At 43.5% G+C, this 57,671-nt stretch carries 51 protein-coding genes and 1 tRNA gene (1 of these 52 running past the window's edge); 24 read left to right on the top strand and 28 right to left on the bottom strand.

The window, feature by feature from the left end; genetic code table 11:
• The 5 genes from CJD36_RS00260 to CJD36_RS00240 all read left to right on the top strand — a co-directional run.
• Nucleotides 1-335, top strand: the 3' portion of a protein-coding gene (locus CJD36_RS00260) for a biotin/lipoyl-containing protein (RefSeq protein ID WP_105037113.1). The gene continues 166 nt to the left of window position 1, outside the view; the window shows 335 of its 501 coding nt (coding positions 167-501); its start codon lies beyond the left edge, outside the window; the stop codon is at nt 333-335.
• Between the two features lie 8 nt (nt 336-343).
• The gene (locus tag CJD36_RS00255) at nt 344-697 is read left to right on the top strand and encodes a hypothetical protein (RefSeq protein WP_105037112.1); all 354 of its coding nucleotides are present in this window, start codon (nt 344-346) and stop codon (nt 695-697) included.
• An 18-nt stretch (nt 698-715) separates the two neighbouring features.
• A complete protein-coding gene (locus CJD36_RS00250) occupies nt 716-1,234 on the top strand; it encodes a hypothetical protein (protein ID WP_133162429.1) in 519 nt (172 codons plus the stop codon).
• 193 nt (nt 1,235-1,427) lie between these two features.
• Nucleotides 1,428-2,411, top strand: a complete 984-nt coding sequence (locus CJD36_RS00245; RefSeq protein ID WP_105037110.1) for a pyruvate dehydrogenase complex E1 component subunit beta — start codon at nt 1,428-1,430, stop codon at nt 2,409-2,411.
• 224 nt (nt 2,412-2,635) lie between these two features.
• Entirely contained in the window at nt 2,636-2,935 is a 300-nt protein-coding gene (locus tag CJD36_RS00240) for an ATP-dependent Clp protease adaptor ClpS (protein ID WP_105037109.1), read from the top strand.
• Nucleotides 2,936-3,190: 255 nt separating this feature from the next.
• Here CJD36_RS00240 and CJD36_RS23105 read toward each other — a convergent pair whose 3' ends face one another.
• Nucleotides 3,191-4,198 carry a hypothetical protein gene (locus CJD36_RS23105; RefSeq protein WP_161499156.1) on the bottom strand — a complete coding sequence of 336 codons (1,008 nt, stop codon included), beginning with the start codon at nt 4,196-4,198 and terminating at the stop codon, nt 3,191-3,193.
• A 93-nt stretch (nt 4,199-4,291) separates the two neighbouring features.
• Here CJD36_RS23105 and proS point away from each other — a divergent pair, with 93 nt between their 5' ends.
• Complete coding sequence (gene proS, locus CJD36_RS00230) at nt 4,292-5,770, top strand: proline--tRNA ligase (protein ID WP_105037108.1); 1,479 nt, start codon at nt 4,292-4,294, stop codon at nt 5,768-5,770.
• Between the two features lie 164 nt (nt 5,771-5,934).
• Here the strand turns inward: proS and CJD36_RS00225 are convergent, their stop codons facing one another.
• Both CJD36_RS00225 and CJD36_RS00220 read right to left on the bottom strand, forming a co-directional pair.
• Nucleotides 5,935-6,498: a hypothetical protein gene (locus CJD36_RS00225; protein WP_105037107.1), complete on the bottom strand. Its 564-nt coding sequence runs from the start codon at nt 6,496-6,498 to the stop codon at nt 5,935-5,937.
• A gap of 69 nt (nt 6,499-6,567) precedes the next feature.
• On the bottom strand, nt 6,568-7,068 hold the full coding sequence (locus CJD36_RS00220; RefSeq protein WP_105037106.1) for a DinB family protein: 501 nt from the start codon (nt 7,066-7,068) through the stop codon (nt 6,568-6,570).
• A gap of 118 nt (nt 7,069-7,186) precedes the next feature.
• Between CJD36_RS00220 and CJD36_RS00215 the strand changes: the two genes are divergently transcribed.
• Together CJD36_RS00215 and CJD36_RS00210 are read left to right on the top strand one after the other, a co-directional pair.
• On the top strand, nt 7,187-8,518 hold the full coding sequence (locus CJD36_RS00215) for an NHL domain-containing protein (protein WP_105037105.1): 1,332 nt from the start codon (nt 7,187-7,189) through the stop codon (nt 8,516-8,518).
• 479 nt (nt 8,519-8,997) lie between these two features.
• Nucleotides 8,998-11,352, top strand: a complete 2,355-nt coding sequence (locus CJD36_RS00210; RefSeq protein ID WP_105037104.1) for a toll/interleukin-1 receptor domain-containing protein — start codon at nt 8,998-9,000, stop codon at nt 11,350-11,352.
• A 121-nt stretch (nt 11,353-11,473) separates the two neighbouring features.
• Here CJD36_RS00210 and CJD36_RS00205 read toward each other — a convergent pair whose 3' ends face one another.
• Both CJD36_RS00205 and CJD36_RS00200 read right to left on the bottom strand, forming a co-directional pair.
• A complete protein-coding gene (locus tag CJD36_RS00205) occupies nt 11,474-11,917 on the bottom strand; it encodes a hypothetical protein (RefSeq protein ID WP_133162428.1) in 444 nt (147 codons plus the stop codon).
• A 1,568-nt stretch (nt 11,918-13,485) separates the two neighbouring features.
• Entirely contained in the window at nt 13,486-14,088 is a 603-nt protein-coding gene (locus CJD36_RS00200; RefSeq protein ID WP_105037102.1) for a hypothetical protein, read from the bottom strand.
• A 159-nt stretch (nt 14,089-14,247) separates the two neighbouring features.
• Here CJD36_RS00200 and CJD36_RS00195 point away from each other — a divergent pair, with 159 nt between their 5' ends.
• The 3 genes from CJD36_RS00195 to CJD36_RS00185 all read left to right on the top strand — a co-directional run bounded on the left by CJD36_RS00195 (nt 14,248) and on the right by CJD36_RS00185 (nt 16,990).
• Nucleotides 14,248-14,682: an FKBP-type peptidyl-prolyl cis-trans isomerase gene (locus CJD36_RS00195; RefSeq protein WP_105037101.1), complete on the top strand. Its 435-nt coding sequence runs from the start codon at nt 14,248-14,250 to the stop codon at nt 14,680-14,682.
• Nucleotides 14,683-14,759: 77 nt separating this feature from the next.
• Nucleotides 14,760-15,521, top strand: coding sequence for a HEAT repeat domain-containing protein (locus CJD36_RS00190; RefSeq protein ID WP_105037100.1), 762 nt, complete (start codon nt 14,760-14,762; stop codon nt 15,519-15,521).
• A gap of 110 nt (nt 15,522-15,631) precedes the next feature.
• Nucleotides 15,632-16,990 (top strand): hypothetical protein, encoded by a 1,359-nt coding sequence (locus CJD36_RS00185; RefSeq protein WP_105037099.1) that lies wholly within the window; start codon nt 15,632-15,634, stop codon nt 16,988-16,990.
• Here the strand turns inward: CJD36_RS00185 and CJD36_RS00180 are convergent, their stop codons facing one another.
• The 10 genes from CJD36_RS00180 to CJD36_RS00135 form a co-directional block, all read right to left on the bottom strand.
• Nucleotides 16,991-18,469, bottom strand: coding sequence for a glycosyltransferase family protein (locus CJD36_RS00180; protein ID WP_105037098.1), 1,479 nt, complete (start codon nt 18,467-18,469; stop codon nt 16,991-16,993).
• A gap of 271 nt (nt 18,470-18,740) precedes the next feature.
• On the bottom strand, nt 18,741-19,826 hold the full coding sequence (locus tag CJD36_RS00175) for a PDZ domain-containing protein (RefSeq protein ID WP_105037097.1): 1,086 nt from the start codon (nt 19,824-19,826) through the stop codon (nt 18,741-18,743).
• 173 nt (nt 19,827-19,999) lie between these two features.
• A complete protein-coding gene (locus CJD36_RS00170) occupies nt 20,000-20,503 on the bottom strand; it encodes a response regulator (protein WP_105037096.1) in 504 nt (167 codons plus the stop codon).
• An 81-nt stretch (nt 20,504-20,584) separates the two neighbouring features.
• Nucleotides 20,585-23,206 carry a tetratricopeptide repeat-containing hybrid sensor histidine kinase/response regulator gene (locus CJD36_RS00165; RefSeq protein WP_105037095.1) on the bottom strand — a complete coding sequence of 874 codons (2,622 nt, stop codon included), beginning with the start codon at nt 23,204-23,206 and terminating at the stop codon, nt 20,585-20,587.
• Between the two features lie 226 nt (nt 23,207-23,432).
• Nucleotides 23,433-24,476 carry a T9SS type A sorting domain-containing protein gene (locus tag CJD36_RS00160; protein WP_105037094.1) on the bottom strand — a complete coding sequence of 348 codons (1,044 nt, stop codon included), beginning with the start codon at nt 24,474-24,476 and terminating at the stop codon, nt 23,433-23,435.
• A gap of 344 nt (nt 24,477-24,820) precedes the next feature.
• Nucleotides 24,821-25,531, bottom strand: coding sequence for a polyprenol monophosphomannose synthase (locus tag CJD36_RS00155; RefSeq protein ID WP_105037093.1), 711 nt, complete (start codon nt 25,529-25,531; stop codon nt 24,821-24,823).
• 99 nt (nt 25,532-25,630) lie between these two features.
• Nucleotides 25,631-26,416 (bottom strand): 3'-5' exonuclease, encoded by a 786-nt coding sequence (locus CJD36_RS00150; RefSeq protein ID WP_105037092.1) that lies wholly within the window; start codon nt 26,414-26,416, stop codon nt 25,631-25,633.
• 15 nt (nt 26,417-26,431) lie between these two features.
• Nucleotides 26,432-27,790, bottom strand: a complete 1,359-nt coding sequence (locus CJD36_RS00145; RefSeq protein ID WP_105037091.1) for a UDP-N-acetylmuramate--L-alanine ligase — start codon at nt 27,788-27,790, stop codon at nt 26,432-26,434.
• Between the two features lie 435 nt (nt 27,791-28,225).
• The gene (locus tag CJD36_RS00140) at nt 28,226-28,834 is read right to left on the bottom strand and encodes a porin family protein (RefSeq protein WP_105037090.1); all 609 of its coding nucleotides are present in this window, start codon (nt 28,832-28,834) and stop codon (nt 28,226-28,228) included.
• A gap of 47 nt (nt 28,835-28,881) precedes the next feature.
• Nucleotides 28,882-29,568 carry a porin family protein gene (locus CJD36_RS00135; RefSeq protein ID WP_161499155.1) on the bottom strand — a complete coding sequence of 229 codons (687 nt, stop codon included), beginning with the start codon at nt 29,566-29,568 and terminating at the stop codon, nt 28,882-28,884.
• Nucleotides 29,569-29,857: 289 nt separating this feature from the next.
• On the opposite strand from CJD36_RS00135, the gene CJD36_RS00130 reads away from it, so the two are divergent.
• Nucleotides 29,858-31,294, top strand: coding sequence for a hypothetical protein (locus CJD36_RS00130; protein ID WP_105037088.1), 1,437 nt, complete (start codon nt 29,858-29,860; stop codon nt 31,292-31,294).
• Nucleotides 31,295-31,430: 136 nt separating this feature from the next.
• On the opposite strand, the gene bshC is transcribed toward CJD36_RS00130, so the two are convergent.
• From bshC to dcd, 4 genes are all read right to left on the bottom strand, one after another.
• Nucleotides 31,431-33,035: a bacillithiol biosynthesis cysteine-adding enzyme BshC gene (gene bshC, locus CJD36_RS00125; protein ID WP_105037087.1), complete on the bottom strand. Its 1,605-nt coding sequence runs from the start codon at nt 33,033-33,035 to the stop codon at nt 31,431-31,433.
• Nucleotides 33,036-33,171: 136 nt separating this feature from the next.
• Entirely contained in the window at nt 33,172-33,969 is a 798-nt protein-coding gene (dapF, locus tag CJD36_RS00120; RefSeq protein WP_105037086.1) for a diaminopimelate epimerase, read from the bottom strand.
• Nucleotides 33,970-34,094: 125 nt separating this feature from the next.
• The gene (rnhA, locus tag CJD36_RS00115; RefSeq protein WP_105037085.1) at nt 34,095-34,556 is read right to left on the bottom strand and encodes a ribonuclease HI; all 462 of its coding nucleotides are present in this window, start codon (nt 34,554-34,556) and stop codon (nt 34,095-34,097) included.
• A 106-nt stretch (nt 34,557-34,662) separates the two neighbouring features.
• Nucleotides 34,663-35,199 carry a dCTP deaminase gene (gene dcd, locus CJD36_RS00110; RefSeq protein ID WP_105037084.1) on the bottom strand — a complete coding sequence of 179 codons (537 nt, stop codon included), beginning with the start codon at nt 35,197-35,199 and terminating at the stop codon, nt 34,663-34,665.
• A gap of 127 nt (nt 35,200-35,326) precedes the next feature.
• Here dcd and CJD36_RS23100 point away from each other — a divergent pair, with 127 nt between their 5' ends.
• Complete coding sequence (locus CJD36_RS23100) at nt 35,327-36,940, top strand: hypothetical protein (protein WP_161499154.1); 1,614 nt, start codon at nt 35,327-35,329, stop codon at nt 36,938-36,940.
• A 75-nt stretch (nt 36,941-37,015) separates the two neighbouring features.
• Here the strand turns inward: CJD36_RS23100 and CJD36_RS00100 are convergent, their stop codons facing one another.
• Both CJD36_RS00100 and CJD36_RS00095 read right to left on the bottom strand, forming a co-directional pair.
• On the bottom strand, nt 37,016-37,915 hold the full coding sequence (locus tag CJD36_RS00100) for an Omp28-related outer membrane protein (protein WP_105037083.1): 900 nt from the start codon (nt 37,913-37,915) through the stop codon (nt 37,016-37,018).
• Nucleotides 37,916-37,995: 80 nt separating this feature from the next.
• Nucleotides 37,996-39,537: a GDSL-type esterase/lipase family protein gene (locus CJD36_RS00095; protein WP_105037082.1), complete on the bottom strand. Its 1,542-nt coding sequence runs from the start codon at nt 39,535-39,537 to the stop codon at nt 37,996-37,998.
• A 23-nt stretch (nt 39,538-39,560) separates the two neighbouring features.
• On the opposite strand from CJD36_RS00095, the gene CJD36_RS00090 reads away from it, so the two are divergent.
• The 6 genes from CJD36_RS00090 to CJD36_RS00065 all read left to right on the top strand — a co-directional run bounded on the left by CJD36_RS00090 (nt 39,561) and on the right by CJD36_RS00065 (nt 45,697).
• Nucleotides 39,561-40,265: an SDR family oxidoreductase gene (locus CJD36_RS00090; RefSeq protein ID WP_105037081.1), complete on the top strand. Its 705-nt coding sequence runs from the start codon at nt 39,561-39,563 to the stop codon at nt 40,263-40,265.
• A gap of 78 nt (nt 40,266-40,343) precedes the next feature.
• On the top strand, nt 40,344-42,398 hold the full coding sequence (locus tag CJD36_RS00085; RefSeq protein ID WP_105037080.1) for a BatD family protein: 2,055 nt from the start codon (nt 40,344-40,346) through the stop codon (nt 42,396-42,398).
• Nucleotides 42,399-42,520: 122 nt separating this feature from the next.
• Entirely contained in the window at nt 42,521-43,297 is a 777-nt protein-coding gene (locus CJD36_RS00080) for a tetratricopeptide repeat protein (RefSeq protein WP_133162427.1), read from the top strand.
• Nucleotides 43,298-43,327: 30 nt separating this feature from the next.
• Complete coding sequence (locus tag CJD36_RS00075; protein ID WP_105037078.1) at nt 43,328-43,963, top strand: polysaccharide deacetylase family protein; 636 nt, start codon at nt 43,328-43,330, stop codon at nt 43,961-43,963.
• 15 nt (nt 43,964-43,978) lie between these two features.
• Nucleotides 43,979-44,899, top strand: a complete 921-nt coding sequence (locus CJD36_RS00070; RefSeq protein ID WP_133162426.1) for a hypothetical protein — start codon at nt 43,979-43,981, stop codon at nt 44,897-44,899.
• Nucleotides 44,900-44,926: 27 nt separating this feature from the next.
• A complete protein-coding gene (locus CJD36_RS00065) occupies nt 44,927-45,697 on the top strand; it encodes a TatD family hydrolase (protein ID WP_105037076.1) in 771 nt (256 codons plus the stop codon).
• Here the strand turns inward: CJD36_RS00065 and xth are convergent.
• Nucleotides 45,694-46,467: an exodeoxyribonuclease III gene (xth, locus tag CJD36_RS00060; RefSeq protein ID WP_105037075.1), complete on the bottom strand. Its 774-nt coding sequence runs from the start codon at nt 46,465-46,467 to the stop codon at nt 45,694-45,696. The genes CJD36_RS00065 and xth overlap by 4 nt on opposite strands.
• 73 nt (nt 46,468-46,540) lie before the next feature.
• Here xth and CJD36_RS00055 point away from each other — a divergent pair, with 73 nt between their 5' ends.
• Complete coding sequence (locus CJD36_RS00055; protein WP_105037074.1) at nt 46,541-47,311, top strand: DUF72 domain-containing protein; 771 nt, start codon at nt 46,541-46,543, stop codon at nt 47,309-47,311.
• On the opposite strand, the gene CJD36_RS00050 is transcribed toward CJD36_RS00055, so the two are convergent.
• Complete coding sequence (locus tag CJD36_RS00050; RefSeq protein WP_105037073.1) at nt 47,308-47,838, bottom strand: dihydrofolate reductase family protein; 531 nt, start codon at nt 47,836-47,838, stop codon at nt 47,308-47,310. The two genes, CJD36_RS00055 and CJD36_RS00050, sit on opposite strands and share 4 nt — an antisense overlap.
• 129 nt (nt 47,839-47,967) lie before the next feature.
• Nucleotides 47,968-49,425 (bottom strand): aminoacyl-histidine dipeptidase, encoded by a 1,458-nt coding sequence (locus tag CJD36_RS00045; protein ID WP_105037072.1) that lies wholly within the window; start codon nt 49,423-49,425, stop codon nt 47,968-47,970.
• A 164-nt stretch (nt 49,426-49,589) separates the two neighbouring features.
• Between CJD36_RS00045 and CJD36_RS00040 the strand changes: the two genes are divergently transcribed.
• Together CJD36_RS00040 and CJD36_RS00035 are read left to right on the top strand one after the other, a co-directional pair.
• Nucleotides 49,590-49,678: transfer RNA gene (locus tag CJD36_RS00040), tRNA-Ser, on the top strand.
• A 179-nt stretch (nt 49,679-49,857) separates the two neighbouring features.
• Nucleotides 49,858-50,604, top strand: a complete 747-nt coding sequence (locus CJD36_RS00035) for a hypothetical protein (RefSeq protein WP_133162425.1) — start codon at nt 49,858-49,860, stop codon at nt 50,602-50,604.
• 294 nt (nt 50,605-50,898) lie between these two features.
• On the opposite strand, the gene CJD36_RS00030 is transcribed toward CJD36_RS00035, so the two are convergent.
• Nucleotides 50,899-51,261 (bottom strand): MerR family transcriptional regulator, encoded by a 363-nt coding sequence (locus CJD36_RS00030; RefSeq protein WP_105037070.1) that lies wholly within the window; start codon nt 51,259-51,261, stop codon nt 50,899-50,901.
• Nucleotides 51,262-51,371: 110 nt separating this feature from the next.
• On the opposite strand from CJD36_RS00030, the gene CJD36_RS00025 reads away from it, so the two are divergent.
• Both CJD36_RS00025 and CJD36_RS00020 read left to right on the top strand, forming a co-directional pair.
• Nucleotides 51,372-52,151: an SDR family NAD(P)-dependent oxidoreductase gene (locus CJD36_RS00025; protein WP_105037069.1), complete on the top strand. Its 780-nt coding sequence runs from the start codon at nt 51,372-51,374 to the stop codon at nt 52,149-52,151.
• A gap of 54 nt (nt 52,152-52,205) precedes the next feature.
• Nucleotides 52,206-53,735 carry a phospholipase D-like domain-containing protein gene (locus CJD36_RS00020; RefSeq protein ID WP_105037068.1) on the top strand — a complete coding sequence of 510 codons (1,530 nt, stop codon included), beginning with the start codon at nt 52,206-52,208 and terminating at the stop codon, nt 53,733-53,735.
• Nucleotides 53,736-53,784: 49 nt separating this feature from the next.
• Here the strand turns inward: CJD36_RS00020 and CJD36_RS00015 are convergent, their stop codons facing one another.
• From CJD36_RS00015 to CJD36_RS23855, 3 genes are all read right to left on the bottom strand, one after another.
• On the bottom strand, nt 53,785-55,530 hold the full coding sequence (locus CJD36_RS00015) for an OmpA family protein (protein ID WP_161499153.1): 1,746 nt from the start codon (nt 55,528-55,530) through the stop codon (nt 53,785-53,787).
• A gap of 18 nt (nt 55,531-55,548) precedes the next feature.
• Complete coding sequence (locus tag CJD36_RS00010) at nt 55,549-56,505, bottom strand: PorP/SprF family type IX secretion system membrane protein (protein ID WP_105037066.1); 957 nt, start codon at nt 56,503-56,505, stop codon at nt 55,549-55,551.
• Between the two features lie 18 nt (nt 56,506-56,523).
• Nucleotides 56,524-57,671: BclA C-terminal domain-containing protein (locus CJD36_RS23855; protein ID WP_133162424.1), on the bottom strand; the 1,148-nt coding region annotated here is incomplete at its 5' end.

The following is a 57,671-nucleotide window of genomic DNA, read 5'->3' as shown; positions in this document are numbered from 1 at the left end:
CTGACAGAAAGAACAAAGAGGTAACAATAAGAGTAAACGGCCAGCAGTATACTACCGCTATAAAGGAACCAATTGACCAGCTGCTCACCAACATGGGTATGGACCTCAAGTCTATGCAAAAAGCAGAACCGGTAAAAGCACCTATGCCGGGTATGATATTGAAAGTACTGGTAGAGCCGGGACAGGTTGTGAGCAAAGGCGATGGACTGATCATACTGGAAGCAATGAAGATGGAGAACATGCTGAAGGCAGCTGCCCCCGGCACTGTTAAGTCTATAAAAGCTGTGGAGCGCACTGCGGTAGAAAAGGGCGCTGTTTTAATAGAAATGGAATAACCCACCCAATGAAGCAGCTCCACAACCTTATTATTACTATCACTTTATTTGTAGCTGCCACAACCCACGCTACTGCTCAGGATGCATATCTATATATACAAGGCGACAAATCAGTACCCTTTTATGTAAAGATCGACAGCGTTATGCAGCCCAGATATGGTAAGAACTACTGCATTGTCCCAAAGGTACATGCAGGTCAGGTGAATGTGCAGATACTTTTTCAGCAGAATGTGTATGCTCCCAAGTTCTTCACGATAGATATGCCAGCAAAAGGCCACAAAGGTTTTTTGCTCACCAAACAGGATGATAACTTTACTTTAAACGACCTCGATACCAAAGCAATCATTAACCCTGAAAAATAACCACTGCAAAACACTTTTATGAGGATCATAGTCACATCAATATTGCTTTTATCGCTCTTTGTAGTGTCTTGTAAGCACGACAAGAAACAAATGATATCGGGCAGATGGTATGGAGCACATATCAAAGAGCTGGACAGTATGTTCAAATCAAGCCAGCACGATATTGATACCCTTGGGGGTAATGGCAATGCGGCTACCAACCTGGAATTATATCAAACCACCAATGTCGACAGCCTTCGACATGGCCTGCAGTTAATGCACGACAGCGCTGAGCAATTACAGGCAATGGCAGTTCACAATACCACTTTCGACTTTTTTACCGACAGTATGGTAGCCATTTCATTTGGCTTTCGCTCCGATACCAGCAAGTGGCACTTCATAAACGACAAGCAGCTGGAAATGACAGAACTGACCGGCGAGGGAAAAGGTAGCAAAATACAAATGGACGTTGTAACATTGACCGACGATGTTTTGACCTTGAAATTTGAGATGGAAGAATCATTTAGTACCGTTACTTTTGGAAGGGATAAAAAATAAGCAGTAAAAATAGTTTGCATAATACCACGCGATAGCGTGGCCATCGGCTCTCCCTCTCCTTTGGAGAGGGCTGGGGTGAGGCCTCAACAACAAGAGTGTGAAAATTTGAAATGCACCCATTACCTTTGCACCCTGTTAGCAGAATAGCAGTACCCGAATTCAGAATTCAGATATTTATAAAAATAGTTAAGCAATGCGTACAATAGCGTTAAGACAAGCATTAAGAGAGGCAATGGAAGAAGAAATGCGCCGCGATCCGAGCGTATTTTTGATGGGTGAAGAAGTAGCACAATACAACGGTGCTTACAAAGTAAGTCAGGGTATGCTCGATGAGTTTGGCCCGAAGAGAGTGATAGATACCCCCATAAGCGAACTGGGCTTTGCAGCTATAGGCGTGGGTGCGGCTATGAACAATACCCGTCCTATTATAGAATTCATGACCTGGAACTTTGCCGAACTGGCTATTGACCAGGTGGTGAACCATGCCGCTAAAATGGTCTCGATGACCGGCGGACAGTTCAGCTCACCTATGGTGTTCCGCGGCCCTAATGGCTCTGCAGGACAGCTGGCGGCGCAGCACTCACAGGCTTTTGAAAACTGGTATGCCAATGTTCCCGGCCTGAAAGTAATTTCTACCTGCGATCCGTATGATGCTAAAGGTTTGCTGAAATCAGCCATCCGCGATAATGATCCTGTTGTTTTCATGGAAAGTGAATCTTTGTATGGAGATTTGGGCGAAGTGCCTGAAGAAGAATACCTGATACCTATAGGCAAGGCCGCTGTAAAACGCGTAGGAACCGATGTTACCATTGTATCTTACAATAAGATGATGAAGGTAGCTATGGGCGTTGCAGACGAACTGGCCAAGGAAAACATAAGCGCTGAAGTTATTGACCTCCGCACTATACGTCCGCTCGACTGGCATACCATAGTGGAGTCTGTAAAAAAGACCAACCGCCTGGTAATAGTAGAAGAGCAGTGGCCATTTGGCAGCGTAGGCTCTGAAATAGCTTACCGCATACAGAAAGAAGCATTTGACTACCTCGATGCACCTGTACGCCGCATTACTACTGCCGATGCCAACATGCACTACGCCCCTAACCTGGTTGCCGCCTACCTGCCCAACGTAGAGCGTACGCTAAAGCTGGTAAAGGAAGTGTTGTACATGAACAAGTAATTTGAAAAATTAAAGGGAAGGGAAGCATGATACAACGGGGCGGCTCTCTTTGAAACGCGCTCACCACACACTCTCCTCCTTTTGAAGGAGGAGTACCCCGATATTCTGCCTTTTCAGCAGAATATCGGGGGGAGGTGGTTACCGTATAAGGCTGGTTTTCCCCGAATAAACCCAACATTTGTTAACGTTCAGATTATTAAAATTTTATTCATTATTTTTGTATTATGAGCAGGCTATTTAATAACGGACTCCCACAGTGGGAACAAAATGAAGATGTAGCGGTAGACGAGGTTGTCGAGCAGCTGCATAACATAATTGTCTGGAACGATGATGTAAACGATTTTGACTGGGTGATAAAATCACTGATCGAGATCTGCGGACACAACGAACACCAGGCTGAACAATGCGCTATGATCATACATAACGCGGGCAAATACTCTGTAAAACGCGGCACCTTCGAAACACTCCGTCCACAGGCCGAAGCCCTGATAGACAGGGGCATACAAGCCACCATCGATTATTGATCAATAACAACCAACCAATATTTCTAAAAGCATGACCCCCAAAAGTGTCATGCTTTTTTAGTTTCAGATCGTTGAGCGTAGAGTGCTTCTACGCTCAACCGGCTCATCGGGACGTATTCGCTTTGAAATTTGTCCCTAGTGCTACGGTAACTCTGATATAGTCTATCGGAGACACTCTGTCTCGCCACTCTAACCAAAAAAGCGTTTTATGCACCGCATAAAACGCCTCTGTATTTCTATCAATATTTGATCTGCTTATCTGCGGCCTCCGCCACCACGACTTCCTCCGCCACCACCGAATGTACGACCGCCGCCGCCACCACCAAATCCACCACGGGAAGGGGTTGACATTGTACGGCCACCGCCATTACCGCCACGGGTAGCACCGCTATTAGAATAGCCACCACCATTACGACCGCCATTGCTATAATTGCCGCCACGGGCCTGGTCATTTCTGCCACCACCGCCAAACAAACGGGAGAACCCGCTACGTTGACGGCCACCTGCAGCCTGGTTATTGCCATTATTGTATTGCTGCCCACGTGGAGCCTGCGTAGCAGTATAGCTATTATTGTTAAAAGCCGATGGCCTTCCGGTGTACCCATTGTTAGCCTGCCTTAAGCCACTGCCCGGGCGCACACTATTACCTCTTGTACCACCTGCACCTGCATAACCCAGCTGACGTGGTGAATTGCGCACACCGCCATTGTTGTAGCGGTTATCGCCGGTATTGTAGTACCTGTTCCAGTAGCCACCGCCACCGTAGTAGCCACCACCCCATCCGCCATAAGCGTAGTAAGGGTAATTCCAGCAGCTACCCCATGCACTATATCCATACCAACTGTTATAACCCCAGCCCGATGACCAGTATGGACCGAAGCCGAAGCTAAGTCCGAAGCTGGAACGCCATGGATTCCATGAATAGTAAGGGTCATACCAGTACCTGTTGTACCAGAACGGGTTATAGAACATGCTGTAATAACCCATGTTGTAAAATCCGTAGTTGAATCGGCTGATGCAAGAACTATAGCTCACATCCTCATCCTCATCAATGTAGTCATCAGGATTATTATAGCTGTTATAAGCATCGCCATTATATCCCTGGTCACTATTGTTATAATTACCCTGCCCACTATTATTTCTGCTGTTATCATATGTACCCTGGCGCTGATCGCTGCCATTGGCATAGATATCATCTACCTGCGCATAAGACAACTGCCCTACACCCAGCAACAGACAACCGACAAAAAGAAACCGTTTCATTGTTTTTAGTTTTAAATAAAAAGCTATACTGAAATTACTACTTTTGCTACACTTTACCAAAATAGAGACCGCCAAGAGCGTGCCAAGTTTATTATGTCAAAAACTTTAACAACCAGACAAGAAGATTACTCCCAGTGGTATAACGATATAGTGCTGAAGGGCGGATTAGCCGATTATTCACCTGTAAAAGGTTGTATGGTCATCAAGCCCCACGGGTATGCTCTTTGGGAGCATATGCGCGATGAGCTCGACAGGCAATTTAAAGCCACAGGTCACCAGAACGCCTACTTCCCGCTATTTATACCCAAGAGCTTTTTAAGTAAGGAAGCCGCTCACGTAGAAGGCTTTGCCAAAGAGTGTGCAGTAGTTACCCATTACAGGTTAAAGAATGACCCCAATGGCGGTGGTGTTATTGTTGACCCCGACGCTAAACTGGAAGAAGAGCTGATCGTTCGTCCAACCTCTGAGACCATTATCTGGAATACCTATAAAGACTGGATACAGTCCTACCGCGACCTGCCTTTGCTCATTAACCAGTGGGCCAATGTAGTGCGCTGGGAGATGCGTACCCGTCTGTTCCTGCGCACTACAGAGTTTCTGTGGCAGGAAGGCCATACCGCGCATGCTACAAAGCAGGAAGCGATAGACGAGACGACCAAAATGTTGGATGTATACGCAGCTTTTGCTGAAGACTACATGGCACTGCCGGTTATTAAAGGTGTAAAGACCGCTAACGAACGATTTGCCGGTGCAGAAGATACCTATTGCATAGAGGCGATGATGCAGGATGGTAAGGCACTACAGGCAGGCACATCGCACTTCCTGGGCCAGAACTTTGCCAAGGCATTCGATGTTCAGTTCCGCGACAAGGAAAACAAGCAGGATTACGTTTGGGCTACCTCATGGGGAGTGTCTACCCGCCTGATTGGCGCATTGGTAATGGCGCATAGCGATGACGAAGGTCTTGTGCTGCCGCCAAAGCTGGCTCCGCTGCAGGTAGTTATTGTACCTATTTACAATAAAGATGCTGCTACAACCGCCAAAATAGATGGTATAGCTGCCGACCTTATGGCTACCCTGCGCAAGCAGAACGTGCGCGTGAAGTACGACAACGACGACAATACCCGTCCGGGATGGAAGTTTGCAGAATACGAACTGAAAGGTGTGCCTGTGCGTATAGTCCTGGGTGCCCGCGATATAGAGAACAACCTGGTAGAAGTGGCGCGCCGCGACACTAAGGAAAAGACATCTATACAGCTCGATACATTGGCCGATCACACCATGCACCTGTTGACAGATATTCAAAGCAACATGTTCAACAAAGCATTGAAATTCCGTGAGGACAATATGCACACGGTTGATACATGGGAGGAATTCATCAAGACCCTCGATGAAAAATCCGGCTTTATATCTGCACACTGGGATGGCACCAGCGAGACCGAAGACAAGATCAAGGAACTCTCTAAAGCCACCATCAGGTGTATCCCGTTGAATAACGCACTGGAAGAAGGGAAATGCATCCTTACCGGCAACCCATCTACACAGAGAGTGATTTTTGCAAGGGCATACTAAGTCAACTGAAAAGTAAAAACTTAAAAGTAAAAACTGGTTTCGTAAAAGCCTGTTCGCAAGAGCAGGCTTTTATGTTAATCGCAGTTAAGCGTAGACTCTGTCTACGTTTGAGCGGTCGCCAGTCTCCGACTGGCACATCGGGGCGTATTCGTTTTCAGACACTCTCACTCACCCTCTTCAAAACTGCTAAATACAAGCATCCCCACCCTCCGCAATTCAAATGCAACAAGTACCAACAACCATATAGATCCGAACAGAAAATTAAGATTAAAGAAGAGTACAACATTCAGGCCTGCCAAAACCACACAAACAACCACCAGCGAGGGTTTATAAGCTTTTATCCGCACAGGCAGATTATGTTTCAGCACAAATTGATCCAGCGACTTTGTAAGGTTATGAACTGCAAACCATACGCCCACTATATTCACAACAGGTACCAGCAACAACAAAACTGCCATCCGGGGATTCAGCATTTTATCCTCATATCTGTTCAACATAGACCAGAGCAAAAAGATGATGCGACACGGAAAAAAAAGCATTGCCACGGCCAGGATCACTATAAAAATTCCTGTCCTATGTTCCAGCAATTCATCACCCGGATTAGTCCCCCAGATATCTATGCTGAATATAACGAACAATACACTGAATGCAGCTGCAAAACCACCCACCAATAAGTAGATACGCCAGTATTTAGTAATATTCTTAAGTGCTTCAAGATCTTGCTCCATACACTGGCCTCACATACGATGAGGCAGATACGAATATAGATCAATACAATAATATTTAAGGTAGGCGAATTAAAAACCCTTCTCATCCGCCGATGGCCCATAAATAGAAGGCACCAATATTTCATTTAGCCGCATATACACAGTTAACTGTCCGCGGTGATGCACCATATGATTGATAGTCGATTCCAGGTGTTCGCGTTTGGTAGCACTCACCATTACCTTTCCATTAGCCTTCAATTCAAATTTAGCATCCAGAGCACCATCTGTCACTCCGGCCAACGCCTCTTTAGCCTTCGCCACATTATCGGTGAAATGCAGCACTATTTCCTCAGTAGTTTTGGGGTGCAGGTGCTCAAAAGTGGCTAGGTCTATCTCGCCATCATTGATGATAGCCACTATCCACAGCGGTATCTCAGCACAAAGCAACGCCAGGTACCCCATTATCATAGACCGTTCATGTGGCTTATAATCAAACAGTTCCATCTTAAAGCGTTCAATACATTTTTTAGTAGAAGCCGTCTCATTATCCATCTCCCTTATAAATCCTTTGGCAAATATTGTATCTGTCATGGCAAAAGTTTATGAAAGGGGCAAAAAAATTATGCCCCGTCTGGAATCTGGTTCTGATAAAAAAAGTAAACTTTTGGTTATTTACATTATTTACTACTTTCATTGAAAATTCATAACTATGAAAAAACTGCTATTTGCATTTTTTATGTGCTCATTAGGCACGGTTTCCGCACAAAACATTCACACTTACGCCGGTACTGGCACAGCAGGATATAGCGGCGACGGAGCTCCCGCAACTGCAGCAAATTTGAACACCCAATATGGTGTGTGGGGAGATACAGCAGGTAATATCTATTTTGCCGACGCACTCAACAACCGTATACGCAAGGTATCTTCTTCAGGTATAGTAACTACCATAGCAGGCACAGGTGTTGCAGGTTTCAGCGGAGATGGTGGATCACCGCTTGCGGCAAAACTAGACATGCCTATTGCTGTCAACCTGGATGCTCAAGGCAATATATATATCGCGGATATGAACAACAATCGCATTCGCAAGATCACCGTCAGCGAAGTAGGTAGTATCATTACTACTATTGCAGGCAACGGAACTGCCGGATACACTGGTGACGGGAACCCTGCAACCAGTGCAACGCTGAACCAACCACAAGGTGTTTTTGTAGATCGTACTGGCAATGTGTTGGTAGCGGATAATTATAACAATGCGATCCGTAAAATTGCACCATCGGGTATTATCAGCACAATAGCTGGTAACGGAAGTGCCGGTTATACCGGTGACGGTGTGGCAGCTACAGCTACAAGCCTGAACCGCGAGGCAGGTGTTTGTACAGATACCGCCGGAAATATTTATATCGCTGATGCCATCAATAACCGCATCCGTATGATTAACACCGCAGGCATCATTACCACCATAGCAGGAACAGGCGTTTTGGGGTATAATGGCGACGGCCTTGCAGCAACAGCTACACAGCTAAGAGCACCAAAGTATATATTTGTTGACAATTCCGGAGATGTCTATTTTTCTGATGCTGATAATTACCGGGTACGTAAGCTAAACAGGAGCACAAATACCATATCAACCATCGCGGGTACAGGAACTGCAGGCAGCACAGGAGACGAAGGTCCCGCTGTTGCTGCAAAGCTTAACTTCCCACAGGGTATTTTCATAGACAAGTATAGCCGCATATTTATAGGAGATGGCGTCAACCATCGTATTCGCGTGATAGGAGAAGATCCAACGCTGGGCATACCAGGCGCTGAACATGCAGGCGCTGACATTAGCATCTACCCTAACCCCACCAGCGATAGATTGGTAATTACCAGTGGCACAGAATTGTTGAAAGAAATAGTAATTACAAACATGCTTGGCGCGGTAGTTTACAAACAACAGCCCAATAGCAAAGAAATCAATATTGATGTTACCGCACTGAACGCAGGTATTTACATTGTAACTATCAATGGATACTCATATAAAATTCTGAAGGAAAAGTAAGGTGGCTTTTTCAGCAACCTCCTTAGATAATACAATAAAAGCCTGCCCCGAAAAGGGCAGGCTTTTACAATAAGATCCAACCTGTCGCGAGAATTGGCGTAGCGCTATCGTGACGAAATAGTTTAACGGGGCTATGACCCGAACATCCCGACGTATTCGTTTTGAGACAATCCAACTCGCTCCCTTATAAACCCTTCGGCAAACATTGTATCTGTCGTGGTAAAAGTTTATGGGAGGGGTAGAAAAATGTGCCTGATGGAAACTGAGAAGAAGTGAAAAGAATGTTATCGAGATAAAAGCACAATTTGACTCGAAGTGGTCTGTAAATAATTTTAATGAACGAACGTTGAAACGATCTTCTTTAGACATAAATATTAGTTCCTAATTGCTCTCAAATGTATTAGGTAGTATTCTAAAAAAATCTTTTCCCCAATTCGAGACAACCCTAATATAATAATATACATTTGATATAAAAAACAATGGCAAAAGCGTTTTTATCACACAGTAGTGCAGACAAAAATCTTGTTGAAATTATAGCTAAACAACTCGGTAGAAATCGATGCCATTATGATTCATTAACGTTTGAAGCTGGAGAAAAATCAATAGATGAAATTTTTACTGGCCTAGAATCAACAGATGTTTTTGTATTGTTCATTTCTGATAACGCATTAAATTCAGAATGGGTAAAAAAGGAAATTTCGCAGGCAAAACATTTAATAGACAGACAAAAGATATCGAGGATTTTCCCATTAATTATCGATAAAACGATAACTTATAATGACGAAAGAATTCCAAATTGGATTAAGAAACCGTACAATATTCAGTATTTCGACAATCAGGTTTTGATTCTAAAAAAAATCACTCAGTTGCTCAGGGAATCCGATTTCCAAAAATACACGCATCTAAAAAATATAAATAATTCATTTGTTGGCAGAAACAATCTATTGGGCAACTTCGAGGAAAAACTATACAATGCAGAAAATGTGATTCCATCCTGCTTGATTTCATATAGCTATTTTGATGGAATTGGTAGACGAACATTTTTGAAAAATGCTATGATGAAGGCAAATATTATTGATAAATGGTACGAGCCTGTATACATTCCAATTAACTCAAAAGAGAGTATTGAAGATTTCATTTACAAATTGAATTTCATAGAAAAAACAAAAGAAATATTCAAGTATGATTTTTCGAAGGAGACTCTCGAAACAAAAATAACTATAGCAAAAGACCTAATTAAAAAGTTTGTAAGTAAAAATGAAATCATTTTTATCGTTGACGACGGAGGCATCATATTGCCTAACACTATTATTGTTCCCTGGTTCTACGATTTATTGAGTCATGAAGATTTTTACAATCAGGTTAATATTTGTTTAATATCGAGATATAGACCAAATTTCAGGCAGACCAATGATAGTGGAAAAATTGCATCTTTTCAAGTTGATGAGTTGTCGCCCAATGACATTCGAACTTTATTCATACAATCATTACACGCTTATGACATTAAGTTAAATACAGATGATATTAAATTTTTCTTAAATCATCTACACGGTATTCCCGGACAAGTTACCTATGCCATAAATTTAATCAAGTCACTATCATTGCATGAAGCCAAAAAGCTTGTCAGTGATATCAAAGAATTGGATGAATATAATGTCTTAGCACTACTGGATTTCTTAAGTGACGATACCCTTTGCATTCAAATATTAATTGCTCTGTCTAAGATAGAAATTATTAGTTATGACATTATCTACGAAATATTTGGAAACAATGAAGAAGTGAGCAGGTCATTACAAAAACTCTTTGATTTGAGCTTATTTTATAATGTCAGTTCTACGCATGAGTATTTAAAATTAAATACATCTGTGTCAGACTATATCAATAGGTCCCAATTAGAACTAGAAAATAAATACAATCTTAATCTAAAAGAGTTTGTTAGTAAATCGCTACAAAAACCTCTGGAACTAAATGAAAATACAGATTATTCTGAATTTTTAATTTCGTTAGAAAGCATGATCAAAGCGAAACAACCCATTCCAAGTAAATACTTCATTCCTTCTTTCTTTCTAAAATCTATTGTTAGGGAATATTATGAGGGCAATTATGACACTGTTATCGACCTATCTAATCAAATACTACAGTTTGGCAATAAGTTTGACAGCCAGATTATTCGAGAAACAAAATATTGGTTGTGTTCTGCCTACTGTAAAGATCACAGAAAGGGTAATAAGGACAAATTCTTTGAAGAAATTCAGTACTTTAAAACTCAAATAAATGAAAATGAATATAACAATCTAAAAGACTATAATTTCTTAATGGGGTTCTATTATAGAAACTCAGATCAAATGGAAAAAGCAGAAGAATATTTCACAAAAGTATTATCAAGCGACCCAAATCACTCAAGAAGCAAACGTGAACTAGTTAGTGTTTATTTGCGACAAGGTTTCTATTCAAAAGCTTTGAATTTAGCTGAAGAAAATTTCAAAAAGTCAAAATCAAACATACATCACATTAATGCATATTTCAAGTGCTTGGTAAGGAAATCTGATTTAAATAGTGATGAAAAACTGACCTTAAAAGAGCTGTTAGAGAGGACTGCCAAAAATGTGGATAAAAGAAAAGATGAATTTCACACTGCAATGTCTAGTGAATATGAGTACTTCATTAACCACAAAGTTGATGTTGCAATTGCAGATTTAAAGGAAACACTGAAAACAACAAAACGATCTATCCATTGCTTTAAAGCATTGAGTGATATTTATCGTAGAATTGATGCACAAGACGAACTTACAAAACTAAATAGATTGTATCCCGATCTAGCAAAACAGCATTGATTCATTAGGTAACAGTAGTAGAAGAAAATCTAGTTTTACATAAATAAATAAAATTGAAACTTCTGAAATCAAAAAACGCCCGCTCATAAGAGCGGGCGTTTCAAATATCATTTAGTAAATACTATCCATCAATATCATCATTGATGATCACATCAGTAAGGATATAATCCCTTTCACGGCGGATCTTGATCTTAGCCCATATGGCGGCATGGCCAATATGCACCTTATTATCGGCCTTGGTAATATCTATAGTGTCGTAGATGGTATTGCTCGCATCGTAGATCATCAACTTGGTCCAGCGGCAGGTAGGATCAAGACCCTCATGCTTCATTTCCTTATTGTGGAAATAATCATAACCATACTTCTCTTCAAACAAACTCAGACGCTGGTAATGATCACCGGTAAAGTCATACAACATACGCGTAGTGGTATGGCCATCCTTATCTATACCAACGGCTACAATGTGCAGGTTCTCAACGCTGTTGCTTCTTATACGCAACGTCTGTCCCTGGGCCGAAGCAATGCAAAGAAAAACAAGACAAAGGGCAAGTATGTGTTTGATCATTGTGTGTGTATTTGGTAAGTTTACCATGGCTAAAAACCATTCAGCCATCAAGTTCCAACAAAAATAATTAAAGTGCGCATATTTAAATATCTTTTTTGCCGTTTGTGGAAAAAGAGTTGAGAAGCATTATCCATTTAGTTACCTGACCTGAAGCACAATTAAAGAGTAAAACTCTTTTAGACGAAATGTAACTGGCATCAGGAAAATCCTGGTTCAGACGACCTCCAAAAAACATATCCACAGAAAATCACCCACCTCAAACCCTTACCCACAGTGAATCCCAGCCGATTGCGCCTTCAATTTTGTGGATATGTTTATTTGCAGAATTTCATTTCCCGAATTAATTTGCACCGAAATACAAATTCGTCATCCTTAGCTCCGGTTTACCAGGAGTTTATCATGGTGAGGGACGACACGCTCTTTGACATTATGAACCCTATGAATAAACACGCAACACACGTAGGGGCTGAATATCTTCAGCCCTGCGGCAACCATATTATACAAACTATCCTGATCCTCCTTTGTAACGAGGATCCACCGGCAGGGCGTTCACAACGCCCGTCACTACCTATCCTGGTCCTCGTTTGTTACGAGGATCTGCCCGGCGGGGCGTTTACAATGCCGTCATTACCCATACAAATACCAACATGTAAACCTCTTTAGAAACGAGGCACGAAAAAGTGGAAGAAACCGGAAAAAAGTGGAAGAAAGTGGAAGTTTTGTGAAATTTGTTAGAACGCCACGAAACCCTTACCCACGGCACAATACAACCAAAACACACGAAACAAAACTTCCGCAAACAAGAAAAAACTTCCACTGGAAAAGTCTTACAAAAATTGGTGTTCGTAGATACGTTATGTCACCCCTCGTTCCCACAGCAGCCAGATAACAACAAGTGACAACTCTGGTAGAGACGCATAATTGCGTCTCCTCATCGACTGAGCAAATCAACAACATAAACTAAAACTGGCACCATGTGGCAGAAAGTGGCAGGAAGTGGCAGATAGTAGCAGTTTGTTAAAATCCGTCAAAAACCTTACCCATCCACACATACAACTGAAACTACTAACACAAAACTGCCACTTTTACGAAAAACTGCCACTTTTCAAAAAAAATTAAACATTGATCCTCGTTTGTAACGAGGATTCACCGGCAGGGCGCCTGCCTGCCGGTAGGTAGGTTTGTAACGCCCGATGAAAAAAATCCGCTATTAGGCGCTTGACGATTGCCACGCTGAGGCACTCAAACCGCCACAATCGGGATGACGTCGGGTCGGGCATTGTCAAATTACCGAATTATCAAATTGTCGAATTCACCAATCGGGCACGATCGGGCATACCCATTTTTCTTAATCAACTAATTATCAACCAATTACATCAAACCCATGCCCGATTATTTTTTGCATCAGGTCGGGCATTGTTAAATTGCCGAATTGCCAAATTCACCAATCGGGCATGATCGGGCATACCCATTTTCCTTAACCAACTAATTATCAACCAGTTAAATCAAACCCGTGCCCGATTATTTTTTGCATCAGGGCATTGTTAAATTGCCGGATTGTCCAATTCTCACTCTAAAAATCCCTTTATGAGACTCGCCCATTGCGCATCAGACATGCCCAGCCATGCGGTAAAGCCCACAAGGCTGTTTCGTACATTATCCAATACACTACCCTCTTTATTGATCTCCTCGTTCCTGCCATGATAAGACGCTTTCAGATACTTACCTATCCGCTCCACCACAAATGTACTGGAAGCCTGTTCGCTAAAGAAGTGGGCAGTAGCACCAGCTGCCTTTGCCGGATCCGCAACGGGGTGTACGCGCATAGCAAATGTTTCCCGTTCATCATCGGGGTAATCATCATACTCTACCGACTCTATCAACACCCAATCGTAACCCCCTCCCGCGGCAGGCCCTGGCCCGGGAATATCTATGCGGATATGATCACCCCTGTGTGCACTGCGGTTCACTGGTTTGCCATGGCTGTCTGTAAGCACAAAAGCCGCGCTGAAAGTGGTAGCATAGTTCTTCCAGTTGTTCACATCCAGCATCCTGTCTTTGGCATCTATAAACCAATCCTCTGCATCTTCCAATGATTCGCCGGTTACAGAGTGTTCTAAGTCTTTAGATGGTCCTGTATGCTGCTGGGGTACAAGATAGTGCTGATCCATAGCCAATGCTTTTAGTAAGTAAAAGATAAAACTTTTATTCCGTAATGGTTCATTTTGTATAAAAACAATACCAACTAAATATTAAAAATCCATTGTGTTATTGCCAAAATAAATACCTCTTTAGCCGAAAATTGATAGTTTTGCTGCAAATTAGATCTTATGAGTATAGCCGATAGATTATTTGGAATGAAGAATGAAAAAGCCGCTGCTAACCTGCAGGAAGGACAGGATTTTCTGGCCGCCAACAAATCAAAAGCTGGTGTTACAGAACTGCCCAGCGGACTACAATATGAAGTAATAACAGCTGGCACCGGCGACAAGCCACGGGAAACAGACAAGGTGAAATGCCACTACCACGGCACCCTCATCAACGGCACTATATTTGACAGCTCTGTACAGAGAGGTCAGCCGGCTACTTTCCCGCTCAATCAGGTTATCAAAGGTTGGACAGAAGGCGTACAGCTAATGGGCGTAGGCAGCAAATGGCGCTTCTTTATACCACCGCACCTTGGCTATGGCGACAGGCAGGTAGGACCAACAATAGGCCCTAATACTACGCTTATTTTTGAAGTAGAACTATTGGGAATCAACTAATTCCTTACAGATAAAACAAGACGGGAAGCACATAAAAGCAGCTGCTTTTATGTGCTTTTCATTTTACCACTACATATATGGCCTTTTACGACAATAGTAAAGATGAACGGGTGCTGATCATTGCGGAGGTAGACCGCAATATAGCGGCTGATATCAGCGGGGGTACAGAGGGCTATCTGCTACACTACTTTGCCGATGAGGATACTTACATCCGTAAGTCGGCATACCTGTCTGTTGGTAAGATCTATAAGGGCGACAGGGAGCTATTGCCCGCGTTGCTGCATGCACTTAACCAACTCTTTACTTCCGGCGACGCAAAGGTGAGGCAGACCGTTGTAAATGCCGCAGGTGAAATAGGCAAGTATGACTTTGACACTGTAGCCCGCTACTTTGATACTGGCTTATTCGACGAGCATCATTCGGTAAGAAATGCAGTTATAGGCTCTGTAAAGAAAATGGGCGAAAAGAACCCGATACCTGTCATAGAATGGGCTCGCAAATACCTGCACCATGAGGATAAGGAGATCCGCCGGGAAATATGCCATGGTATAGAGTTGCGCGGCCGCACCCATCCGCAGGATATATTGCCGCTGCTCAAAGAACTGCAATATGATACGACACGCAGGGTAAGATGGACACTGGTGCACGTAATGGGCCAAATCGCCTACAAGAAGGGTTGCTTGGAAACTGTAATGGCCGACATACTGCAGTGGGAAAATAAAGCCCTCGTAAACGATGCTATTGAGGAGATCATAGATGTGCACCACCGATACCGCAACTTTTCCTTTTACACACAAGATCAGGCAAAGGCATATATAGAAGGACTAACAGCCGGGTAACGTCCAAACCTTTCATGGAAAAATAATCTAAAAGCTACTCCAAACAGATTTTTTACGATACATTTGTTTTTTCATTATTTTATAGTGCATATTTTTTGAATAAGTCAGGAATGAACGATAATAAAACCATTAAATATTTACTGGCCGGCGTACTTATTGCAGCACCTGTTATTCTTATTATCCTCATATGCATTTCTCCGCTCAGGCTTATTTATGATGAAAATAATTTCGTCAGCAATATACCACTGCTGGAGCGATGTGGTCTTTCAGTTGAATTTATCAGGGGCATAAGGAACCAATCTCCGGGGCCACTATACCAGTTTATCTATACTCCGTTAAAGGCTATTGGCATAACCACTATTGTGCAATACAGACTGGTGAACATGCTGATGTTGCTAGGCAGTATTTTCCTTTTGCATAAGATGATGAAGGAGGAAAATGTGGAAAACCCGATCATCAAATCGATGCTCATATTTGCTATCCCCGGCACATGGACAACAGGTGGTCTGGCACTTACGGAAATACCCTCTATTCTCTTCTTGCTATTATCGGTATATGCATTGTTTATGTCAGCAAAAGAACACCGTAACAGCTTCCTGCTGATGTCTGTTTCCGGCCTGTTGATGTCACTGACCATTATAGGCAGAACACCTTTCCTGATGGTATTACCCGCAGCAGCCTGCCTCTTCTTTTTGCAAAAAGACCGCAATATTCCCGCAATACTATCCTACTTTCTTTTGGCAATGGCTGCACCGCTTGCTGTATTCTATATATGGAAGGGATTGGTGCCCCCACACGTCCAGACCATACAATCGGGCATAAAGCCGCTGTTTCTCACATATGCTTTCAGCTACCTGTGCGTATTTGTCCTTATTATCAACCCAACCTGGTATAAACTACCTGCGGTGTACTATAAGGCACTAGGTGCGCTCTTTATATTGCTTTTAGTACTTAACGTTACTGTATTACATATCAACTTTGTACCACTCAAATCTTTGAGCACCAAGCTGCCTGCAGGTCCTGGCTATTTTGTAGATCATATACTCTCCTCCGCTATACCTTGTTTGATGTGGTGTATGTGTGCCCTACATATTGTTGCTACTGTTCTTCACATCAGTGAGGATAGAAATAATGCATGGAAGATATTCCTGTTGTTCGCAGCTACATTTATAGCTATAACCACCATTAAGAGTGCGGCCCAATTTTCTACAAGATACCCGTATCAGTCATTCCCGTTTTTGCTGTTGTACTGCGCTAAAGACATTAAGCTAAACAAGTGGTTGCTAATAAGAGCTGTAGTAGGTATTGTATTGGGTATTGTGTCATTAAGAAGCTACTACAGCATAATGTATCACGAGGTGACAGAACGGAAGTTAAAAGTCAAAAGTCAAAACATAAAAGTCAACCCAGAATATAGTGCATTTACGGTAGTCCACTCTACTGAATGTCCGTTAAGCATTGGCGGTTAATTACTTTGGATACGCCCTAAAAACAGCCCATATAAATGAGCGATCCTGCCAGTGATTGAAGTTGTACTTGAGTACCCATGCAGGCAGCTGGCAATAGATGAGTTCGGTACGGTAGCCGTCTAGTTCTTTCGGTGGATGTACACTAGTGCCGAGGTAGATGACGGCTTTTTTATTGCTTGCATTTAGCACGTCTTTTAGGCCTGAAGTATCTTGCAGCACCGCAATATCCATTGTTCCCGGCAAGGGCTTGTAGAAATTACATTCAGCTTTATCTTCTTTGTAGGGCGATTTTTCGAATGCGACTATTTGGGTAGGGGTATGTTGCGCATAGCTATAGATGAAACTGTAGTACTTTACAAGTTCCTTAGAAGGAGTGAATATCTTAAAGACCAATACGCCTATATTAACTACCACCAGTAATTTAAATACAAACTTATAGCCTTTACTCGCCACTATACCCGGGAGCAAGTCATCAAAACCACGACAAGCGACGTAGATAAAGGCAAAAGAAGCCGGGAACAAGAATCGCAGTTCTTTGTGCCCAATAAAGAAATGCCCAAAGAGGAAAGTGATACAGACCAATGAGAACAGATCGACCGGCCGCTTCCAGATACCCTTAAAGAACAGAAATAACAATACCAGTGCAATGGGTGCTATACCCTTCTCAATAAACTGAGGAAAGTAATAATACCATGGGAATACGCCAAACTTAGCGGCTACATTCTGAATAATGTTTACGTCAAAGTAATTATAGAGAGCAAAGATCCATTCATTATAGTACCAATGGTCTATACAAACAGAGAGGCCCATTGCCATCACAGCAAAGAAGGTAAGTATTAACAAGTCTTTGAATGGCCATTTGGCTACAAACAGCAACCAGATGCCCAATCCTACAAACGCAAAACTCATTTGCAGGCGCAGGAAGAGTGTGAAGCCCAGCAACAATCCGGCAGCTGACAGGGAAAGGACTTTACGTACACCGGCCATGTTGGTTACCTGCAACATAAGCGATAGTGCAAGGAAAAAGAAATCTGCAGAAATGGTTTCGGCAGAAAAACGGACACCCAGGTAGGGAACAAACCAAAGGAATAAGCTACAGGCAGCAAACAACCTAGCTCCCTTTTCTGTGGTAAAACCCGGCGAAAGCACTTTTATGAGCCTGATAGCTGTGAACCAGGTGAGTACACCCATTGATAAGCGCAGCAGAAAAGCCAGCACAAAAGGACTTGTGATGCCGATCAAAGCCAGTACAGACGAGTAACAATAAACAATAAAAGGTTGCAGCGCAGAGCGGCATTTAGCCCCATATTCCCACGGCAAATCAGATAAGGGGGACAGGCCGCGTTTGTAGTTGTAGAATTCGAGGATCTGAAAATGCTCATCGGGGTGCAACCAACCTACACTAAAGCATGCCGCTATTACCTGGACGAGCAGCCCGAGGAAAAACCAATTGCGGTATGTTTTGTTTGTGGTATTCATGGCATTTATTAGTTGATAGGCATTATAAACACCTAACCGGGGTATCCGCCGATAAACGCGGAGAAGAAAGTGATTTATCAAAACGAATACGTCCCGACGTTGTAACCTCCTCCCCCTCGTTCCGAGGGTACTCCTCCTTCAAAAGGAGGAGAGTGTGCGCTGCAGTACTTTAACGATTTCTAGAAACTTTGGAATTATTCCGTGTTTATTCTCCTTAAAAAAAGAGCGCAAAGGGTTTGACTTTGCGCTCCTGAATATTGGCAGTATTGTACTATAGTTCTTTTCTTGTCTTTTCTTTAGTGAACCTCATATAAGTATACATGATAACACCATCTCTTTTAAATTCGATAGCTACCTTTTGGTTTGGCCATGTGTCGTCTAGAATATCCTGTATGTCACCAACAGTAGTAACACGAAGGTGATCTAACCTGATAAGCACATCACCATTCTGAAGACCAGCATAATCTGCAGGCGAGTTAGCCTTTACATCAAGTATTGCCACTCCCCTGCCATTTCTTGCTCCCTCGGCAGTAATACCCATTTGCGGAGTATAGTCGAAGTAGTTGTCAACAGTATTATAAGTATAGGCATTGAGGAATGGGCCAGGAATACGACGGTTGCCGTGTAGATCCGGAACTGTATATTCGTAAGTCTGGTTTCTGCGACCGAGGCTTGTTTCAGCCAGTTCCGCTTCAGCATGCAAAATGCGACCGCGGCGATCATAAGTGATCATGATGCGCTCTCCGCCATCATGGTCGTTGATAGCACTAACCAAATCGCGGGAGTCTCTTATTTCGCGGCCATTGATGCGGATGATCAAATCACCCGGAAGCAAACCAGCCTCATCGGCAGGGCTATTACGTACTACAGAGCTTACATGCGCGCCATCATAGTCGCCATACTGATCGGTAAGCACGCCCAATACAGTGCGACGGGAATGATCAACATATTCATCTTCAGGAATAGGATTCGACCTTTCTAATTTCTCTTCCTTCTCTTTGTTATTGATGATGATCTTCTTCTTTCCTTTCTGATTATCAGAAGATATCAATTCACCATTAACGTAAGTTTTACCATCATTTACCTCAATAACGGTAGCACCATCGCTATTAGCTATCTCAATAGTTTCCTCTTTCTGAGATGCTTTTGGCCTGGCTTTGTAATGCTTTACAATACGACGCCTTACTACTGTGTCCTTTTTAACAACGGTGGTTGTTTTGGTAGTAGTGGCAGCAGGCGTGGTTGTAATTACCGTTTTTTTGACGGTAGTTTTTGTTGTCTTCTTAACCTGGGCATTGGCAGAAATGGCCGCTATGCTTACCGAAGCCGCTAAAAATATTCCTATTACTGTTTTCATTTAGTTTTGTTTTGTGGAGCCTCACCCTTTTCAATAACCTGACAGGATTACGCCCCTACAAGGCTTTGTCCTTTTAATTTAAAACCAAAGGCTTACGCCTACTCTCTTGACCAAGCCCTTTCAGGGCTATACATTTTTTGTTAGTCCGGTTCTTATCCCAAAAATAAGAACGATTATCTAAGGCGCATTACCATAAATATAGACAGCAAGATAATGAATATCAAACCAACTATCAATGAAGTAATAATAGCCCTGTATGTTTTGTTCGCGGCTTTAATGTTAGACAGTTCATCGATATTGTTGATGATGTTCTCCATGCGTGAGAAGGCTGTTTCGCCCTTGATGACGTAATCATAAGCGCCATACTTCATGCTATCAACAGCAATCTCGATCTTATCCTGACCTGAAAGCATGATCACCTTAGCTTCAGGATGCATTTCCTTGATCGATTTCAGCACCTCTACTCCATTCTGCGCATTAGGCAGGTGAGCATTTAGGTGATAGTCCAAAACAATGATCTGCGGATTGAGCTGCATGTCTTTTACTGCGCCTTCGCCGCTATCGTAAGTTTTGATCTTGTATTCGAAACGCTCAGACAGGTAGTCTTTCAGCATCTCGTTCTGGATCGGCTCGTCGTCAACGAGGAAAATGTATTGTGTACTCTGATCTATGGCCATATGATGTTTGTATTCGGTAACTAATCTACAAAAGTAATCATGAAAAAATAATATGCCATATTATCTGTTCAATATATTTTTCTATTCTATATTTTTTAGCTCTTCAAAGGCTTTTGCGCACACTCTTTTCAGCAATCTGATCAGTTCGGGCAGTTTCTCTTGCTGAGACGAAGACCCTGCTGATTGTTCAATAAGCAGAATATTACTTACTTCCTCCTTAACACCCATATAAGACAACTGGGGCTTAAGCGAATGGGCTGCGATCTTTACTGACGGGTAGTCTTTAATTTCCATTGCAACATCTATGCTGCCTAGTAATTTGGGTGCATTATCGAGGAACATGGATATGTACTTCTGCATTTTATCGGGTTTACCACCGGTAAACTGTTTCAGGAACATCCTGTCGGTTACATGTTCCGGAAGTGCTTTTTCTTCGGGCATAGGTTCTTGTTTTGAGTTGTTAACTGCGGGCATATTGTTGCCAATAACTTCATGGATCTTTAGTAGTAATTCATCAACGTGAAATGGTTTGGAGACGTAGGCATCCATACCAGCATCAAGGTACATCTGCACATCTTCCTGCAGCACATTGGCCGTCATAGCTATGATCTTTACGCTTTTTGATGGTTCTTCCATCTTATTCCGGATAAACTTAGTAGCTGTAAGGCCATCCATTACAGGCATTTGTATGTCCATAAGCACTACATCGTAAGTATCGGCCTTCAACCTGTTGATAGCATCCTCTCCATTTACAGCAATATCAAGTGCCATGCTGGGAATGAGTTCCTTCAAAGTGTCTTCGGCAACCATTCGGTTAAAGTCATTATCTTCAACCAGCAATACCCGGATATTGTTCAGCCGATCCATAGCGGCAGCATCTAACATACTTTCTTTTATTTCACTTTCCTGCACAGTAGCTTCCTCAAAAGGAATAACAACCGTAAACGTAGTTCCCTTCTGCAATTCACTCTTAACTGAGATATCTCCGTTCATAAGCGTAACCAATTGCCGAGATATAGTGAGCCCAAGGCCTGTGCCCCCAAACTTTCGGGCAACATCGCTACCTGCCTGAGTAAAGCTGTCAAATATTTTGTCGACATAATCAGGCGAAACACCAATGCCTGTATCTATTACATCAAACTGTATCCATAGCTTGCTGGCCCTCTTTATCAGACTGGTCTTTATTTCCACATAGCCGCGCTCGGTAAACTTAACTGCATTACCGGCTAGGTTAATGAGTACCTGGTTAAGCCTTGTGGGGTCGCCAATAAGCCTGTTAGGAATATCTTTATCGGTATTGATACGTAATTCTATATGTTTTTCCTCTGCCTTGAACATGAGCATATCGCGCACACTCTGCAGCACCTCCCGAATGGTAAAATCGGTATGTTCAATTTCTATTTTACCGGCCTCTATTTTAGAAAGATCGAGAATGTCATTGATAATGACCAACAAGTTATCTGCCGATAGCTGGATGGCATTGAGGTACCGCAGCTGGTTGGGCTTAGGGTCTTTAGACAACAATAAACGCGTCATTCCCACTATGGCATTCATAGGTGTGCGGATCTCATGACTCATATTGGCCATGAACTGATGCTTGAGAAAGGCTGTGCGTTCTGCCACCTCTTTCTCTTTCTGCGCCAACTCTATCTGCTGACGTACCTGCAGGTTGCGCAGCTCGTTGATGATCTTCTGCTTGAATATTTCTTCTTTGAGCTGTTCGAAAGATTTGAGGTGATGGAACGCCTTGGGGATGTCGCCCATAGCATCATAGAGCGCAGAGAGCATTTCATGTATGCTCATCAGGTCGTGACGTCGGTTATACTCCGTGGCCATATTATAGGCCTGCTTCAATAGATCAGATGCTTTGCGATAAGAGCCCTCATCCATATACATACGACCGAGGTAGAACTCGCAAATGATCTGCACTTCTACATTACCCAGATGCTGTGACACATTTAGCGCATTGGTGAGGAATTTGCGGGCCTCCTCGAAATTCTGCATTTTGTAGTAGACCTTACCTAGTCCACTTTCGGCCATTACATAGGCCAGCGTTTCAAACTCAGACAATTCTATATTCTCCCGGAAATAATGCAGCGCTTCTGTAAATTGTTCTTTCTTGAAGTAGATATTACCTAGTGTATTATAGATATTGGTAAGGCTGTTAACACTACGTGCCCGCTCAAATATCGGCAAGCATTTTAACGCATATTCCAGTGCACTGTCGTAGTCATTAAGATCATACAACAGGTTGGAGATACTAGTAAGAATTACTGATTGGGAAAACTCGTCGCCCAGTTCCTCATATATGGTGAGCGCCCGCTCGAAGTGAGTCAGTACACTCGCAAGGTCACCCTGGTCGCGGTAAATATTACCAAAATAATACAGAATACGCGCCTGCATGCGCTTATCCTTGATCTTGATAGCTACGGCCATACCCTCCTTTAAAGCTTCCAGCCCGGCTTCATATTCTCCTTTTAACCAGTGGCAGGACCCTTTCATTTTTAAACCATGACCAAGCCCGGCAGTGTATGAAATAGCTTTAGAGCGGGAAATGATCTCATCGGCTATCTTCATTGCCTCATCCACTTCAAAATTTCTTACTTCTACAGCTATACTGAGTAACGTGTCTATGCGTCCTTTTTCATCAGTCTGTGCAGCCAGTTCCTGTTGCAGTTCTTTATATCGTGGGGTATCCATCATTGTCTAAGTCAAAAGTTAAAAGTCAAAACCCTACCTACCGGCAGGAACGCTAAAAATGCCGCATAGTGCGCTCATTTTGAAGCACATAAATGTAGGGAAAATGAGGGAATGACGGTATGATGGTCATCATTGATCCACAAACATGCTCCGGCAGACCAGCCTCAACAAATCAAACCATTCAAGAGATATTGCCAAGGATACTCTATCAGCAACCTAACCTGAAATATTATTGTTTGCTAAAAGATCCTGTGTAGATGGGCACTCCATTTGCCCCGGTAAGTTTTAAAGAATACACACCGGTAACCAAATCGCCAACAGAAGTTTGAATTTTGTTCATACCTATCTCCAGCGTCACGTTTGTGTGTTGAACCCTTCTACCCAAAACATTGAACAGCTCCAGGGTGGCGCCAGTACTTTTTGCCGATGAAATGGCCAGGGTAAAGCCAGTTGATGCCGGGTTAGGGTAAAGACTGGTTGTAGTGGAAGGATTTACATTGCTTACGCCAACTGAAGCCCCCAATAGATAGGTAACGCTTCTTTCGATAAAGTCGGTTCTGTGCGCAAAGCTATCGATAAGGGAAGGGTCAAATAATGTGCTCATAACGGAGAATCCAGGTTCTTTATGATGAAACATACACTGCCGACCATTGAAAATATAGGATGGACCACTCATCTCATAGATAGGCATAGTTGATGCCAGTGGCATGCATCCATCTATATACCATGCGGTAGGAAATATCCAGCGCAAGGTAGACGGGAAAACAGACGGAGCTGTAACAATACGATCAACCGAAGGACAACCAGTTCCGCCATCGTTCGCATATGACTGCACATTGTATGAAGCCAATCCCATTATATCATAAGCGAAATTGCCGGCAACCATTGTATCCAATCCTCCATGAACCTGATAAAGCACATCGGAGCCAATTACCCACACCGGCTTGCCGGTTGCTGCAAAATTGATCAGGTCACTATTGCCGGTGGGTGATGTACCACCCTCCCATATCTGCAATCCTGCACCATCGGTGGAGCAGTACCATACAACCATATCAAAGCCTGCTAAATATGCAGCGGTAGGACCTGAACCAGAATCGGGGGCACTCCAGTAAGTATAGCTGCTGTAGATGGCATGATTAAGGTCGCTTAAAAAGGTATCGGTATTGTAGGTGATATTGTCATTGTCGTTAACCACGAGGATGTTCTGTGCATGGGATTTTGTACCCAAAACCATCAGGCAGAATAAGATCGAGATAGTATATAGTTTGTTCATAAAACGCGTGGATTTGCTTATTCAATAATACGAAAAACGGGGGAAATTAGTGAGATGGTTTTTTGGGGGAGGCTGAATTACAGATTAAAAAATAACTGCTCAGATTCCACAGGCGGCGATAAACTAATGGTTAAAATCGCTTATTCCTTAAACATTTGTATAAAAGGAAAAGGTTTCAGCAGTGCTAAAACCTTTTCACTCTATAATTAATACTTGTATTATTTATTGCTGTCTCCTCATTTTCCAGAGGCCATATATTGCTTGTGCTCAGTTTGGGAGGAGACGCAATTATGCGTCCTAGCAGAATGCCAAATTCGACGATTCAATATCGGCTGAAATATTCGCTATTTATTGCTGAAACCCCTCATCTTCCAGACACCATACATGGCTTCTTTTATGATGTTGCCGCTCATTTTAGAAACCCCTTCTTTGCGGTCCTCGAAGGTGATCGGCACTTCCTTTATTTTGAAGCCAAGTTTCCAGGCGCGGTATTTCATTTCTATCTGGAAAGCGTAACCTATGAAATGAACTTCGTCTAGAGGGATGGTGGCAAGTACCTTGCGGCTGTAGCAAACGAATCCGGCTGTAGGATCGCTGACGGGCATCCAGGTAATGAGCTTGGTATAAAATGCACCACCCTTAGAGATCATGATACGATCCATAGGCCAGTTGACCACCTTGCCGCCCCTTACATAACGGGAACCCACTACAACGTCGGCACCGTGCGTACAAGCTTCGTATAACCTTTCCAGATCTTCGGGCTTGTGTGAAAAATCGGCATCCATCTCGAAAATGTAATCATAATCGTTGCGCAATGCCCACTTAAAGCCTGCTATATATGCTGTACCTAAACCCAACTTACCTTTACGCTCCAATATGTTCAGGCGGCCACCGTACTCGGTTTGCAAGCCTTTGATAATGTCGGCAGTGCCGTCGGGCGAGCCGTCGTCAACGATCAGTAAGTGATAGCCTCCGGATAAAGAAAACACCCTACGGATAATTTTTTCGATGTTCTCTTTCTCGTTGTAGGTCGGTATTATGACAAGTTTTTTCAAGAAAATTTTAAAATTGGAAACGGCAAAATAATAATATTGTTGGGTAATAAGTGCAAAATAAATTGCAAAGCAAAGTTAATTAATATAAAATCTGCCTTATTATGACTTAAAACCCACTTTTTTCAACTTCATTCTATTGTATATTTCTGATATTTTCTGCTTTGTATGCAGCGCAAAATCGGCTCCCATCATCCAATCATAGTATTGAGGCTCTGACGTGAACACCTCTTCTACTTTCCGGCCTTTGTACTTACCAAAGTTAAACACCGGATGGCCGTCTTTCATCACCATACGGCGCGGATAGTCGACACACTCCTCTGTGTTGGTAAATTTATGCAGCGAGGGTACATCCTGAGCAATGCCTTCATAACGATCGAGCTGGGCTTCCAATACTTCGATCGTTGCCATAATATCAGCTTCCGCACTATGCGCATTTTCCATTTCCTTATTGCAATAGAAGCTATATGCTGCACTTAACGTACGCGCTTCCATTTTAAAGAAAATCTGTTGCACATCTACCATGTTTCGCTCAGTAAAATCTACATCTACACCTGCACGCAAGAACTCTTCTGCCAACAATGGAATATCAAATCTGTTAGAGTTGTAGCCACCAATGTCGCAGCCCTTCATCCAATTATATAGATCGTGGGCTATCTGCTTGAACTGTGGAGCGTCTTTTACAGCCTCATCTGTAATGCCATGTATGGCCGATGATTCAGCGGGTATAGGCATGCCAGGGTTGATGCGCTTCACATACTTGTCCTTGCTGCCATCGGGCAGCAGCTTTACAAAAGCCAATTCCACTATGCGGTCTCGCACGTTGTCGGTACCGGTAGTCTCGAGGTCAAAAAACACTATTGGCCTTTTTAAAGAAAGTTTAGACATGTTGCTGTTATAAATCTAGTGCGAACTTACGCTATTCCAATCAATTCCCTCGAAAGTTCCCGAGCTCATAAGCAACAGAAACACGGGTTTATTTTTATGGCTGATCATGTTACGCACACTTGTTTCCAACTCTTCTTTATTGTCGATCACTGTGATATCATCTCTACGGAAATAGTCTTTTACGATACTCTTTTCCAGGGTTGGCAGACCTTTCAGGTCGAGTGCATGATGACTGAAATAGACGATTCCTTCATCAGCCGCATCCATGCTGTGCGCATATTCGCTGAGGAACTTTTCATTGAGACTGCTGAAAGTATGCAATTCGAAGCAGGCTACCAGATGATGGTCGGCATAAGCCTCGCGGACGGCATTGAGGGTTGCACGTAGTTTACTGGGTGCATGGGCGAAATCGCGGTACACCAGCAGGTTCTTTTCTTCCTTCACCTTCTCTAAGCGGCGGGCAGCACCGGTGAATGAGGCGATAGCGGTGTAGCAGTCAGCCTCAGAAATACCCAATTCCATACATACGTCGATAGCTGCCTGCATATTAAGCAAGTTGTGCCTGCCAAAGACAGATACGCTTACCGGGCCGGCTTTGGTATCCATAACAGCAGTACCATCTACGTAGTGAAAGGGAGGGGTATCGTAAGAAACCGTCTTTACGTGACCTGCAGAACCGGCAATAACTCGCTGTACCTCGGTATCTTCATTGTTGTAGAACACTACTGTTTCCTTGTCCATACCAGCAAGGTATTGCTCAAACTGGCTGAAGTAATTTTCGTAGGTAGGGAATACATTGATATGATCCCAGGCTATGCCGCTGAGTACGCTGATATGTGGATGGTAGAAGAATATCTTGGGCCGGCGTTCTTCGGGCGAAGCAGGATACTCATCACCTTCAAGTACAATGATCGGCGCATCTGTAAGCTTAACCGATGAATCGAAACCTGCAACACGAGTACCAACCAGATAATCGAAATCGAGGCCCTGGTGCTTGAGGATGTGCATGATCATGGAGGTGATGGTGGTCTTGCCGTGGCTACCCGCTACCACTACCCTCTTTTTGTTCTTACTTACCTCATACACGTACTGAGGGAATGAATAAATAGGCACTCCCAATTTCTTTGCAGCAAGCAATTCCGGATTATCTGCGCGGGCATGCATACCTAGTACAACTGCCTCAAGATCAGTGGTTATCTTCTCGGGATACCAACCAAATGCAGCAGGTAACAAACCGGCTTCTGCCAGGTTACTTTTTGCGGGATCGTTGATCTCATCATCGCTGCCTGTAATGATATAACCCTTTCTATGTAGTGCCAAAGCTAGCTGGTGCATGATGGCACCGCCGATGGCTATAAAGTGAATGTGTTTCATATTTTTTTCCTTAACTTCGTACAAAGTTAATTGACGTTTTTACTATTCATAATTTTAATGTATGCAGAGAACCATTAAATTTCGCCGCCTGATACCAATAGCTACTGCAATCTTTGCTGTAGTGGTGATGGCATCGTGCACCCCAACTAAACGATATGGTTGTCCCAACCATATGTTTGTTCCTCCTATAGTATCACAATAAATGAAAGCGGGAATATCTGACCCTGACAAAAGATATTAAATAAAATAGCCGATCGGCAAACCTGATCGGCTATTTTATTTGTATGAAGTCAATCTTATTATCTTTTGTTTTGGATTCAAAACGAATACGTCCATACGTGAGATTGCTTCGTTCCTTGCAATGACCCACCGCTTTTGCTTTTTGTTATTCAAGGGTGATTGCGGGTACACGAATCACTCTTGCCAATATGGCGACTATATAAACCTGAAGCCAAGGTAAACCTGCCCTGAGCGGCTGCTCCATGACTGCTTTACGGTGCTTACATCTTCGTTATTGATGCTGGTTAGCCCAATTACATAGCGACCACCAAGGGTAAATTTAGCATACCTTACTTCCAGCCCTACTACTGCTGAAACAGTACCTGACTTAAATGACTGTTTTACGTCGTTGGCATACGCATTAAGACTTTTTACAGACATCAGGTTACTGAACTGAGGACCCGCCATTATCCACACCTTTGGTGCCAGTTTAGCACCGATGAGCCTGTATTCCAGCATCACCGGGATATCGAAGTAAGTAGCACGAAAATCTCCTTTGCGAACAGAGTCAACAAGATCTTTTGTAGTATAGTGAGCAGTATTTATCAGGAACTCTACCTGGAGGCCTACTTTATGCTTACGCACACCTACAATAGCACCGGCAAGTACGCCCGGCTGGTAAGATTGCTCCCAATGATCTCCACCCAAATGAGCGAAATTTGCACCCAACTTGATACCGAGATCAGGCTTAACGGGTGATTGTGCATGAACAGTAGCCATGAAAAGATTAATGGCAAGCAACGAAAATAGTAGAATGCGTTTCATGTTTTCAGTTTTTCAAATGTGCTACAAATATAACGCCCGAAAATGACTTAGCGCCTGCCCCACTTTTCAAACCTATACAGGAAGAATACCTGGGCACTATTGGCGCTCCACTTATCGGTTAGCGGTTTGAACTTACCGGCATTCATATCTGAAGTACCCATAGCATAGCGGGCACCCATTTTGAAGTCTTTGTAGATGTCCAGCTCAAATCCTGTAACTAGGGCTATATTGCTCTTATTGAGGATCTGATCAGTACCATAACGAGCTGCAAAAGCAGTGTTTTTGTCCTTGAAGCTGAGCAGATAGCTATACTGCGCACCAAACTGAAACGCAAAATGCTCTCCCGGTCTTACTTCTAATAATAAAGGTACATTCAGGTATAAGGCATTGAAGATGCCTTTGGTAGAACTATCGGCATAATGAGTATGTGACAACTCGTAATTGAACGCCACAGGATATTGGGTAGTGTACTGCGCATTGCTCGCAGAAACCTCCAGCTGAATGCCGAAATTTCTTATCCTTCTCTTCACATATATACCTGCATTTCCACCCACGCTGTAATCTGCAAGAATGGGGTGTGCAGACAATTGCTGAAAATCAGCTCCTGCCTTAGCGCCCGATTCGAAGTAGTTTTTGCTGTATTTCAGAATGTCTTCGGGATAGACCTGGGCGATAGAACTGGTAGAGAAGCCCAATGCTGCGATAGTAGCAGCCACAAATAGTTTACATTTCAACACCATCACAATTTCTGTAGCTAAAAAGCCTTTGATATATTAGTTAATGAATTTTATAGATAAATAAACTTATTCTACACATAGTATTATAAAATAAGAGCGGGCGCAAAGATAAGGGACGGCAAGTAAAATAAATGCCAATTTTATATTGAGGTGAACATTTTACCACATTAAAAATTACCTATTATCTGTTACTTATCACTAGTACAGATATTTGGCTATAACCTTGCTATTTTCAATATGAAAAATGACGTCGAATTTATTTCCACATCTTCACTAAATTTAGCCCGTGACCAACATCTACGCTACCGACACCAAGCACAAAAGCTATGCCATAATAGCGTTGTGTTGCCAGATAATTTTGCTGATCGGCAGTTTGATCTATTTTAAGGAGCGGATGTTGTTTTCTGATGCACCGCATGTACTCTTTAAGATCATAAATGAAAACAAACTACAGATAGCTGAAAACAGGTATGGCTCGTTCATAATGCAGCTTTTCCCACTGATCGGGGCAAGGATGCACCTGCCGTTAACTGCGTTGATATTACTATACTCCGCCAGCTTTAACCTGTTTTTCCTGGGAACAAGCGCCTTACTCACTTTCAAATACAAGCGATACGACCTCACCCTGCTGCTTACCTTTTATTTGACTCTGTTTGTAAGTGACACCTACTTCTGGACCAATAACGAGGTACATCAGGGTATTACCTGGCTGATGATCGCCTTTGCGGTAACCAGCTATATGAAGCATAAGGATCGGCCTAAGATTGCGGTTTCGGCAGTGTTTATCTTACTAGCCGCGCTGGCCATATGGACGCATCCACTGGTGATGCTGGCCGCATTGTTTCTATGGTTTTTCTACATAATTGATAATAGCAACAAATTCGTTTCTAAGGGAGAGCTGATCATATATAGCGTGGTATTGCTCGGACTGTCCTTCATGAAATTTTACCAGGGAATGCACCATGGGTATGATAGTGGCAAGATAGAGTTTGTAACGCAATTGAAAGCCGATGGCCTGAAGACCATATTATCGGCACCACAACTACATTCATTTGTGAAGCATTGTATCACCAATTACTGGTTGGTGCTGTTGTTATCTGTGGTAGGGCTGTTCTCTTTGATTAAAGAAAAAAAATACCTGCTGGCAGCATATACTGTTGTGGCAAGTTGCGGTTATATATTGCTCATCTGCATTACTTACCGCGAAGTAAAGGACTGGCTGTTTTACATGGAGAGCGAATATATGCCCCTGAGCATTATTTGCTGCGCCCCTTTTGTCTGTTATACATTGCCTGCATTGAAGAAACAGTATGCTATTGTGCTGCTCACCTTGGTATTTGGCATACGACTGGGATATATTCAACATTCATCAAAATTATTTACAGATCGGGTGGCTACGCTTGAACAGATAAAAGAACAAATGAAAAAGCAGGGATTGACAAAAGCGATAGTGACCCAGTCGGAGAACGCCAATCAACAACTGATCATGAACTGGGGCACGCCTGTGGAGAGTATTTTGTTATCAAAACTGGATGGTGAGGTGCCCCAACGAACATTTATCTGTGCCGATAGCGGTATGCTGAAGAGCTTTAATACTGATAGTAGAGACACTTTGCTCGGTTGCTTTGAGAAGGTGCCGGCAAGGGGCATTAATGCAAGGTACTTTGCGATGGATACGACATCGGTTTATAGGACGATGACATACGGCGAGTTGATGAGGTAGTGCTTATCACGGGCGTTACAAACGCCGTACCGTTTCATCCTCGTTACAAACGAGGACAAGCGGGGAATTTTAGGATATGCAGAATGCAGATAGTTCCAGCATATCTAAAAAAGACTGCTGATACTGATAGACTCCTCTATGAGTGATGAATAACCAAAAACTCGCCGCCAAATGGCTTTATACCCTCAACTATAGCATCGAAAAATGATTCGCCGTATTCCATGTAATATTCCGAAAAATTGTCCACCCTTTCTTGTAGTCCACCATTAGGGAAGAGCGCATCTTTTAGACGCGAAAGGCGATTCAGCTGCACCTCCATTTTGCGTTTTTCGGCGCGCAACATTTTTTTCTGCAGTACTTCCAGCTGGTATTTCATGCGGGTTAGCGCAGCCTCGGCTGATGGACCGAGGGTTTTGTCAATATGCACAGCCTTAGCTTTTATAGAAGTGATTATCTCGTCTATGGCAGCCGCTTCGTGATCGGTATGATAGTCGCTGGTGCTATATCGGGCTACGTAGAGCTTAATGAGTTCTTCCTCTTTTTGAAAAATTTCTTCCAGTGAAAATTCAAGGTCGTGCTGTAGTTTTTCCTGCGGGGCATTCATGATCATGACCGACTGGCGCAGGTATATACAGGGGAAGAAACCATTGTAATATTCAAATAGAGTTTTGAGCTGCATCCAGTAGGCTACTTCCGCGCCACCGCCTATGAAGGCTACATCGGGCAGTATAGTTTCCTGGTAAAGTCCGCGTAGCATTACGTTGGGACTGAACCTTTCAGGATGGGCATGCAATTCTGCAAGCAATTGTTCTTTATTCCAACTGATATCGGTATTCAGCACTACCCATGTATGATCATCCTTCTTTTCAATTCTCTCGCGGATCTGATCGGCAAGGTAGAAGAGATTGATCTCACGCGGGTGGGCCTGTATCTTGTAATTAGCACCCAGCAGTGCAATCTGCTTTGCCAGTATGGGCGATGAACTTTGATTCAACAATTCATCCTCCATTACGGGGATGTAAGTAGATTTCAATGCTGCATCATCGGGGTCAAGCACTATAACACCAAACCGACCAAAGAGTTCATTGACCAGATATTGGGTGGCGGCACCTACTGTTTTGTGTTTAAGATACGCCTGTGTGAATAGCTCCTGTAGGCGCTCAGCATCTTTACCGGGAGGGCCAAATAACTTAAAGAGGTCATTGAGCATCTTTTTCAGTCCCGCAGTATTCATACGACCCACCGCTCCACTCTGTCCATCTCCATCCCACACATACTTTTGTCCGCGAAACTTAAACACACCCAACTCTTCAATGTCATTATCCTCGCTACCCATGTAGTAGACAGGCACAAAATTCTTGTCTGGGTGAGCTATATTCAACTCATCTGCCAGCTTTACTGTATGGAGAATCTTGTAAACAAAGTATAAGTAGCCGGTAAGTAGGTTTGGCTGATGGGCGGTGCAGATCGTATAAGTATTGTCTTCTGCCAGTAATCCAAGATTCTTTTCTACTTTTTCGTGCTTTTGCAGATCAGCATATTGCCTGCTTAATGATTCCGTCAACACCTGCCTGTTGACCGGATAATTAGCGCGGGCGGCTATCGCTTCGTTCAACCCCTTACTGTCCCAGTCGAACCTAAAAAAGGACTTTATGCCCTCCTGATGGGTGAGATAGTCTGTAACCAACCGGGAAAAATAACCGGTGGCCTGAGCGGGAATGTGACTAAAGCGATATGCCATTAGTAATAATTTAGGGTGCGAAGTTAGCGGGCACAAAAATATTTCATGCAATCATGCTATAAGATATACCAATAACTCTGCGAATGAAAGTAACAACGTAGCACTCCATAGAAAAAAATCTGTTTTCGTGCCAGAACTAATTCAACGATATCTCTATATCCCGCGATGCGAACTCACCGGCATACACAAATTCTGCGGGGCCAATGAGCACCACATTTTTGGCACTGGTTGGGGTGTCTTTTGTGAAAGATACCTGAAGTACTCCACCCGGCGTCTCTATCTCTGTAAGAAATATACCTGTGGTATCGCCGGTAGCGGCAATAGCGGCAGCAGTGACACCTGTACCGCAACTCAGTGTCTCATCTTCCACTCCCCGCTCGTAGGTGCGCACCAGTAGCTGTGTATCGCCTACTATCTGTACAAAGTTCACATTGATGCCGGCCGGCTGGTATTCGTCCTGATTGCGGATCTCATACCCTTCGCTATATACATCTATGTTTACCACGTCTTCTACAAATTCTACGTAGTGTGGAGAACCTGTATCGAGTACGGTGAAATCTTCGTTGAATTCTATGTTCACAACGTCTGACATGTGCAGGCTGATCGTTCCATCGAGGTGAATAGTGGCGGTATGCTCACCATCTACTGCCAGGAAACGCGCCTTATCGCCAATAACGCCAAGAAGCGCTGCAAAAGCAGTGATGCACCTGCCACCATTACCGCACATAGTGCTTTCGCTGCCGTCAGAATTGTAGTAGACCATGCGGAAATCATAGCCATCTACCTGCTCCAAAAGCATTAGGCCATCCGCACCTACCCCAAAACGGCGGTGACACATGCCGGCTATCTGCGCGGTAGTTAGCTGTAAGTTTCCTGCTCTGTTGTCGAGGAGGATAAAGTCGTTTCCGGTGCCCTGGTATTTATAGAATTTCATAATTAAGTCAAAAGTTAAAAGTTAAAGCCTAAAAGTGGGTTTGTGGTGATCCAAAACGAATACGTTCGCTGCAAATGTTATGGTTCGGCGCGGCTCACCATGACATTCGGGTTTAGTTGATGTTTCTAAGCCGTTTCTTTCTCGTAGCCAACGTCTTCAAGCCATTTGCGACTGTCGGCAGCCTCTGTTGCCAATGCGTCGCACCGGTTATTTCCTGCATTAGTGGCATGGCCTTTCACCCATACCATCTTTACATTGTGTTTTTTATAGATCAGCAAAAAGCGCGCCCACAGATCTGCATTCTTTTTACCTACAAATCCTTTTTTTGCCCATCCAAACACCCATTTCTTTTCTATTGAGTTGACCACGTAGGCCGAATCAGTGTAAATCGTCACGTCGATACCTGGACGTGTAAGTGATTCTAACGCTACGATAACCGCCAACAGTTCCATACGATTGTTGGTGGTAAGCCTGTACCCCTGCGAAAGTTCTTTTACCGTACTACCCCACTGCATTACAATACCGTATCCTCCCGGGCCCGGGTTGCCTCTCGACGACCCATCTGTATAAATGATTAGTTGTGACATGTTGTAATGCAAAAGTAACAAATGAGCAGAAGGTATTGAAGCAGGGGTAAAATAATAAACGAACCACATTGGGTTCGTTTATTTAGAAATATCGCTAAAGGATCAATTAAAATTTGTTCTTCCACATCATGCTTTCTACAGGCTTCATGTTGCGGCCGGTATACTTTGCATTTTCTTTACTATTGTAAGGGTTGATCACGTCTCCCAAAACCGGGAAATAAATGAGCTGGCCAATAGGCATACCCGCATAGATACGCACCGGTTGTACGCATGAAATTTCCAAAGTCCAGGCATTGCAGAAGCCTACATCACCCTTGCCCGCAGTGGCATGGATATCTATGCCCAGGCGGCCGGTAGATGATTTACCTTCCAGAAAAGGCACATGAGCATGTGTCTCGGTATACTCCATTGTCACACCCAAATATAATGAAGCAGGCTGCAGCACATACCCTTCTTCAGGTATCTCAAAGTGGCTGATAGTATTGTGTTTACGGGCGTCGAGCAATGTATCGTTATATATTGCCAGGTACTTACCCAGGTGCACATCATAGGAATTAGAGCCAAGGTTGCTGCGATCGTATGGTTCGATCACAATGTTTCCTTTTTCAATTTCTTCTAGTATACTTTTATCAGAAAGAATCATGGCACAAATATATAGCTGTATTTTGGAATTGTAAATGGTATTAATGCACATTGTTGTTTTTACCGGTACGTTACATTGACCATAATTTCATTTAACCTGAAATAACTAACTTTATCGCCTTGCTACAATGAAAATATTAATTGTATTTATTACATGTTTCTTGTTTTTCTGTACCGATGCGGAGGCTATAGGGCGGAGACACAGGTATGCCGGTGCCCCCAGATCGGAAGCTGAACTGATGGACAGGGTGCTGCAATGTCTGCGGGCGAAAGATACCATGAGTTACTACAGCCTGTTTCCCCCACTCGATACATTGTGGCGCATGGTGACCCATAATTCAGACCAGTCGCCGGAGGCACAAAAGGAGCTGGCCGAGCTGAGGGACCACCCGACGGTATTGATAGATCTTGATCCTTTTTATAATCATGCTATTATCGGCAGGTTTGCAGAAGCGCTGAGAAAGGGGGAAGACTCCGGCATTAACTGGAAAGGGATAGTGATGCAACGATATGAATTGCAGAAACAAGGCGTAACACCCGGACTGGAAGGCATGCGCCGTATTGCCCCCGACCGGTTTAAAGGATACATGTTTGTAAGGGATATGCTCAGTAGTACCACTTACTGCATTACCATAATGGAAATTCAAAAGGTAAACGGATTCTTTTGTGGCGGGCAGGTATTGAATGTATTGGAGGCTAGTAATATAGACCAGTTCCTGGAACGTGAAAAGGCAGAGCGAAAGCACATACATAAGTTACAGCAACTGGATCTGCAACGAAAAGAAGATTCAGCTAAAGCAGATACCGGCGTGGTGAGCTTTGCGTATAAAGACTCCGTGCGCAAAGACTCTATAAAGCTGGCAGAGGCCAAACAGAAAGCCAGCGGCCCGCAGCTACCGGTAGATTCTGCTAAGATAAGGCGAGATCTCCTGCTAAGCTCGGCACCTGTAATAGAGGAGGATGCGAATAAAATGAGGAAAGAGGTAGTAGACCGAAAGCTCTACAAAGGCAAGTTTGATGACGAGATACCTGTGGAGCTATATGTGCGCTACATGAAAAATGCACAGGGTAAAGTGACCAACTGGGATGGGCTGTATAAGTTTGGCGACATGCAGGACTATGTGAGACTGGAAGTGTCTAAGACCGAAGATGGCAAATGGGTAATGGAGGAACCTGTGGGAGTAATGGACCTGGAACTGAGCAGCAAAGTATATACAGGATCATGGACGAATGGCGAGAACCAGACGGGTTATGACGTAGAACTGGCACAGAAAGACCTGTCACAGGCAAAAATGGAAAAGCTGGACCGCATTTTGGATAATAATGCAGGCGGCAGTACTAAAGATCAGGTAATAACAGAGAAGAAAGACCAACCTGAAGGAGCGGAAGGCGACAAGAAGAAGGAAGATGCGGACAAGGATAAAAAAGGCAATGATCCCCTGCACAACCCGGGTGGGAAAGAAGATGAGCCGTCTAATAAAGAAAAGAGACAAAAAGAAAAGGCCGATAAAAAGGAAAAAGCTAAAAAAGAAGAAGGGACTAAAAAAGAAGAACCTAAAAAGGAAGAACAGAAGAAGGAAGACGTGAAAAAAGAAGACGTAAAAAAGGACACTCCTAAAAAAGAAGATGTAAAGAAAGAAGCCCCTAAAAAGAATGACGATGAAGACGAGCCTAAAAAAGAGGATGTAAAGAAAGACTCTTCTAAAAAAGACGAAGAACCTGCAAAAGAGGATGAGGAGTGAGTTATAAAATCACATAAAACAAATAAGCGGGATCGAAAGACCCCGCTTATTTGTTTTATGACTTGTAGTATGAAATTATGGTTTCAATTTGGCCTGTGCAGACTGGTAAACATTAATACCACCACTTGCTGCACCCTTATTAACATAGGCTACCAAACGGCAATGTGCAGGATTCCATGCAGCATCTACAGGATAAGTATAAGTCACATCATATACGGTGCCCTTCACCTTTGTAGCCATTGCCGGCAATATTGATTCACCAAAAGCACCTGTGGTTACAGATCCGCGGTAGATATTACTAAACTTATATGCAGTATCGAAAAAAGTAGGATACTCCTGCACATCTACAAAACTATCTTCTACAACTACTATAGAAAAATTTTGCGCTACGCTCGTTGGTTCCAGGTAAGTAACCTTCAGGTTTATGGTAGCATTGCGCGATGCTGCATCATAAGTGCTGGTAAGTGTAAGATTAATGCTATCGTTAGTAGTAACGCGGTCCGCCACCACAGTATTCCATAAATTCCTGCCTATAAGGTTGCCATTACCATAGGTACTGGCATCGCCTACAGGTAATCTGTCTATACCCGCACATGGCATGGCGCCAATACCCGGGAATACACTATTCATTATATCGGTTGCACCCTGCGTTCTGAAGTCATATTTAGCACCTTCAGGTGGGTTGGTCTGAGAAAAGTTCTTGATGTATAACGATACAATGTTTAACCTGCCGGCATACGCACTATCCAGCGCATGAAGCACATCATGGGCCGCCGGGCAATTGGAACAAGTAGCACCGGTGAAATTTTCAATAAGTATCTGGTGCGGATCGGCAACCGGAACCGTAGCCAGCACATAAGTAGTATCTACTTTAGCAGCAACAGTTGTAGCCGAAAGATTGATGTAAGGTGGTTTTTCCTTGCATGAAGTGATGGCTAATGCGCCTATACCGGCTGCCAGCAATATTTTTTTCATATTAGCTATAATGAATTTCAAATTTACTACTAATTCCTCAATGAAAACCAACAACGCATTTTTTTACAGTTTGCCTACAATTACCACTCATACTGCACTTTAATGTTACTACCAGGTTTAGTCGGCTGATCTTCCGGCACCGAGGGTTTGAGTGTTGGCGGCACTTCGGGTTTCTTTGGCTCAGGTGCTTTAGCAGGTTCTGGCGGAAGTTTTGCCTTTACTACTTCAGTTTTTATGATCTTGTTTGCAGGCGTGGCTTTGGCTGGTGCAGCTGCCTTTTTAACAGCATATGGGTGCGCTTTTTCGAACGTATTATAACTTTTGGCAACTGCATTAAGCAATAACTGTCCCTGCAGGTAATACCCTGCATTATTGTAATGCACGAGATCCTGACTGATAAGACTTAATTTCTTCCACGACAATGTGCCAGGCACACCACCGCTCACATCAAGGAGGTCCCAATACGGTACGTGCGCTGTAGTACAGTAGCGCTTCAAAGCATCTGCAACATTTTGTATCGACTTATTTGGCTTCTTCTTCCGGTAATAAGAGCCCGCAGGGGTGGTGATCAATACGGCGGCATGCGGCGCAATACGATGTATCATCCGCACAAACGAATCACAGGTGGCACTTAGTGCGGCCTCGTTTACAGTAGGGTTTTGTGCCTCATTAGTACCAAGGGAAACGATAAACAGATCACCGTCCAGATCTTTCAGCTGAGACCAAAACAGGTCATTAGGGAGAAATTGATCGTAGCGGGCACCGTTTACCCCTATGGTATGGTATAAAACACCGGGGGTATCGCGCTTTTCCAGCGATACACCATAAAAGCTATAATCAACGGCGTTGGTAGAACTTACCTTAGCCAATTGAAAGCTGGTGATCATGGAATCTGTATTGACAGTAAATGAATTTTCTGTAGTACTCCTTGTCGTATTAAACGTAAATGGAGATGCCAGGTTGCTATCAGACATGCGGTAGCAAACATTATCATTGCACAGGAAAAACACCATCCTGTTGAACCGTTCCTGCCTGCCATCCATATCCTTAAGGGCAATATTCACCGCGGCATTCTGATTGGCTGAATGAATACCATAACCTGAAATACCTGTTGCAATCGGTTTATCAGGACTAGTGAGTCTGTTGCTTTTCCAGGAAGTATTGGAAGAAGAACGGATATCATGTGGTGCATTGGAATTGGCAAGTTGGTAAGGAAATACCAAGCCACGGCCGGCATTACCAAAATATTCCTGTAAACCCAACCGCATAACAGCCGTCACACCATCAGCCTGGGTATGTGAGTCGCCAATATGAATGACATTGACCCTCCCGTTATGATTATGCTTTAATGCCTGCAGCTTATAAAAAAACGAATCAAGGCCATGAGGTAAGCTGATCACATTTTCATCGTATTGAATAAACCCATAGTGCTGCGCAGGAACGGGGTACCATGCATCATTATCCTGCTGCGCCACCCCAACAAAGGGAGCGAACAAAATAAGTAATAAGGATGCAAGACGAGAGGCCATAGACATAACTGCGAGCGGCGAAATTACTGTAAAAGAACCAACGGCTGCCAGATGCGCTATTATTACAATATATCTACCGTTAGATAAAATCATGTAAATTACCCGCAAATAATTTTATGCCACACGCGGTAATAACAGGCGCTACACAAGGAATAGGCAAAACTATAGCCGAAAAATTATTAAGCAAGGGATACTCCGTTGCCATTTGCGCACGCAACAAAGAAAAGTTGGCTGAGCTAACCCAGGAGTGGACAGCGCAATACCCGAAAGCAACAATAGCTGCCTACCCTGCCGACCTGGGAAATAGAACTGAGACTGAAGCTTTTGGAAAATACGTACTGGATACGTTCTCGCAAGTAGACATCCTTGTTAACAATGCCGGCTCATTTTTACCGGGTGATATCTGCGAGGAACCCGATGATAGGTTGGAAACACTGATGTCTGTAAATGTATATAGCGCTTACCACCTTACCAGGGTACTTGCCCCAACTATGAAAAACGCGGGAAGCGGACATATTTTCAATATGTGCTCGGTAGCCAGCCTTAAAGCCTATCCTAACGGCGGATCATACAGCATTACTAAATACGCTTTGCTGGGATTCTCTGATAACCTAAGGGAAGAACTGAAACCGCACAACATAAAGGTGACTGCCATATGCCCCGGTGCCGTATATACGCCATCGTGGGAGGGAAGCGGCGTACCGAGTGAGCGCATAATGGAAGCCAATGATATAGCCAGTATGCTGTGGAGTGCTGCTAATTTGTCGCCGCAAGCTAATGTTGAGACCATAATAATGCGACCTGTTAAAGGGGACTTATAAAATTTCTTTTTAACGTAGGTTTAACCACTGCTTTTTCTGATAGATGAACAATCAAATTAATTTTGTGCATACCTAAATATGAATCACATTAAGCATATGTGGCGTTGTAACATACTATTCCTTTTAGCACTAGGGGGTTGTTGCCATGCATGGGCGCAAGTGGCTTTTATAGCTACCCCATCTTCAGGCAGGATCGGCATAAAAGACCAGGTTCAACTGGACTTTGTAGTTCGTAATGTAGAAAACCTTGAGGGTATACGGACTAATGGGTTCGGAGACTTTACTCCCCTTCAAGGCCCATACCCAATACAGAGTTTTAATATTGAAAATGGAGTACGATCCGTTTCATTTAGAGTAAGCTATATAGTCAAACCAAATAAAGTCGGAAAGCTAACCATCCCGCCCGCATCAGCGAAAGATAATGCAGGACACGTTTATCAGTCTAATGCAATAACAATTGAAGTGGTACCAGGCTCGCTGGCACCACAACAGCCGCGACGTCCCGCCAATCAAAAAATGATGGACGAGGACGATGACCCCTTAGCACAGTTTCAGCAGCAGATGGCACAGTTCGAGCAACTGCAGGCGCAGGTAAATCGGTTACAAAACGCTTACATACAGCAAATGCAAAGAGCGCGGCAAATGCAGCCAATGCCTCAGGCGCGAGGAGCACAACCACTGCAACCTCAGTCAAAATCTGCACCAGCTGCCCCGGCAATTGACGAAGCTCAGCTTAAAAAAGATATCTTTGTAAGAGTTGTAGTAGATAAGAGCAAGGTGCATGTAGGTGAGCAGATAACAGCCAGCTATAAACTGTACTCCCGTATACCTTTTGAAGCTGGGCTTAACGGACTACCAGACCTTAACGGTTTTTGGGTAGAATATTTCGATATTCCGCAGCCAAAACCAACAATAGAAGTTGTAGACGGAAAGAAATACCAGGTGTTCCTGATCAAAAAGCTGGCATTATTTCCACAACAGGCAGGTGCATTGGAGCTCGACCCTGTAGAAATAAAAGGTGCTGCTAAGATCACCCAACAGGTGCGCCGCCGAGTAGCGGATGATTTCGTTAATCCATTTACCGGAACGTTGATGATGAATGACCCGGTATTTAACAATGCCTATTATGATGCTACAGTGTTCAGAGACGTACCGATTACATTAAAAAATCCACCTGTAAAGATCAATGTTTCAGCACTGCCTGATAATGGTCAACCCGAGGAATATGGTGGTGCTGTAGGAAAGTTCACTGCTGAAGCCAAACTGGATAAAAAAGAACTAACTACAGACGATGTAGCTACGCTCACCCTTACAATAAGCGGCAGCGGCAACATCAAGTTTATCACTCCTCCGAAATTGCACCTGCCTAGCGGCATCAACACTTACGACCCCGTAGTAGTAGATACCATTACCGGCCGTAGCACTACAATAAGCGGATCTAAAATTCTTAGCTACGCTATTACACCACAAACACCCGGAGATTATGAAATACCTTCCGTACCATTTACCTACTTTGATGCTAACGCTGGCAAGTATGTAACCATCAACACGGCGCCTATAAAAGTGCATATAACACCGGGAAAACACTATAACCCGACAAAGCCTACTGAAAATATTTCCGTAACAAGGAAAGACATAAATGGTAACGCCACTAAGAGCCTTACTGACTTGCAGATGAAGAACAAGCCACTTTTAGAATCACCGGGATACTGGTCGCTATATGCGCTACCAGTGCTGGCATTTGTAGGCTTATTGGTATGGCGAAAGAAAAGTGATGAGCATGATGATACTATGATCAGGCATAAAAAGGCTAATAAAATAGCCTTGCAGCGACTAATGACCGCCAAGAAATTGCTGGCTGAGCAGAACAAAACCTCTTTCCACGAAGAAGTATCTAAAGCCATATGGTTGTATCTTAGCGATAAGTTGCATATACCATTGTCTGCCCTTTCGAGAGATACCGCACGTGCTGCTTTTGCGGAGCGTAAAGTACCGCAGGTAGTGCAGCAGCAGTTTGAAGATGTGATATGGGAATGCGAAACAGCCCTATATGCAACCGGCGGCAAGAATGACATGAGCCATACTTATGAGGCTGCTATGAAGGTGATCAGCGACCTGGAAGGAGTTATTTAAGTAAAAAAGTAAAACTCAAAAGTAAAAGCGCTTAGTTGTTTTACTTTTATGTGAAAACGAAAGAGGACTAAAAGGTGAGTGACTACGCAACTAACCAACTTTATAAATACAGCATCAATAAAATGACATCGACCGCGGCAACAATGAAAGGCACATTACTGACCGGCGTTCTGATAATTCTATCATCCGTTTGCGCTATGGCAGCCGATGCCGGCAACGCACTCTGGAACAAAGCGAATCAGCTGTTTCAACAAAAGCAGTACGACAGCGCACTGGCCTGCTATGAGCAGGTAGCGGCCACACACCCCGGCATAGCAGAAGTTTATTATAACCTTGGCAACACCTATTACCGGCTTAACCAGGTGGCACCGGCTATACTCAACTACGAGAGAGCACTCCACATAAATCCCGATCATAAGGAAGCAAGGGAAAACCTTATATTGACTCAAAACAGGATAAGCAATCATATACAGGTAGTGCCCGAGATTTTTTTCATTGAATGGTGGCATAACCTTACCAAGGCATCGGCAGCCAATATATGGGCGATATTATCCCTGATAACCTTCGTAACAATTGTGCTCATTATGCTGGTGAGCCGCACCAGGAAAACCGGCGTAACAATAGTGCCTCCACAACTGATGGTCATCCTTGTATTAGTGTGGATATGTATTTTGACACTCGCTTACTTTTCGGCCGGGAATGTAAGTAACAGTAACAAAGCCGTGGTAATGCAACATGACGCACCACTGATGAATGCCGACCTGAAAGGGAAACCCGTCAGCCTGATACCGGAAGGAACCACAATTAAAACCGGATCGACTAGGGGTGAGTATATAGAAGCAGTTCTGCCCGACGGCCACAAAGGATGGATACAGCTGAACCTGATAAATAAAATATAACCATGCAAAATCGTTTCTTATTTTTATAGCATGGTAACGTATTGGGTAAAGACACCCCAGTGGCTGAAAAAACTGTTTCCCAAAGAGATCATCTGGGATATGCCTGTGGGTAATGAGCCCGCTGTTTACCTCACATTTGATGATGGCCCCCACCCTACAGCAACTGCTTTTGTACTGGACGAGCTGGCCAAATACAATGCTAAAGCAACCTTCTTCTGTGTAGGCAACAACGTAGTACTGCACAATGAAATGTACAACCGCATACTGGCCGAAGGCCATGTGACCGGCAACCACACCTACGACCACATCAGCGGCTGGAAGAATGAGAACTTCACCTACCTGAAAAATATTACCAGGGCGGCGCAGGTGATCAGCAACAAAATATTCCGCCCGCCCTATGGCCGCATAAAGCTAACTCAAGCCAGAAAACTCATCAATGCCCACCCTGCATGGAAGATATACATGTGGGATATTATTACCGGCGATTTTGACAAAAATATTACTCCACAGCAGTGCGCCGCACATGCACTTAACCACATACAGCCCGGTTCCATAATAGTATTTCACGACAGCGAAAAAGCCTGGGAAAGGATGCACTTTGCCTTGCCTAAGGTGTTGGAACACTGTAAGGCTATGGGATGGCAATTAAAGGCGCTACCTGTTTAATAAACAATCGACACTATGAGATTTATTACAACCTTATTGATTCTATTATTCGTGAGCATCTCAAGCTTCGGCCAGAGCAATGGAAAGAATGATTGGCAAAAGCGGAATTTAAATGGCAAAGTGAAAACTATTGTTGAGGTACTGAACGATTCTAAAAAAGACTATCAACTTGATTCTTTTGATACTGAAGGGTATCTGATCAAATCTATATGCGTCAATGAACCAATATACGTGAATGATCCAAATGACGACACACCTTCTACTATAACTACAAGCGATTCGGCCTACATCAGTAAATACACAACCATATTTTACTATGATAAGGAGCATCATTTGCTAAAACAAACAAGTGCAAACACATTAGAAGACTATGTAGAAACCATCCTATATAAATACAATGATAAAGGACAACAAATAGAAACGTTGATCGATAATACCGTTGTAAAATTCATAACTCAGTTTGAATATGATAAAGAAGGCAAAGTTGTTATTGAAAAAATAAACGAATTCGGAAAACTTGATAGCAGCATTTCAAGACAACAAAAAATTACATTCAAATACAACAACAAGAGCCAACTTGCAGAGATAAATACCAGCCACGGTACTAAAGACGCCACCGAATCGGCAAATGTTTTCTATAAAATGTATGAGTATTTTGGTATGGGAATGGAAGGTTATTTTGCCGGTAAAGCAATAATAAAATATGACGCTGCAGGAAGAATAATTGAACAGGATATTTTTGATTACAAGGGTAAACCTGATGGAAAAATAACTTGCAAATACGATGAGTGTGGCAATATTAATTATATGAAGCAGTATATATTTGGCAAGCCTTCTGTCTCGCTAATTACTTATAAGTACGACATTCACAACAACTGGGTAACGAAAGCATATAGTAAGGATTTAGTTTACGCTCGGACGATAACTTATTATTAAGTATCCACTGATTACCTTTGTCACATAATGTACATAGATACCCATACCCACTTATACGACGAAACCCTTATTACCGATGAGCAGCAGATACAACGGGCTATTGAAGCCGGCGTAACCCGTATGTATATGCCCAACTGCGACAGCGGAACTATAAAAGGCATGCTGCAACTGGCCGACCAATGGCCGGAGAATTGCCTGCCCATGATGGGCCTGCACCCGACTTATGTAAAGGAGAACTACAATGACGAACTGGCCATTGTAGAAAAGTGGCTGGGAGACAGGCAATTTTATGCAGTAGGTGAAATAGGCCTCGACTACTACTGGGACATGACCTTTAAGGAACAGCAGATCATTGCCTTTGAACGGCAGATAGATCTTGCCCTACAACACAACCTGCCTATAGTTATACACAGCCGCAGCAGCACACAAGATTGTATAGACATCGTCCGTAAGAAACAAAACGGCAAACTAACCGGCGTATTCCACTGTTTCAGCGGCACAACCGACGAAGCTAAACAGATCATGGAGCTTGGTTTTTACCTGGGTCTAGGAGGCGCGTTTACTTATAAGAAAAGCACCCTACCCGACACCCTAAAAGAGATAGGCTTAAGCCATGTAGTACTGGAAACAGACGCACCTTACCTGGCACCCGTTCCCTACCGCGGCAAGCGCAATGAGAGCAGCTACATACCGGTTATAGCAGTAAAGATTGCTGAGCTTATGGAGGTATCTTACCTGGATGTAGAGCGGATCACAACAGAGAATGCGGAAGTATTATTTAAATCACAGGTGAACTAATCCTTCACTTCTATCCACACCGGTGCATGATCACTACTCTTTTCCCAGCCGCGTACATCGTGGTATACACCACCGGCAAGTAGTCGCTTATTGAGGTGCGGACTAAGCAGGAAATGATCTATGCGCAGACCGGCATTACGACCATAAGCATCGCGGAAGTAATCGAAGAAAGTATAGATGACCTCATAGGGGTACAGCTTTCTTATGGCATCTGTCCAGCCTTGCTGCATGAGTTTATTAAAGGCTTCAACCGTCTCAGGTCGGAACAAGGCATCATCTACCCATCGCTCCGCTTTATATGCATCCAGCGCAGTTGGTATTACATTGTAATCGCCGCAAAGTACTACGGGTATATCTTCTTCCCATAGCATCTGAGCATGAGTGGTAAACCGCCTGAACCAGTCCAGCTTGTAATCAAATTTCGGACCTGGTGCAGGATTACCATTGGGCAGGTACAAGCAAGCTATAAGCACATCGTTTACCATCGCCTCTATATACCTGCTCTGCACATCTTCTTCATCGCCCGGCAGCCCACGGCGTACCTCTTTTATATCTGCACTACGAGACAAAATAGCCACACCATTCCAGCTCTTCTGTCCATGCCATATGGCATGATAACCCGCATCCTGTATTTCCTTAAGCGGGAACTTTTCCTGTGGTGCTTTCAGCTCTTGCAGGCACACAACGTCGGGTTGCGCTTCGGCTAACCAACGCAACAGAACAGGGAGACGGGCGCTAATGCCATTCACATTGTAGGTAGCTATTTTCATAATACACTAATTACAGTAAAATTAAGCCGGTTTTCTTAAAACGTGTTGGCACAAAGCTTGTAACACCAAACACATGTCCGCCATTCATAAAAATAAGGGTAAATACTATTCCGGGACCAGTAATATTGTCTTACCCGTAAAAAACAAACTGCTATTCCCTCCCCAGTACCGGGATAAAAGCAGGCTTAACTACTATGCATCCCTGTTCAGCAGCCTGGAGGTAAACAGCTCATTTTATAAAATACCGATGGCTCGCACGGTAGAAAAATGGGCCAATGATGTACCCGACAATTTTCGTTTCACCTTCAAGCTATGGAAGGGTATTACCCATGCAAAAGAACTGACCTACAACACCGACGACGTTTTGAAATTTATGCAGGCCATAAAGCCCACCGGAGCAAAAAGTGGCTGTGTTCTTATCCAGCTCCCGGCAAGTGTAAAGGCGTCTCGCACAAAAGTGACTAGAAAACTCCTGGACGACATTCAACTGTACAATGAAAACAGACAATGGAAATTAGCTATCGAGTTCAGAGACAAATCATGGTACAACGACTACACCTACCAGATGCTGGAACAGTACCACGCATCAGTAGTGATACATGACATGCCAACCTCTGCTACACCATTGATAGATATGGAATCAGATTTTGTCGTTATGCGTTTCCATGGCGAAGCCGGCGATTACCGCGGCAGCTACAGCGACGATTTTCTTAACGAACACGCGGCATACATTAAAGACTGGCTGAATGAAGGGAAGTCGGTATTCGCCTATTTTAATAATACTATGGGTGGCGCTGTTCAAAATCTCGTTACGCTAAACGAATACGTTAGCAAGAAACACTAAACCCTATCATACCACATTTGCACCAGGCCCGATGGATAAGTGGATGTGTGCCCCAACTTCAGCGTTTCACCCGGCCTGCCATCATTGAATAATCGTATCCCACCACCAAGAAATACAGGGATAACAGAAACGATGAACTTATCGATCAGCCCGTGTTTCATTAGTTCATTCACAATATTGGCACCACCATCTACAAATATATCCTCTCCTTCTTTTGACTTAAGATCGGCTATCAATGCTGTAAGGTCGCCGTTATAAAAAGTTACATTTTCATCTGTCCCTTGTTTGCTATTGGACAGCACGTAACACATATGGCCTTTATGGGGAAAAGGAATATCGAAAGTGAGTACTTTATCGTACGTCTTCCGCCCCATGATAACAGTGTCTACTGAGCTGACAAAAGCATTGTAACCATAGTCTTCACCAGGCACTTGCACGGCATCCAGCCAGCTAAGATCACCGTCGTTCGTAGCAATATAGCCATCCAGGCTCATGGCAATGTAGAGTATTACTTTTCTAGTTTTCATGTTGGTAAAAGGGATTTAAATAAGATCGTCAAATTTAGCCTCACACATGGAAAAAGAAAAATAATGAACCATAAAAAAAGCGAAAGCTGCGATCGGATGATCGCAGCTTTCGCTTTCAGTTAATATCAATTAGTTTTTCGGTATTCTCTTCAATGTCTCTAGCAAATAAGACCAGTATTTTTGCACAGAAGATATCTGTGCGCTTTCATCCGGTGAGTGTGCACCGGTAATATTAGGGCCGAAAGATATCATTTCCATTCCCGGATAATTTGTACCCAGTATACCACATTCCAGACCCGCATGAACAGCATTGACGTGCGCTTCTTCATGGAACATTTCCTTGTACAGATCCGACATCAGCTTCACTATTGGGGAGCCCGGTTTAGGCGCCCAACCCGGGTATACACCGCTAAAGGTAAGGTTAGCTTCCATCAACTCAAATGCACTGCCTATCGCATCTTTAAGATCATACTTTTCTGTGTCTACCGAACTACGGGTAAGGCACTGCAGGCTATAAGAACCATCGGTAACTAATACACGTGCCAGGTTGTTAGAGCTCTGCACCAGGCCGGCTATCTCCGGACTCATGCGATAGATACCATTAGGGCAGGCATATAGCGCACGTAATATTTTATTCTGGAAAAAAGGCTCCATTACCTGTGCAGGCATTTCAGCACTTTCAATACTTACAACCAGCTTAGGATCTGTTGCCCTGTATTCATCTTTAAGTATGGCATCAAACTGTGCCATTGCCTCCTGAAATCTTCCTACATTACTCTCACTCAACACTACCACCGCTACCGACTCACGTGGAATTGCATTTCGTAAACTACCACCGTTTATACTGGCAATATTGATGGTCATAGACTTGGTAAGCGACAGCAATATGCGGTTCATCAGCTTATTGGCATTGGCCCTCCCCAAGTGAATATCAGCACCCGAATGCCCGCCTGTAAGCCCTTTTACGGCTATGGTGTATGGAACCGTATTGTTGGGTTTCATCATCTTATAGTTGCCGGTTGCGGTAATATCTATACCACCCGCGCAACCTATGGTCAGTTCATTGTCCGCTTCCGTATCCAGGTTCAGCAATATCTTACCCGTCAGCACCCCACCCTTCAGTTCCAATGCACCGGTCATACCGGTTTCTTCATCTATCGTAAACAATGCCTCAATAGCAGGATGAGCAATATCCGTAGATGATAACAGTGACATAATTGATGCAACACCAATACCATTATCAGCGCCAAGCGTGGTGCCCTTAGCCCTTACCCAGTCACCATCTACGTACATCTCTATACCCTGCTTGTCAAAGTCAAAAGTAGTATCGCTGTTCTTCTGGTGCACCATATCCAGGTGGCTCTGCATCACTATCGTCTGGCGATCTTCCATGCCAGCGGTAGCCGGCTTTTTGATCAGCACATTACCAGCCTCATCTTCCGATGTTGGCAACCCCAGTCCCTCACCAAAAGCCTTCATAAAGGCTATTACCCTTTGTTCCTTCTTAGATGGGCGTGGCACCGCGTTCAGATCTGCAAAATGATTCCACAGCGCCGCCGGCTCCAGCTTTCTTACTTGTTCATTCATGTCTCTATGTATTTCGAAGTTCTAAAGTAAAGATAAAGAATGAGTTATTGGTATTACTCACCCCAAAGAAGGGTTTCGTGAGGTAAGGGTGCATTACTCCAAAAATTACTTCCATTCAAAACACATTCCGTCCCAATAAATCCCTACATTTGCAGCCCCTTCACGGAGAGATGCTCGAGTGGCTGAAGAGGCACGCCTGGAAAGTGTGTATACCTGTCAAAGGGTATCCAGGGTTCGAATCCCTGTCCCTCCGCAAATAACAAAACCCGCGCTATGCGCGGGTTTTGTCGTTCGAAGAGTCCCTTTGGGGAGAAAAAGATCGAAAGGAATTCTGTCAGTACCGAATGTCCCCGAATATAATTGTAACTACCTTTTATTTAACTTCGTAGGATATAAAAAAAGTAAATAGTTCATTTTAGTTTTCCGAAAAGCATGAACAAGCTCTGTATTGCCTTTATTGCGGTTCTTTCTTTTTCATCTTGTGGAATTTATCGGCAGAATATTGTTAATGTTCCAATGGTGCAAAAGAAAGGTCAAATACAAGTAGGTTCTCACATTAGTTTCAACGGCTATGATGGGCAAGTAAGCTATACACCATCAAATAAATTTACAATATTGGCAAACTTTAGTGCCTTTGGAGCGAACGATGAATTTTTCCATACTGCAAAACACACAATAGAAAAGCACAATTTTTCAGAAATAGGTATTGGATATTACAAGAATAATAAGAAGGGAAGAACCAGTGATATTTTTATGCTTTTCGGTAATGGCTATACCTATAAATTTTTCAAGGGAGGAGATACTGTTACAGGAAATGTTAAGCCTTTCGAATATACAAAGACGGCAAATTATAACCGTTTTCTTTTGCAGGCAGATTTTATAAAGAAAAGCTCAAGGAAATCTTTTGCCTTTTCGCCGAGACTATTTCTAGTGAACTATTATAATGTAAAAGACAATGGAACTAACATTTTTGAGCAAAATCCCAGAACATATGTTTATACCGAAGGCGTTGTGACACTAGGTGTAAAGGTGTTCAAAGACCTTCGCATTTCAAGTCAAGTAGCTTTTACAATTCCGATTATAGGTTGGAGCGTAGCATATTATGAGTTTTCCCCGCTAAACTTTAGCGTAGGACTAACATATAATATGAACTTTAGAAAAAATAATGTTGACAAATAACATAACTGCAATCCGAGCTATTATTTTGTTCTTTATGAACCTCCTCTCACAGAACCTTCGCCATTGATGCTTCGTTAAGCTATTTGTCAAGAATAAAACCGCCTTTATATTTTATTTCCGTTTCAAGTCATACTACAGATTTGATCTGAAACAATTGTATCCCTAATCAGTACTGGTGAACGACGCAATCGCTTTAATATCTTCCACAAAAAAGTTCAAAGGTCGCCCCTTAGCATTAAATAGTATAACCCGCGCTGTGCGCGGGTTATACTATTTATATCCCTTTACAGTACACTAACAATTCTCCTCTTCCACACTTTTCTTAAACTCAGCTATCATCTTTTTCATTTCCTTCAGGTGCTTTATTTTCTCGTCTATAGACCGTAGCTTTTCTTCCAGTAGAAGCACTTTTTCGGGGATGGTGATCTTATTATTGTACCACGCTTCCATCAATTGCCCTATTTCACTAAGTGTAAAACCTATTGATTTGGCATCAGATATCAGCTCCAGCTTCTCCACAGTTTCATCATCATAGTGAAAGTAATTGTTGGATTTTATACGCTCGTCCCGCTTGCCCTTTATCAAGCCCGATTTTTCATAAAATCTTATCGTATGTGCGGTAATGCCGGTTCGCTTAGAGAGTTCGTTAATGAGCATAAAGCAAAGATAATGTGCCGGAAAATAAATTACAAGTATAGACTATACTCTAATGTTGTTGGTTTGGTTTTGCAACGATAGCTTTGCATAAAATCTAAATTTCACCTCACATGGCAACAGCATTAATTACAGGAGCTTCAAACGGAATTGGCCTTGAACTGGCAAGAATACATGCATCTAAGGGAGATGACCTGGTATTAGTAGCAAGAAATAAGGTAAGGCTCGAAGAATTAAAAGCTGAGTTAGAGCAAAAGTATAAGGTAACCGTTTACTGCATTGATAAAGATCTATCCTTAACCAATGCCGCACAGGAAGTATATGACGCAACCAAAAGGCAAAATATCCAGATCGACTACCTGATCAACAATGCAGGCTTTGGCGATTTCGGCATGTTCACAGAAACAGATTGGAACAAAGAACTGCAAATGATCAACCTGAACATTACTACACTTACCCAATTTACAAAACTCTACCTGAAAGAAATGGTAAAGCGGGGAAGTGGTAAAATTATGAACGTGGCATCTACAGCAGCATTCCAGTCGGGCCCCACAATGGCAGTATACTACGCCACAAAGGCCTATGTGCTTAGCTTCTCTGAGGCCATTGCCAATGAGGTAAGCGATAAGGGCGTAACCGTAACAACACTCTGTCCGGGCGCTACAGAAAGTGGTTTTCAGGCAGCTGCCGCAATGGAGGAGAGCGCATTGGTGAAAGGCAAAAAGTTGCCTACGTCAAAGGAAGTAGCGGAATATGGATATAAGGCTATGATGAAGGGTAAAACGGTGGCTATCCATGGGCTTATGAATTATATAATGGCCAATTCCATTCGCTTCCTTCCAAGAGCACTGGTAGTAAAAGTAACCCGGAAAATACAGGACAAAGCAAGCTAAGTTGTATCAAAAAATTTACAACCGCCAAATACTAACGAGTTGTAAATTTACCCAATGAAGCCATCCCACCTGCTAGTCTTATTTATATTCCTCACCTCCTGTGGCAGCAAACCAAAGGAAATACCGGCTTACACAAAAGACTTCTGTTCGCAGATACACTTTAGTGACTCAGCCGGACTGGGCAGGGAATTACTACCACTGCAAGACAGCCTTAAAACGGGCAAAACCGGCGTGTACGTGCTGGAAGATGGCGGCAATGCCATGATGACCAGGGCATGGCTCAGCGAGAATGCCGAAAAGACCATAGATATACAATACTTCATCTTTGCTACAGACAATGTGGGCCTCATCGCGTGCGACTACCTGGTGCGCGCTGCCGACCGTGGCGTAAAGGTGCGTATACTTATAGATGATATACTGGTCGATGCCGGACCGCATGAACTGCTGACGCTCGACTCACACCCCAATATAGAGATCAAGATCTACAATCCCGGCGTTAACCTGGGCAAGAACATAGCAGGTAAACTAAAGAAGTTTGCTACCGATTTTAAAGGTGCTAACCAACGCATGCACAACAAAACATTCTGCGTAGATGGCAAGGTAGTTATAACGGGTGGCCGCAACATTGCCGATGAGTATTTCGACTTCGACCATGAATTTAACTTCCGTGACAGAGATGTATTACTACTGGGTAAAACGGTGAATGATGTGCATAGCTCTTTCGAGACCTTTTGGAATAATGCATTGAGTGTGCCGGTAACACAGTTGGTGGAAGATCCTGATTATGACCCTAAAGACACAGCAAAATTCGAGCGGCTGCACCAGTATGCCTGCAACCCCGAAAACTTCTGGCCACAGGTCAGAGAGAAAATTAAAGCCCTGCCCGATATGTTCAAAAACATAGAGCAATCCGGAAAACTCATCTGGATGGACAGTGTGGAGTTCATAAGCGATGCACCGGGGAAAAATGATCTAGCCGGTATGCACGGCGGTGGTAATACCACGCAACATCTCGCGGCATTGATCCGCAGCGCGCACCACCGACTGGATATTCAGTCGCCATACCTCATAGTTACCGAAGAAGGCCTGCAACTATTTGCCGATGCTGTAAAGCGAGGTGTGCAGATAAACATCATGACCAATAGCCTCTCTTCAAACGACAACCTCGCCGCATTTGCAGGCTACCAGAAAGTCCGCAAAGCCTTGCTGAAGGCAGGCCTAAACATCTACGAATTCAAACCCGATGCTAAAGAACGCTATGAGATAATGACCGGAGCCTTACAACAAAAAATGAACTACACACCCATATTCGGGCTTCATGCCAAAACCATGGTCATAGATGGAAAGACGACAGTGATAGGCACATTTAACCTCGATCCCCGTAGTGCCAACCTCAATACCGAATGCGTGACCATCATTCATTCAGATAAGATAGCCGCCGGCGTACTCAAAGGAATAGAACAGGAATACAAACCCGAAAACTCATGGCACACCACCCTCGACTATAATCCAGACTCAGAAGCCGGCAAATGGACACGCGTAAAAACATTTACCAAGCGAGCCATACCTATGAAGATACTGTAAGTAACCCAACCCTTTAGTGAAACTACAAATTGGAAGATCGGCGAAGGATCTATTGTAGATGAAACTCCGCTCTCCGTTCCAGCTGATGCATATCTGAACTATACAACTTACCCTCTTTACACTTAACCGGACTTCTCTTGGTACCGTATCCCTCGCCCTGTAGGCGATCAGCATTAATTCCTTTGCCATTCAGATACATTAGAGCGGCATTGCTTCGCTTAACTGCCAGTTTTCTGTTATGATCCGTTCCACCTCTGCAATCGCAATTTCCTGATGCCAGCAATGTAAGATTTGGAAAATCATTCATAATGGTCACAAGGCTGTCTAAGTGCATAATTGCGTCGGGGCGAATGAAGTACTTATCCAGATCAAAGTAGATCACAAAATTTGTTGGCATTGATATTTGCTTGGCAATAGATACTGTTGGCGAAACAATTTGCGGCATCGGCAAATCATGTTTTATTGGTCTGTACCCAATGGTATAGATAGTTGTTGTTAGTTCCGAGTTTATGGTATTCTTACTGAGGTCAAAGAAAAATATATCGTCATCGCCGGTGCCGCCCTCGTAGCGGTTTGATGTAATATAGCCAGACTTCATGTCCCTTAGAAACATGATCCCGAAATCATCCTGGGGAGAATTAAAAGGATACTTGAGCGGAATTGCTTTTTCAAGCTGACCATGTTTGTTAAGTGCCACGCAGATGTCCAGTCCCCCAAAACCCTGATACCCATCAGAAGCAAAGTAAAAATTTCCACCTGCATCTTCCGAAGGGTACGACTCTCTGTTAAACGTATTTACGTTGCCTCCCATATTGAGGGGTTGCCCCCACGTAGTTCCCTCCCTGTTGCAATAATAAATATCAGTTTCGCCATACCCGCCAGGCATATCAGACACAAAGTATAACCGGGACCCATCTTTCGACAGGTATGGATTAGCCACTGAATAAGCATCACTATTAAGATGGAGAGGAACTGCCTTTGTCCATTTACCGTGTACCATTGCCGATGTAAATATTTTAACCCTGTCAATTCCGAGAGCATTTTTGTTGGCCACGTTCAGGTTAGCCGTAGTGCTCATATCTCTGTCTACCCGTGAAATATAGATCGTGTCAAAATTTTGGGAAAAACATGCCGGGCCATCATTAAATTTCTTAATTATTCTACTGCCCCCAAATGGCGAAACATCTGTGTAATTGCTATCATTTTTACTTTTTGCCGCGTAGTACAGATCAAGATAGCTGGCACCTGTCCAACCGTATATTTTATTATGGCCTGGTGATTTACGATTGGAGGTGAATACTATCCCATCTTTGTATAATACAGGGCATAGATCGGCGTTTGGCGTGTTAACAGATGAAACATTGGTCATTGTAACCGGCACATCCCACTGGTGGTCTGTATTCGCTATGTCTATAGCCGCACGAAGAAATGGCCCGCGAAAGTCTGAAGGTGCTAATGAGCAGTATGTATCATAAGCTGCTTTAGCATCTGCATCCCTTCCCGTTGACCTAAGTGACACGGCATAATGCAAATAAAATTCGGATTTATCAAATAAACCAAACGCATTTACTTTGTCATAGGCAGCTACTTCATCTCTGTACAAGTGCATCTTTCTATAGCATTCGCCAAGTTTAAAATAAATCGCAGCACCTGGCTTTTTTGCAGCTACTTCAGTATAAAGTTTAGCAGCCCGAAAATACTCCCAATTGTCGAAGAGAATATCGGCTTTGGGTGTTTGCGCACTAACGGATGTCTGAAGCAGACCATAAATAAGAAAGAAGTAAATGAACTTCATAGCATTGTGGTGTATCATCTAAAAAAATCTCGGACTTGATAATTTGCTTTTATTTCTACTAATGTCCCAACCCACCATAAACTCATGTGTGCCACTATTATATGCACCCGTCTGGTTCAGGTAGTAATCATAAGAATAGCCAATTCGCAGAGATTTTGTTATTTCAAATTCTGCTATCCCTATCAGCATATTGTCTGCACCCGGCATGTTTATCCTTTTACCCGCTCTGTATCCTGCACCAACAAACAACCTTTCATAAAAAATGAATGTACCGTCCACTTCTGCAACAGCTGGAGCAGCATTTACATATTTTACCAGCAGAGAAGGTCTGAAATTTATTGTTTCATTTACAGGTATCACTATTCCCGATGTAAGATAATATTGCCTGTAAAACTTCGCCAGATCAGCTCCTGCAGAATGTGTCTGTCCAAACCGCGATTGGAGAAGATGATTCACACTAAGTCCAAGGTAAAATCTTGATCGGTAGAGGTATATGCTCGCACCGGCATCGCCGGCCCAACTCATTGTAGCATTACCTGCAAATGCAGGATCAGCAGGCTTTTCAATGTTGATGGATGACCATCCTATACTTATATTATTCAGCATCCCCGTAAGGCCGAATGATACTTTTGTTTTTTCTCCTATCGGTAGATGATAGGCATAAGTGAGATTGATACCGGTATTGTGCATTGGTCCTGCCTGATCATTGTAGACTTGCAACCCCAACCCAAATTTTAAATTCGTGAGTGCGCTGTGCACCGTCAATGATTGAGTGGTTGGGGCACCTTCCATACCCACCCATTGGTTGCGGGCTACCAGCGTACCCGATAGTGCTTCTCTGCTGCCTGCATAAGCGGGATTAACAGACATGGGATTAAAAAAATACATAGAAAATCCGGCATCCTGCTGTGCATACCCGCTCAGTGAAACCAGGCCCAGGATAATTGTCGTGATTAATTTATTAAGATGATTCATCTCTCTTATTTGTGGCGATTATAAAATGCGGGTGATGACCAATGATGCGCTCACCGCCCGTGCCCCGCCCGCCAAAGGGGTAATTGTTATTGCCGTAGGGTTTCCGATCGGATTAACAACGCGCAATACACTATTTGCAGAGGTTGTAGTAATTAATCTATTCCCAATAAGCTGGGTGGTTAATCCCGCTCTGCCTACAACAGTACTTAGGTTCTCCGTCCCATTGATTTCCAATACCAGTTGCGCCGCTTCGGAAACACTTACCTGCCAGCTAACCATGTAAGTACCTATAGCAGGAAGAGTAAATTGCGTAGCACTTGTGCGTGTAATAATTCCATTGGAAGGGCCATTTTGAGGAAAAGCAACCGCTGCCCCACCCGCAACAGTAGCAGCATTATCTCCTGGCATCATTGCATAGAAATCGGCAAAGGCAACTATCGCATTTACTCCTGCTGCACCATCTGTACCATTAGTTCCAGTTGCTCCGGTTAAGCCTGTTGCACCTATTGGGCCGGTAGTACCGGTTGCTCCGGTTAAGCCTGTTGGGCCTATCGGACCAGTAGCTCCAACTGCACCAGTTAAACCAATCGGACCTATTGAGCCTGTTGCACCCGTAGCACCATCTATTCCATTACTTCCTGATGCACCAGTTAAACCGGTTCCACCTGTAAGACCTGTTGCGCCGGTTAAACCAGTTAGTCCCGTAGCACCAGTTGGGCCTATTGGACCAGCAGCACCCGTAGCACCATCTATTCCATTGGTACCCGCTGCACCAGTTAAACCGGTAGCACCTGTAAGACCTGTTGCACCTGTTGTGCCATTAGTTCCATTAGTTCCTGCTGATCCGGTAGCACCAATCGGCCCTGTAGCGCCGATTAAACCAGTTAGTCCAGTAGCACCAGTTGACCCTATTGGACCAGTAGCACCCGTAGCTCCATCTATACCATTACTTCCTGATGCACCAGTTAAACCGGTTCCACCTGTAAGACCTGTTGCGCCATTAGTTCCTGCTGACCCAGTTGCGCCAATCGGCCCAATAGCGCCGGTTAAACCAGTTAGTCCCGTAGCACCAGTTGGGCCTATTGGACCAGCAGCACCCGTAGCACCATCTATTCCATTGGTACCCGCTGCACCAGTTAAACCGGTAGCACCTGTAAGACCTGTTG

It is taken from the genome of Flavipsychrobacter stenotrophus, from assembly GCF_002954265.1.
Lineage (GTDB): Bacteria > Bacteroidota > Bacteroidia > Chitinophagales > Chitinophagaceae > Flavipsychrobacter > Flavipsychrobacter stenotrophus.
The sequence above is the reverse complement of the archived record's forward strand: the minus strand, read 5'-3'. Positions and strand labels throughout refer to the sequence as shown.

Excerpts from the sequence above, each read along its gene's own strand:
- CJD36_RS00255 (WP_105037112.1), top strand. The coding sequence starts at position 344 with ATGAAGCAGCTCCACAACCTTATTATTACTATCACTTTATTTGTAGCT.
- CJD36_RS00250 (WP_133162429.1), top strand. The coding sequence starts at position 716 with ATGAGGATCATAGTCACATCAATATTGCTTTTATCGCTCTTTGTAGTG.
- CJD36_RS00245 (WP_105037110.1), top strand. The coding sequence starts at position 1,428 with ATGCGTACAATAGCGTTAAGACAAGCATTAAGAGAGGCAATGGAAGAA.
- CJD36_RS00240 (WP_105037109.1), top strand. The coding sequence starts at position 2,636 with ATGAGCAGGCTATTTAATAACGGACTCCCACAGTGGGAACAAAATGAA.
- CJD36_RS23105 (WP_161499156.1), bottom strand. The coding sequence starts at position 4,198 with ATGAAACGGTTTCTTTTTGTCGGTTGTCTGTTGCTGGGTGTAGGGCAG.
- proS (WP_105037108.1), top strand. The coding sequence starts at position 4,292 with ATGTCAAAAACTTTAACAACCAGACAAGAAGATTACTCCCAGTGGTAT.
- CJD36_RS00225 (WP_105037107.1), bottom strand. The coding sequence starts at position 6,498 with ATGGAGCAAGATCTTGAAGCACTTAAGAATATTACTAAATACTGGCGT.
- CJD36_RS00220 (WP_105037106.1), bottom strand. The coding sequence starts at position 7,068 with ATGACAGATACAATATTTGCCAAAGGATTTATAAGGGAGATGGATAAT.
- CJD36_RS00215 (WP_105037105.1), top strand. The coding sequence starts at position 7,187 with ATGAAAAAACTGCTATTTGCATTTTTTATGTGCTCATTAGGCACGGTT.
- CJD36_RS00210 (WP_105037104.1), top strand. The coding sequence starts at position 8,998 with ATGGCAAAAGCGTTTTTATCACACAGTAGTGCAGACAAAAATCTTGTT.
- CJD36_RS00205 (WP_133162428.1), bottom strand. The coding sequence starts at position 11,917 with ATGATCAAACACATACTTGCCCTTTGTCTTGTTTTTCTTTGCATTGCT.
- CJD36_RS00200 (WP_105037102.1), bottom strand. The coding sequence starts at position 14,088 with ATGGATCAGCACTATCTTGTACCCCAGCAGCATACAGGACCATCTAAA.
- CJD36_RS00195 (WP_105037101.1), top strand. The coding sequence starts at position 14,248 with ATGAGTATAGCCGATAGATTATTTGGAATGAAGAATGAAAAAGCCGCT.
- CJD36_RS00190 (WP_105037100.1), top strand. The coding sequence starts at position 14,760 with ATGGCCTTTTACGACAATAGTAAAGATGAACGGGTGCTGATCATTGCG.
- CJD36_RS00185 (WP_105037099.1), top strand. The coding sequence starts at position 15,632 with ATGAACGATAATAAAACCATTAAATATTTACTGGCCGGCGTACTTATT.
- CJD36_RS00180 (WP_105037098.1), bottom strand. The coding sequence starts at position 18,469 with ATGAATACCACAAACAAAACATACCGCAATTGGTTTTTCCTCGGGCTG.
- CJD36_RS00175 (WP_105037097.1), bottom strand. The coding sequence starts at position 19,826 with ATGAAAACAGTAATAGGAATATTTTTAGCGGCTTCGGTAAGCATAGCG.
- CJD36_RS00170 (WP_105037096.1), bottom strand. The coding sequence starts at position 20,503 with ATGGCCATAGATCAGAGTACACAATACATTTTCCTCGTTGACGACGAG.
- CJD36_RS00165 (WP_105037095.1), bottom strand. The coding sequence starts at position 23,206 with ATGATGGATACCCCACGATATAAAGAACTGCAACAGGAACTGGCTGCA.
- CJD36_RS00160 (WP_105037094.1), bottom strand. The coding sequence starts at position 24,476 with ATGAACAAACTATATACTATCTCGATCTTATTCTGCCTGATGGTTTTG.
- CJD36_RS00150 (WP_105037092.1), bottom strand. The coding sequence starts at position 26,416 with ATGTCTAAACTTTCTTTAAAAAGGCCAATAGTGTTTTTTGACCTCGAG.
- CJD36_RS00145 (WP_105037091.1), bottom strand. The coding sequence starts at position 27,790 with ATGAAACACATTCACTTTATAGCCATCGGCGGTGCCATCATGCACCAG.
- CJD36_RS00140 (WP_105037090.1), bottom strand. The coding sequence starts at position 28,834 with ATGAAACGCATTCTACTATTTTCGTTGCTTGCCATTAATCTTTTCATG.
- bshC (WP_105037087.1), bottom strand. The coding sequence starts at position 33,035 with ATGGCATATCGCTTTAGTCACATTCCCGCTCAGGCCACCGGTTATTTT.
- dapF (WP_105037086.1), bottom strand. The coding sequence starts at position 33,969 with ATGAAATTCTATAAATACCAGGGCACCGGAAACGACTTTATCCTCCTC.
- rnhA (WP_105037085.1), bottom strand. The coding sequence starts at position 34,556 with ATGTCACAACTAATCATTTATACAGATGGGTCGTCGAGAGGCAACCCG.
- dcd (WP_105037084.1), bottom strand. The coding sequence starts at position 35,199 with ATGATTCTTTCTGATAAAAGTATACTAGAAGAAATTGAAAAAGGAAAC.
- CJD36_RS23100 (WP_161499154.1), top strand. The coding sequence starts at position 35,327 with ATGAAAATATTAATTGTATTTATTACATGTTTCTTGTTTTTCTGTACC.
- CJD36_RS00100 (WP_105037083.1), bottom strand. The coding sequence starts at position 37,915 with ATGAAAAAAATATTGCTGGCAGCCGGTATAGGCGCATTAGCCATCACT.
- CJD36_RS00095 (WP_105037082.1), bottom strand. The coding sequence starts at position 39,537 with ATGATTTTATCTAACGGTAGATATATTGTAATAATAGCGCATCTGGCA.
- CJD36_RS00090 (WP_105037081.1), top strand. The coding sequence starts at position 39,561 with ATGCCACACGCGGTAATAACAGGCGCTACACAAGGAATAGGCAAAACT.
- CJD36_RS00085 (WP_105037080.1), top strand. The coding sequence starts at position 40,344 with ATGAATCACATTAAGCATATGTGGCGTTGTAACATACTATTCCTTTTA.
- CJD36_RS00080 (WP_133162427.1), top strand. The coding sequence starts at position 42,521 with ATGACATCGACCGCGGCAACAATGAAAGGCACATTACTGACCGGCGTT.
- CJD36_RS00075 (WP_105037078.1), top strand. The coding sequence starts at position 43,328 with ATGGTAACGTATTGGGTAAAGACACCCCAGTGGCTGAAAAAACTGTTT.
- CJD36_RS00070 (WP_133162426.1), top strand. The coding sequence starts at position 43,979 with ATGAGATTTATTACAACCTTATTGATTCTATTATTCGTGAGCATCTCA.
- CJD36_RS00065 (WP_105037076.1), top strand. The coding sequence starts at position 44,927 with ATGTACATAGATACCCATACCCACTTATACGACGAAACCCTTATTACC.
- xth (WP_105037075.1), bottom strand. The coding sequence starts at position 46,467 with ATGAAAATAGCTACCTACAATGTGAATGGCATTAGCGCCCGTCTCCCT.
- CJD36_RS00055 (WP_105037074.1), top strand. The coding sequence starts at position 46,541 with ATGTCCGCCATTCATAAAAATAAGGGTAAATACTATTCCGGGACCAGT.
- CJD36_RS00050 (WP_105037073.1), bottom strand. The coding sequence starts at position 47,838 with ATGAAAACTAGAAAAGTAATACTCTACATTGCCATGAGCCTGGATGGC.
- CJD36_RS00045 (WP_105037072.1), bottom strand. The coding sequence starts at position 49,425 with ATGAATGAACAAGTAAGAAAGCTGGAGCCGGCGGCGCTGTGGAATCAT.
- CJD36_RS00035 (WP_133162425.1), top strand. The coding sequence starts at position 49,858 with ATGAACAAGCTCTGTATTGCCTTTATTGCGGTTCTTTCTTTTTCATCT.
- CJD36_RS00030 (WP_105037070.1), bottom strand. The coding sequence starts at position 51,261 with ATGCTCATTAACGAACTCTCTAAGCGAACCGGCATTACCGCACATACG.
- CJD36_RS00025 (WP_105037069.1), top strand. The coding sequence starts at position 51,372 with ATGGCAACAGCATTAATTACAGGAGCTTCAAACGGAATTGGCCTTGAA.
- CJD36_RS00020 (WP_105037068.1), top strand. The coding sequence starts at position 52,206 with ATGAAGCCATCCCACCTGCTAGTCTTATTTATATTCCTCACCTCCTGT.
- CJD36_RS00015 (WP_161499153.1), bottom strand. The coding sequence starts at position 55,530 with ATGAAGTTCATTTACTTCTTTCTTATTTATGGTCTGCTTCAGACATCC.
- CJD36_RS00010 (WP_105037066.1), bottom strand. The coding sequence starts at position 56,505 with ATGAATCATCTTAATAAATTAATCACGACAATTATCCTGGGCCTGGTT.